49 protein-coding genes and 1 tRNA gene (1 of these 50 only partly in view) are annotated in these 57671 nt (G+C 57.1%); 30 read left to right on the top strand and 20 right to left on the bottom strand.

The genetic code is table 11. The annotated features are described in order from the left end of the window. Window positions 1-338 precede the first annotated feature (338 nt). From VGM18_12945 to VGM18_12930, 4 genes are all read left to right on the top strand, one after another. Window positions 339-1076: a hypothetical protein gene (locus VGM18_12945; protein HEY3973905.1), complete on the top strand. Its 738-nt coding sequence runs from the start codon at window positions 339-341 to the stop codon at window positions 1074-1076. Window positions 1077-1332: 256 nt separating this feature from the next. Continuing rightward, window positions 1333-1797, top strand: coding sequence for a YraN family protein (locus tag VGM18_12940; GenBank protein ID HEY3973904.1), 465 nt, complete (start codon window positions 1333-1335; stop codon window positions 1795-1797). Window positions 1798-2023: 226 nt separating this feature from the next. Further along, the gene (gene galT, locus VGM18_12935; protein HEY3973903.1) at window positions 2024-3064 is read left to right on the top strand and encodes a galactose-1-phosphate uridylyltransferase; all 1041 of its coding nucleotides are present in this window, start codon (window positions 2024-2026) and stop codon (window positions 3062-3064) included. A 231-nt stretch (window positions 3065-3295) separates the two neighbouring features. After that, window positions 3296-5083: a glycoside hydrolase family 2 TIM barrel-domain containing protein gene (locus VGM18_12930; GenBank protein HEY3973902.1), complete on the top strand. Its 1788-nt coding sequence runs from the start codon at window positions 3296-3298 to the stop codon at window positions 5081-5083. 81 nt (window positions 5084-5164) lie between these two features. Here the strand turns inward: VGM18_12930 and VGM18_12925 are convergent, their stop codons facing one another. From VGM18_12925 to VGM18_12885, 9 genes are all read right to left on the bottom strand, one after another. After that, window positions 5165-5467 (bottom strand): hypothetical protein, encoded by a 303-nt coding sequence (locus tag VGM18_12925; protein HEY3973901.1) that lies wholly within the window; start codon window positions 5465-5467, stop codon window positions 5165-5167. 54 nt (window positions 5468-5521) lie between these two features. Continuing rightward, window positions 5522-5743, bottom strand: a complete 222-nt coding sequence (iscX, locus tag VGM18_12920; protein HEY3973900.1) for a Fe-S cluster assembly protein IscX — start codon at window positions 5741-5743, stop codon at window positions 5522-5524. Window positions 5744-5852: 109 nt separating this feature from the next. After that, window positions 5853-6269, bottom strand: a complete 417-nt coding sequence (locus VGM18_12915) for a 2Fe-2S iron-sulfur cluster-binding protein (GenBank protein HEY3973899.1) — start codon at window positions 6267-6269, stop codon at window positions 5853-5855. Window positions 6270-6370: 101 nt separating this feature from the next. Further along, window positions 6371-8281, bottom strand: a complete 1911-nt coding sequence (gene hscA, locus VGM18_12910) for a Fe-S protein assembly chaperone HscA (protein HEY3973898.1) — start codon at window positions 8279-8281, stop codon at window positions 6371-6373. 83 nt (window positions 8282-8364) lie between these two features. After that, complete coding sequence (gene hscB / locus VGM18_12905) at window positions 8365-9129, bottom strand: Fe-S protein assembly co-chaperone HscB (protein ID HEY3973897.1); 765 nt, start codon at window positions 9127-9129, stop codon at window positions 8365-8367. A 130-nt stretch (window positions 9130-9259) separates the two neighbouring features. Beyond that, window positions 9260-9634: an iron-sulfur cluster assembly accessory protein gene (locus tag VGM18_12900; GenBank protein ID HEY3973896.1), complete on the bottom strand. Its 375-nt coding sequence runs from the start codon at window positions 9632-9634 to the stop codon at window positions 9260-9262. A 251-nt stretch (window positions 9635-9885) separates the two neighbouring features. Then, a complete protein-coding gene (iscU, locus tag VGM18_12895; protein ID HEY3973895.1) occupies window positions 9886-10299 on the bottom strand; it encodes a Fe-S cluster assembly scaffold IscU in 414 nt (137 codons plus the stop codon). Window positions 10300-10434: 135 nt separating this feature from the next. Further along, window positions 10435-11718, bottom strand: a complete 1284-nt coding sequence (locus tag VGM18_12890; GenBank protein HEY3973894.1) for an IscS subfamily cysteine desulfurase — start codon at window positions 11716-11718, stop codon at window positions 10435-10437. A 97-nt stretch (window positions 11719-11815) separates the two neighbouring features. Beyond that, on the bottom strand, window positions 11816-12274 hold the full coding sequence (locus VGM18_12885) for an Rrf2 family transcriptional regulator (protein ID HEY3973893.1): 459 nt from the start codon (window positions 12272-12274) through the stop codon (window positions 11816-11818). A gap of 411 nt (window positions 12275-12685) precedes the next feature. On the opposite strand from VGM18_12885, the gene VGM18_12880 reads away from it, so the two are divergent. Both VGM18_12880 and VGM18_12875 read left to right on the top strand, forming a co-directional pair. Further along, window positions 12686-12874, top strand: coding sequence for a hypothetical protein (locus VGM18_12880; GenBank protein HEY3973892.1), 189 nt, complete (start codon window positions 12686-12688; stop codon window positions 12872-12874). A 142-nt stretch (window positions 12875-13016) separates the two neighbouring features. Continuing rightward, the gene (locus tag VGM18_12875; protein HEY3973891.1) at window positions 13017-13406 is read left to right on the top strand and encodes a response regulator; all 390 of its coding nucleotides are present in this window, start codon (window positions 13017-13019) and stop codon (window positions 13404-13406) included. A gap of 73 nt (window positions 13407-13479) precedes the next feature. Here VGM18_12875 and tsaD read toward each other — a convergent pair whose 3' ends face one another. Continuing rightward, a complete protein-coding gene (tsaD, locus tag VGM18_12870; protein ID HEY3973890.1) occupies window positions 13480-14637 on the bottom strand; it encodes a tRNA (adenosine(37)-N6)-threonylcarbamoyltransferase complex transferase subunit TsaD in 1158 nt (385 codons plus the stop codon). Window positions 14638-14659: 22 nt separating this feature from the next. Between tsaD and VGM18_12865 the strand changes: the two genes are divergently transcribed. The 4 genes from VGM18_12865 to gatA all read left to right on the top strand — a co-directional run bounded on the left by VGM18_12865 (window position 14660) and on the right by gatA (window position 18385). Next, on the top strand, window positions 14660-16051 hold the full coding sequence (locus VGM18_12865) for a CCA tRNA nucleotidyltransferase (GenBank protein HEY3973889.1): 1392 nt from the start codon (window positions 14660-14662) through the stop codon (window positions 16049-16051). Between the two features lie 95 nt (window positions 16052-16146). Continuing rightward, the gene (locus tag VGM18_12860) at window positions 16147-16449 is read left to right on the top strand and encodes a DUF721 domain-containing protein (protein ID HEY3973888.1); all 303 of its coding nucleotides are present in this window, start codon (window positions 16147-16149) and stop codon (window positions 16447-16449) included. Between the two features lie 39 nt (window positions 16450-16488). Next, a complete protein-coding gene (gene gatC, locus VGM18_12855; protein ID HEY3973887.1) occupies window positions 16489-16827 on the top strand; it encodes an Asp-tRNA(Asn)/Glu-tRNA(Gln) amidotransferase subunit GatC in 339 nt (112 codons plus the stop codon). Between the two features lie 127 nt (window positions 16828-16954). Beyond that, on the top strand, window positions 16955-18385 hold the full coding sequence (gene gatA / locus VGM18_12850; GenBank protein HEY3973886.1) for an Asp-tRNA(Asn)/Glu-tRNA(Gln) amidotransferase subunit GatA: 1431 nt from the start codon (window positions 16955-16957) through the stop codon (window positions 18383-18385). A 94-nt stretch (window positions 18386-18479) separates the two neighbouring features. Here gatA and VGM18_12845 read toward each other — a convergent pair whose 3' ends face one another. The 4 genes from VGM18_12845 to VGM18_12830 form a co-directional block, all read right to left on the bottom strand. Beyond that, window positions 18480-19079 carry an FmdE family protein gene (locus VGM18_12845; GenBank protein ID HEY3973885.1) on the bottom strand — a complete coding sequence of 200 codons (600 nt, stop codon included), beginning with the start codon at window positions 19077-19079 and terminating at the stop codon, window positions 18480-18482. A 53-nt stretch (window positions 19080-19132) separates the two neighbouring features. After that, window positions 19133-20617 (bottom strand): cysteine--tRNA ligase, encoded by a 1485-nt coding sequence (gene cysS / locus VGM18_12840; protein ID HEY3973884.1) that lies wholly within the window; start codon window positions 20615-20617, stop codon window positions 19133-19135. A gap of 207 nt (window positions 20618-20824) precedes the next feature. Then, entirely contained in the window at window positions 20825-21415 is a 591-nt protein-coding gene (locus VGM18_12835) for a CDP-alcohol phosphatidyltransferase family protein (protein ID HEY3973883.1), read from the bottom strand. Continuing rightward, on the bottom strand, window positions 21412-21882 hold the full coding sequence (locus tag VGM18_12830) for a hypothetical protein (GenBank protein HEY3973882.1): 471 nt from the start codon (window positions 21880-21882) through the stop codon (window positions 21412-21414). The genes VGM18_12835 and VGM18_12830 overlap by 4 nt, the downstream gene beginning before the upstream one ends. A 178-nt stretch (window positions 21883-22060) precedes the next feature. On the opposite strand from VGM18_12830, the gene VGM18_12825 reads away from it, so the two are divergent. The 6 genes from VGM18_12825 to VGM18_12800 are packed head-to-tail and all read left to right on the top strand — an operon-like array spanning window position 22061 to window position 27927. Continuing rightward, on the top strand, window positions 22061-23320 hold the full coding sequence (locus VGM18_12825) for a glycosyltransferase (protein ID HEY3973881.1): 1260 nt from the start codon (window positions 22061-22063) through the stop codon (window positions 23318-23320). Continuing rightward, on the top strand, window positions 23301-24428 hold the full coding sequence (locus VGM18_12820) for a hypothetical protein (protein ID HEY3973880.1): 1128 nt from the start codon (window positions 23301-23303) through the stop codon (window positions 24426-24428). The genes VGM18_12825 and VGM18_12820 overlap by 20 nt, the downstream gene beginning before the upstream one ends. 29 nt (window positions 24429-24457) lie before the next feature. Continuing rightward, the gene (locus VGM18_12815) at window positions 24458-25552 is read left to right on the top strand and encodes a hypothetical protein (protein ID HEY3973879.1); all 1095 of its coding nucleotides are present in this window, start codon (window positions 24458-24460) and stop codon (window positions 25550-25552) included. Window positions 25553-25592: 40 nt separating this feature from the next. After that, complete coding sequence (locus tag VGM18_12810) at window positions 25593-26402, top strand: ATP-binding cassette domain-containing protein (protein HEY3973878.1); 810 nt, start codon at window positions 25593-25595, stop codon at window positions 26400-26402. Beyond that, the gene (locus VGM18_12805; protein HEY3973877.1) at window positions 26399-27031 is read left to right on the top strand and encodes an ABC transporter permease; all 633 of its coding nucleotides are present in this window, start codon (window positions 26399-26401) and stop codon (window positions 27029-27031) included. Before VGM18_12810 ends, VGM18_12805 begins: the two co-directional genes overlap by 4 nt. Then, window positions 27028-27927, top strand: coding sequence for a glycine betaine ABC transporter substrate-binding protein (locus tag VGM18_12800; protein HEY3973876.1), 900 nt, complete (start codon window positions 27028-27030; stop codon window positions 27925-27927). The genes VGM18_12805 and VGM18_12800 overlap by 4 nt, the downstream gene beginning before the upstream one ends. Window positions 27928-28005: 78 nt before the next feature. On the opposite strand, the gene VGM18_12795 is transcribed toward VGM18_12800, so the two are convergent. Continuing rightward, complete coding sequence (locus tag VGM18_12795; protein HEY3973875.1) at window positions 28006-28848, bottom strand: PhzF family phenazine biosynthesis protein; 843 nt, start codon at window positions 28846-28848, stop codon at window positions 28006-28008. Between the two features lie 257 nt (window positions 28849-29105). Here VGM18_12795 and VGM18_12790 point away from each other — a divergent pair, with 257 nt between their 5' ends. The 12 genes from VGM18_12790 (at window position 29106) to VGM18_12735 (ending at window position 47620) form a co-directional block, all read left to right on the top strand. Next, a complete protein-coding gene (locus VGM18_12790; protein HEY3973874.1) occupies window positions 29106-30464 on the top strand; it encodes an SUMF1/EgtB/PvdO family nonheme iron enzyme in 1359 nt (452 codons plus the stop codon). A 16-nt stretch (window positions 30465-30480) separates the two neighbouring features. Beyond that, a complete protein-coding gene (locus tag VGM18_12785) occupies window positions 30481-31449 on the top strand; it encodes an L-histidine N(alpha)-methyltransferase (protein ID HEY3973873.1) in 969 nt (322 codons plus the stop codon). Between the two features lie 380 nt (window positions 31450-31829). Further along, entirely contained in the window at window positions 31830-32090 is a 261-nt protein-coding gene (locus VGM18_12780) for a UBP-type zinc finger domain-containing protein (GenBank protein ID HEY3973872.1), read from the top strand. 153 nt (window positions 32091-32243) lie between these two features. Further along, window positions 32244-33914, top strand: a complete 1671-nt coding sequence (locus VGM18_12775) for an FAD-dependent oxidoreductase (protein ID HEY3973871.1) — start codon at window positions 32244-32246, stop codon at window positions 33912-33914. Further along, entirely contained in the window at window positions 33915-35303 is a 1389-nt protein-coding gene (locus tag VGM18_12770) for an ATP-binding protein (protein HEY3973870.1), read from the top strand. Window positions 35304-35322: 19 nt separating this feature from the next. Continuing rightward, window positions 35323-36225, top strand: a complete 903-nt coding sequence (locus VGM18_12765; GenBank protein ID HEY3973869.1) for a 5'-3' exonuclease H3TH domain-containing protein — start codon at window positions 35323-35325, stop codon at window positions 36223-36225. A 270-nt stretch (window positions 36226-36495) separates the two neighbouring features. Continuing rightward, window positions 36496-37971, top strand: coding sequence for a radical SAM protein (locus VGM18_12760; GenBank protein ID HEY3973868.1), 1476 nt, complete (start codon window positions 36496-36498; stop codon window positions 37969-37971). Window positions 37972-38318: 347 nt separating this feature from the next. Then, entirely contained in the window at window positions 38319-40109 is a 1791-nt protein-coding gene (locus VGM18_12755) for a hypothetical protein (GenBank protein ID HEY3973867.1), read from the top strand. A gap of 93 nt (window positions 40110-40202) precedes the next feature. Further along, a complete protein-coding gene (locus tag VGM18_12750) occupies window positions 40203-43811 on the top strand; it encodes a BadF/BadG/BcrA/BcrD ATPase family protein (protein ID HEY3973866.1) in 3609 nt (1202 codons plus the stop codon). 217 nt (window positions 43812-44028) lie between these two features. Beyond that, window positions 44029-44105 (top strand) — tRNA-Val (locus VGM18_12745). 209 nt (window positions 44106-44314) lie between these two features. Next, window positions 44315-45448, top strand: coding sequence for a beta-propeller fold lactonase family protein (locus tag VGM18_12740; protein ID HEY3973865.1), 1134 nt, complete (start codon window positions 44315-44317; stop codon window positions 45446-45448). 81 nt (window positions 45449-45529) lie between these two features. Then, complete coding sequence (locus VGM18_12735) at window positions 45530-47620, top strand: Ig-like domain-containing protein (GenBank protein HEY3973864.1); 2091 nt, start codon at window positions 45530-45532, stop codon at window positions 47618-47620. Window positions 47621-47669: 49 nt separating this feature from the next. Here the strand turns inward: VGM18_12735 and VGM18_12730 are convergent, their stop codons facing one another. Then, window positions 47670-50831, bottom strand: coding sequence for a family 78 glycoside hydrolase catalytic domain (locus VGM18_12730; protein HEY3973863.1), 3162 nt, complete (start codon window positions 50829-50831; stop codon window positions 47670-47672). A gap of 186 nt (window positions 50832-51017) precedes the next feature. On the opposite strand from VGM18_12730, the gene VGM18_12725 reads away from it, so the two are divergent. Together VGM18_12725 and VGM18_12720 are read left to right on the top strand one after the other, a co-directional pair. Continuing rightward, window positions 51018-52187, top strand: a complete 1170-nt coding sequence (locus tag VGM18_12725; GenBank protein ID HEY3973862.1) for an alpha-hydroxy acid oxidase — start codon at window positions 51018-51020, stop codon at window positions 52185-52187. Window positions 52188-52243: 56 nt separating this feature from the next. Further along, on the top strand, window positions 52244-53176 hold the full coding sequence (locus VGM18_12720) for a sugar phosphate isomerase/epimerase family protein (GenBank protein HEY3973861.1): 933 nt from the start codon (window positions 52244-52246) through the stop codon (window positions 53174-53176). A 48-nt stretch (window positions 53177-53224) separates the two neighbouring features. On the opposite strand, the gene VGM18_12715 is transcribed toward VGM18_12720, so the two are convergent. The 4 genes from VGM18_12715 to VGM18_12700 all read right to left on the bottom strand — a co-directional run. Beyond that, complete coding sequence (locus VGM18_12715) at window positions 53225-54559, bottom strand: Gfo/Idh/MocA family oxidoreductase (protein ID HEY3973860.1); 1335 nt, start codon at window positions 54557-54559, stop codon at window positions 53225-53227. A gap of 34 nt (window positions 54560-54593) precedes the next feature. Further along, window positions 54594-55937: a Gfo/Idh/MocA family oxidoreductase gene (locus VGM18_12710; GenBank protein ID HEY3973859.1), complete on the bottom strand. Its 1344-nt coding sequence runs from the start codon at window positions 55935-55937 to the stop codon at window positions 54594-54596. 113 nt (window positions 55938-56050) lie between these two features. Next, window positions 56051-56746 carry a DUF1080 domain-containing protein gene (locus tag VGM18_12705; GenBank protein ID HEY3973858.1) on the bottom strand — a complete coding sequence of 232 codons (696 nt, stop codon included), beginning with the start codon at window positions 56744-56746 and terminating at the stop codon, window positions 56051-56053. Window positions 56747-56920: 174 nt separating this feature from the next. After that, window positions 56921-57671, bottom strand: the 3' portion of a protein-coding gene (locus tag VGM18_12700) for a glycosyl hydrolase (GenBank protein ID HEY3973857.1). 2456 nt of this gene lie beyond the right edge of the window; only the last 751 of its 3207 coding nucleotides appear in the window; the start codon falls outside the window, past its right edge; its stop codon occupies window positions 56921-56923.

Genomic DNA, 57671 nt, shown 5'->3' with positions numbered 1-57671 from the left:
AGGTGTACAAAGAACCCCGTCCGGGAGGGGGTCCCGCGGCTAACGCCGCAGGACCCTTTTCCTTTCGCTAATCACTTGGAGGGGCACAATGGCTAGGACCGCGAAAAAAGTAAGCCACATGAAGGCAGGGAAGGCCGAGGTCAAGATCCACTTTTACGGGAAGCGTTTGGAACTCACAATAGTTATTCCCCGCGAAATCGAGAAGCAACTTACCAAACGCCTCAACAGTAAGAAACGCTGGCCGCCTAAAGCTCGCGCAAGAAAAGGTTGACATCCGAAGGTTACGAGATGCCGACACACCATACGAGCACCTTCCCCTCTCAGAGGAGTAACACCTCTTGGCCATAAAATATCTGTTTTTGTACCTCAATCAACACGCAGAGGCGCTTGCGGTGGCTGTAACGCTGGTCGCTGCCGCAGCGACAATTCTAAGGAAGGTGCTACTAAGCTTTGTGGAGGCGCTGACAATCCAGAAGATGGCCCCAGCGTGGGGGGCGCTGCGGAAATCTGATGCAGGAGTGAAACGTTCAGGCGCCGCCGAAGGACGGGTTGACAAAGCATGGAAAACTCGAGATAGCGCGACCGAGTCCCACTCCGTCGCTCGTGGCCACGTGGTAATTCGACTGAACGATGCCAAAACTGCTATGGCACAAGAGGAGAGTTCAGCGAAGGTCTCTCGCATTCTGTCTGGCTCACTGACGTTCGCTCAGGTTGTAATCGGGGGGGTTCTGGCAAGCTCGTTTGTCCAGGAGGCCCTTCCGCCCAAGACGGTCGGGATTTTCGGCGTGCTCGTCTTAATCGCTTCGCTAGTAAAGCAGCAGTATCGACCTGATGTAGACGCCGAGCAAGCTCAGCAGAAATCCTCAAAATTACAGGCATTGATTCGCTCATCAGAAGACGAACTGGCGACGATCGACGCGCGCAGCGCAAAAGGCGAAGACCGCACAGACGCGCTGATCGACCTGAGAAATCAGATATCTCGCGGAATCACCCAAATCGAGAATCCCGAAGCTGTTGCATCGAAGCTCTTGGATGCCAATCGCGCAGAGAATCGGACGGTAGGAAGATCGTCATGAGCTCAGGTTTTCCACAGCCCTTATTTCATTCCTGTGACGAACGGCCTTTACTGAGAAATCTGAACGTGCCACCTTGGAACTATGCCCAACGGTTCCACGAGCCTCAACTGCAACCTCAGTCCGGGCGCGATAGACTGCACCCTCGCGCTCCGCGCAAAGCCAGCTAACCTTAATAGAACCAATATTTTAGCCAAAAACATTTTTAAAACTTTAGATATGAATATCCCGCCCTATCTTCATCTGATCCCACGCTGACATGCTCCCCACCGCCCTCACCCGTACCATCATCCACGGGCTCGATTGGCTGGCTGCCCGTGTGCTTCCTGCGGACCCGCGGCCGCGGCATCAGCGTACTGGGTCGCGCGGGGAGGAAGATGCTTACTTTCATCTTCGCAAGCTGGGCTATGCCATTGTGGCGCGGAACTTTCGTACGCCGCGGTGCCGGGGGGAGATCGATCTGATCGGGTGGGACCACGATGTTCTTTGCTTCATTGAAGTGAAGACGCGGACATTCCACGGGGATGTGGCGCTCGACGTGAAGCCTGCCGAGGCGGCCGTCGACCGGCACAAGCGGCGCGAGATCGCGCAGGTGGCGCGGGAATACCTGCGGCGCCAGCCACCTACGTGCCAGTGGAGATTCGACATCGTGAGCGTATACTACGCGGGTGTGAGCGGGCGTCCGCAGATCGAAGTGTTTCGCAATGCTTCGTTGTCGAGGTAATGGTGATTGCGAAATAGGAGCGGCGCCTTGGGCTCGCGCGACGAGCCGGTGGAGTCCGAGATCCTTCACTTCGCCTGAAAAACGGCTCCGTTCAGGATGACATCGCTGCTCTAAAAGTTGTCGAGGTAGCTCCGGAGGGCGTAAAATAACGATTTTGCCCGATCGAGTCTGGCTGAGCCTGTCGAGCCGGGCTTGTTGGACCGAAGCATGTTGAAAGGATTCTGTATTGCCTGAGCTGAGAAAAGATCCGATTGTGGGGCGTTGGGTGATTATCTCGACGGACCGGGCCAAGCGGCCGACGGACTTCGTCCGCGAGAATATGAAGATCAAGGGGGGATTTTGTCCCTTCTGCTACGGCAACGAGACGAAGACCCCGCCGGAGATTCAGGCGTATCGTCCGAACCCGAACGGCGGGCCGCCTCCGCAGCGCGACACGCCGGGATGGACGGTGCGCGTCGTGCCCAACAAATTTCCCGCGCTAGGCATTGAGGGCACGCTCAACCGCCAGGCCGAGGGCATGTTCGACCGCATGAATGGGATTGGGGCGCATGAAGTCATCATCGAGACGCCCGACCACTCGGCCAGCCTGGCGACTCTGCCTCCCAAACGAATTGAAGATGTGCTGTGGACGTTTCGCGACCGCATCCTCGATCTGAAAAAAGATCGGCGCTTCAAGTACATCCTGATCTTCAAAAATCACGGCGAGGCCGCGGGCGCGTCGCTCGAACATGCGCACTCGCAGCTGATTGCGCTGCCCATTCTGCCCATCAACGTGGTGCAGGAGCTCGAAGGAGCGAAGCAATATTTCTTGTATAAAGAACGCTGCGTATTCTGCGACATCATCCACCAGGAGATGGAGAGCGCGACGCGAGTTGTCGCCGAGAACGAAAATTTCCTGACGCTGGCGCCGTACGCCCCGCGCTTTCCCTTTGAAACCTGGATTCTGCCCAAGCAGCACGAGTCGGCGTTCGAGAACTCTTCGTCGCACATGTTTGAGAATCTGGCGCGATCACTGAAAGAGCTGCTGGGCCGCGCCGATCGCGTGCTGGACAATCCGCCGTACAACCTGGTGATTCACACTTCTCCGGCGCAGGATTCGCAAAACGATCATTATCACTGGCACATCGAGTTCATGCCGAAGCTGACCAAGACCGCGGGATTCGAGTGGGGCACCGGTTTTTATATCAATCCCACGCCGCCGGAAGAGGCTGCGAAGTTTCTGCGCGAGGCGAATGTGGAGGAACCGGCGCCGGTGACGGTGGGATAGCCGCGGGACTCGGGATCAGATCGGAAAGCGTCTGGATCAGAACGTCTGGATCAGAAAAAGAGAAAATCAGAAAAAGAGGGCACGGCTTGCGGGCCGTGCCCTTCGCAATTGGGCCGGAGAGAGAGAAGGTCTATGAGTTGGCACGGGCCTTCATGCAGGCAGCATAAGTGGAGTCGTCGGGCCGAATTGTCACGAACTTGTAAAATCTGGTTGCGGGTTCGAGGTGCTCTGATGCTGGTTATGATCAAACGCTGCTCGCTGTTGCTGCTGCTGGCGGGATCCGCTTATGCTGCGCCTGCTCCATCCACGCTGATCGCGAATGCGGCGAACCGCACGACTGTGAGCCTTGACGGGGCGTGGCACGCCATTGTGGACCCATTTGATAACGGCAAGTCGGGCCGATTTTTTCTCGATGCCAAGGCGAAGAGTAAGGGCGAACGTGTCGAATATAGTTTCGATCTGTCGCCCGTGCTCAACGTTCCTGGAGATTGGAACACGCAGCGCGACGACTTGATGTTTTACGAAGGGCCGGTGTGGTATCGGCGCGAGTTTCGTTATCACAAACGCGCGAATACGCGGGTATTTGTCTACTTCGGCGCCGTCGAAGATATGGCCAGCATTTATCTGAATGGAGAAAAGCTGGGCGATCATGAAGGTGGGTTCACGCCGTTCAACTTTGAGGCGACTTCGCTTCTGCACGATGGCGACAACGATCTCATTGTTGAGGTGAGCAATGTTCGGAGCGCCGATGCCGTGCCTGCGCTCAAGTTCGATTGGTGGAATTACGGCGGGATTACGCGCGATGTGATGCTGGTCGAAGTGCCGACGGAGTTTATTCAAGACTATTCCGTGCAACTGGCCAAAGGTTCGCAAAGCGAGATTGCGGGGTGGGTGCAGTTGAATGGCGCGTCGTCGCCGCAGAAAGTCACGGTAGAGATTTCGGAGGCGGGAGTTCGCGAGACTGTTACGACAGACGCATCAGGCCGCGCCGTATTTCATTTTGCCGCGAAGCTGGATTTGTGGTCTCCGAATCATCCCAAACTTTACGATGTGATCCTCACTGGCGGCGGCGACACGGTTCACGATCAGATCGGCTTTCGGACGATTGAGGTGCAGGGCGGCAATATTCTGCTGAATGGCAAGCCTATTTTCTTGCGCGGCATTTCGATGCATGAGGAGGCGCCGTTTCGCGAAGGGCGCGCCTTCAGTCCGGAAGATGCGCAGACTTTGCTGGGGTGGGTGAAAGATTTGGGATGCAACTTCGTGCGCTTCGCGCATTATCCGCACAGCGAGAATGAAATTCGGCTGGCCGATCGCATGGGGCTGATGGTGTGGTCGGAGATTCCGGTTTATTGGGATATTGACTGGACCAATCCCGCGACGCTGGCGAATGCGGAGACGCAACTGCGTGACATGATTGCGCGCGATCGTAATCGCGCGGCCGTGATCTTGTGGTCGATGTCGAATGAGACTCCGGTGAAGCCGGAGCGCACGACTTTTCTGAAACGGCTGGCGCAGGATGCGAGAGAACTCGATTCCACGCGGCTCATTACCTCGGCCTTGAACCGCACGGATAATGCCGGGTCGGTTCGAACTCTTAGCGATTCGTTTGGCGAGGCGCTGGATGTGCTCGGGTTGAACGAGTATTTAGGGTGGTACGATGGTCCGCTGGAAAATATCGACAAGACGCAATGGAAATTGAAATGGAACAAGCCGCTGATCGTCAGCGAATTTGGCGCGGGCGCGCCGTTTGGACGCCACGGCGACGCGGATGAAATCTGGACGGAGGAGTATCAGGAGAATTTGTTTCAGCATCAGCTTGCCATGGTGGAGCGCATGCCGAATATCGCGGGGCTAACGCCGTGGGTGCTGATGGATTTTCGAAGTCCCGCGCGCATGCTGCCCGGCGTGCAGGATTATCATAATCGCAAGGGACTGATTTCGAATCGTGGACAGCGCAAGCTCGCGTTCTATACGCTGCAAAAGTTCTATAAGAAACGGGCGGACGCGGGGAAATAGATGTAATCCTGATCGCCAGCGCAGAGACGAGTGTGCTGAGTGTAACGGCGATCGTTCGCCAACTAATGACTCGGTGCTCGCTTAACTTGTAGAGCGTGGCTCCCTTCGCATAGCTAGGAACGCTTCTGCCCTTTGGGCAATAGTGTTGCGCAGTTCAGGCGTGACCGATACTGACCAGTTAGGGTCAATGCCATCGATTCGCACGAAGGCGCGCAGTTCGGGAATCTGCAAGTGTGCCTGTCGCTGGAATATGCCGCAGATTTGCAGATAGCCTTCGTATGGGTCCACCGTGCGCTCCACGACTCGCTTCATCAGTTGCTCCGTAGCGGTCATCGTCTCTGCTTTTTGCTGCGCGAATCGTTTCTTGCGACTGTGTATCTGCATAGGTCGTCGACGTCTAGAGGCCAACTCAGACCCGTGCTGAAACTGTTGAGAGTCTCAGCCTTGGGTACGATCCTGCACTTCTTCGTTCCAGGCCATCTGAATTGCTTCCAGTTTGCCTTCGTTCGAGGCTTTGGGATCGCCCGCGAAATCTGGGAGTTCGGTGATGTAGCGGTGCAGGTCGGTGAAGCGGACGGACAGCGGATCGAGTTCGGGATGAGTTTCAGAGAGGGCAATGCCGATGTCCTGGGCGTCGTCCCATGTTAATTTCTTTGCCATGTAGTGACAAAGTTTCAAGGTTTCGGAGTTTCAAGGTTTCAAGATCGCTCGGCCGAATGGCTCTGCTGCCCTGAAACATTGCGACCTTCGAAAGTTTGAAACCTTCCTCCTAGTGGTGTTCTTCCGAAATATAGTTGCGATTCCACGCGGGAATCTCGACGACCACTTTGCCGGGCTTGGTAATCTGCGCCTGGCAGCCGAGACGCGAGTTTAACTGGAGATCGGCAGCCATGTCCAACCGGTCGGCCTCGTCGTCGTCCATGGGCGAAAGATTTTCGGCGCCTTCCTTGACCCAGACGTGGCAGGTGGTGCAGGCGCAATTGCCGCCGCAGGCGTGGTCGAGGGTGATGTTGTTGTTCAGCGCGACATCGAGGATCGACTGCTCTTTGCCGTGATATTCGTACGGCAGCTTGCCGTTTTCGAATTGCACGGTCTTGCCTTCGGGCAAGAATGTTACCGTGACTGTGTTTTCGCCGGGGGCGTCTTCGGTGGCGACGCCGGCTGCGTGCGTTTTTTCTTCTGCCATACTTGCTACTCCTCAATAACCTTCTAGAAAACTTTCTAGCTTCGCTGATCTTCCAGCGGCTCGGGCGAGACGCCCTCGCTACAGCCGGCGGGACGCCGGCGCTACTCAAATTCTGCTTTTGCCATGGGATGCGGGGCGGTTGGGCCTTCGCCCAAGTCGGCCTCGTTCATGTTTTTGCCTTTCAGCGCTGATGAGACGGCGGTGTCCATCATCAGTTCTGCGAGGCGCATCGTGCCTTGATTCAGCGCGTCGATGGCTTTGCGGATTGCCTGATAGTCGTCTTCTTTGTTGACCGCGGCCAGCGCTTTTTCCATCTTGGCGATTTGTTTTTTCTCGTCAGTAGTGAGTTGCGCCCAGGCTGCGCCCTTTTTGCCTTTTTCGAGAGCGGCGAGGATTGTCTGGGTTTCGGCGCGCGCTTCGATGACCTGGCGGCGGCGGAAATCTTCTTCTGCGTTGTCGAAGGAATCGAGAATCATGCCTTCGACCTGTTCGTCGGTCAGGCCGTAGCTTGGCTGCACTTGAATCTCGGCCTCTTTGCCGCTGCGCTGCTCGCGCGCGGAGACGTGCAGAATGCCGTTGGCGTCGATGAGAAACTTGACTTCGACGCGAGGAATGCCCGCAGCCATCGGCGGAATGCCTTTCAGATCGAAGCGCGCCAGCGAACGGCAGTCGGTAGCGAGTTCGCGTTCGCCTTGCAAGACGTGGATCGCAACGTTCGCTTGGCCGTCGATCTGCGTGGTGTAGAACTGCGTTGCCGAAGCCGGGATGGTTGAGTTTCGCAGAATGATTTTGTCGGTAACGCCACCGGCAACTTCAATGCCGAGCGAAAGCGGAGTCACGTCGAGCAGCAGCATGTTTTCGGTGGCTTCGGAGCCGCCGCCAAGAATGTTGGCTTGCACGGCTGCGCCGAGTGCAACGACTTCGTCGGGATTCAAGTCGAGGTGCGGTTCGCGGTGAAATATTTCTTTCACGAGCGCACGAACTTTCGGGATGCGCGTGGAACCGCCGACAAGCACGACTTCGTCGATCTGCTCCGGTTTGAGGTTCGCATCTTTCATGGCCTGCTTGCAGGGCCCGACGGTGCGATCGATGATTGGCTGAATGAGTTGTTCGTACTGCTCCCGCGTAATTTCGCGCTGGTAGCGCTGGCCGCCGGGAAGTTCGATATCGAGCTTGATTGACGACTCGGACGACAGCGCGATCTTGGCTTCGATGACGGCTTTGCGGATTGCCTGCACGGCTTCGGCGTTGCGACGAAGGTCGAGACCGAGATCGCCTTTGATGTCATCGAGTGCGATCGTGATCAACAGATTGTCGATGTCGTCGCCGCCGAGATGCGTGTCGCCGTTGGTAGCGATGACTTCGAAGATGCCGTCGTGCAGTTTGAGGATCGAGATGTCGAACGTGCCGCCGCCGAGATCGTAAACGGCGACGATGCCGTTCTGCTTTTTGTCGAGGCCATAGGCGAGTGATGCGGCGGTGGGCTCGTTGACCAAGCGCAGGACTTCGAGGCCCGCGATGCGTCCGGCATCTTTGGTGGCCTGGCGCTGGGCGTCGTTGAAATAGGCGGGAACGGTGATAACGGCTTTGCTCACGGGACTGCCGAAGAAACGTTCGGCGCTGCGCTTGAGCTGACGAAGAATGAGAGCAGAGATTTCTGGCGGAGTGAACGTCTTGTCGCCGAGCTTCTTTTCGCCAAGTCTGATGCGGAGAACTTCGCCGGGTTGAAGGTCTTCGGCGAGGCGGAAAGGGAAGAGCTTGAGTTCTTCCTGAATATCTTCAATGCCGCGTCCCATGAGACGTTTGATGGAGTAGACGGCGCGCTCCGGCGTTTCGATGAGCGACTTGCGGGCGGCGTTGCCGACGACGGGCTGGTTGTTGGCGTCGAGTGCGACGACCGATGGCAGCAGATTCAAGCCGTCATCGTTAGGGATGACGACAGGCGTGTCCCCCTGCATGAACGCGACTAGCGAGTTCGTGGTGCCGAGGTCGATGCCGACGATGCGATCCATATCGATTGTGTAATTTAGTAATTGAGTAATTTTGTAATTGAACAACTGACTTTAGTTACTCAATTACTAAATTCCCCAATTTCTCAATTTTCTTCCAGTGCCGCATTCACATCTCTGACCAAGTTCCGAATGTAATTGCGGCGGTTCAATACATCTACCATCCTGGCGGTCGCTTGCGCGCGTTCTTCGGACGTGGCGTCGCCGCGATCGACCAGATTGTCCCAAACCTTCCACCCTGCTTTGAGTTCGTGCAAGAGGGCTTCATGCTTCGCTTCTAGAGCCAATTTTGCTTTGCCAATTTCTTCAAGCAGCGCGGGGTCGTCCTCGCCCATTTTCTTCTGCATGCGAAGTTCTTCGAGCTGCATGTTCAGTTCGAAGACTTCTTCGAGCAGATCTGGCGGGACAATCTGCTTCTTGATTTCTCCAGTGGCCCGGGCCTGCTCGGTGGCGCTTTTTGATTGTTCTTCCAACTCGACGCCTTCGAGGTGCAGCAGGTATTCGGTGCGCTTGATTGGGTCGCGCAGTGTGCGATAGGCGTCGTTGAGCAGGGAGCTTTGTTCCAGGCTCCATTCTTGTTCCTGGCTTCCGGCGCGCGCGTTCAGATCGGGATGAAGGCGGCGGCTCAGTTCGTAGAAGCTTTTCTCCAGGCTGGGGACTTCCAAGTTGAGCTTGGGTGCGAGTCCGAGGAAAGAAAAATAGTCGACCGGAACCGGAGGCTGCACCTTGCCGCAGGATTCGCAGAAGTGCGCGGCACGAGGATCCTGGAACGATGCCCCGCACGACCAGCAGGACTGGGTGTCCTGCTGAAGCGGCTTCCCGGCGATTGTGGTTAGAGATGAATTCGTCATGCGTCGTTTCCTGGCAAAGATCGTGCCGGCTGCGCTTGTGTGCGGGAACTGAGTTCGCCCTTCGTGGTTAGATCCGCGGGCAAGAGCGCCGGCGCGCCACACAATCGCAGGCCGCAGTCCCACACAGGCATCAGGCGGAGAACGACGTGCCGCAACCGCACGACTTCGTCGCCTGCGGATTTACGAAGACGAAGCCTTGTTGCATCAGAGTTTCCTGATAGTCCAGCGTCATGCCGTGCAGATAGATGAATGACTTGGGATCGACGAAGACCCGAATATCGCTGAACTGAAAGATGCGGTCGCGCTCGCGCGGTTGCGTATCGAAGCGCACGTTGTAGCTCAGGCCCGAACACCCGCCGCCTTGCACGCCGAGCCGCAAGCCGCCCTGCTTGGGCGAGATGCCTTCTTTGGCCATGGCGCTGCGGACTTTGGACAAGGCTTTCTCGGTGACGAGAATTCCTTTGGCCGGGGCCTGCGCGGGTTTTTGCTCGGTTGCGGTCGTCATCTCTTCTTTAGCATTCCCTCGGCGGCTAAAGCCGCGTTGAGTGCGTCCTCTAACGGCACGACTAAAGTCGTGCCCTTCCCGTTCTTGCCGATCTCACGGGGCTAAAGCACAGTCATCGATCAGCGCAACTGTGGCCCTAAAGGGCCGCTCTTCCACGATACGTTGCCGCGATTCCACGATGCCGTTCTTCCACGACGCCCAGTTGTTCTTCCACGGACGCCCTGCCGTTTTTTCAGGACGCCCCTGCGATTTTACTTCGCTTCGGCGGCGACCGGGGTGGCGACTTCCTGCTTCTTTTTCCAGTCGCCGATGGCGGCGCGGATGGCGTCTTCGGCCAGCACGGAACAATGGATTTTTACGGGAGGAAGCGATAGTTCCTTCACGATGTCCATGTTCTTGATGGCGAGGGCTTCGTCGACCGTCTTGCCCTTCACCCACTCGGTGGCGAGGGAGGAGGAGGCGATGGCCGAGCCGCAGCCGAAGGTCTTGAACTTGGCGTCTTCAATGACGTTGGTTTCGCGGTTGACCTTGATCTGCAGCTTCATAACGTCGCCGCACTCGGGCGCGCCGACCAGGCCCGTGCCCACGTCGGCGCTGGACTTGTCCATGGAGCCGACGTTGCGGGGGTTGGAGTAATGATCGAGAACTTTATCGCTGTATGACATTTTTGAGCTCCAAGTTTCAAAGTTTGCGAAATGCAATGTTTCAAAGTTTCGAATGTTTCAAGGTTTCAAAATCCAATTCGGTTGCAAAGTTCAGGTTTCGAAACCTTGAAACGTTGCAACCTTGAAACCTTGCCTTTAATGCGCTTCTCCGGCCCACTTCACGTCTTTCAGGTTGACTCCCTCTTTGGCCATTTCGTAGAGCGGAGAAAGTTCGCGCAAGCGCTCGACGGTTTCGATTACGCGATCGGCGACGTAGTCGACTTCGGCTTCGGTGTTGAAGCGGCCAATGCCGAAGCGGATCGAGCTGTGCGCCAGGTCGTCGCCGGTGCCGAGAGCCTTCAATACATAAGATGGCTCCAGCGTCGCGGAGGTGCAGGCCGAACCGCTCGACACTGCGATGTCGTTGATGCCCATCAGAAGCGACTCGCCTTCCACGTAGGCGAAGCTGATGTTCAGGTTGCCGGGCAGACGATGCTCCATCGATCCATTGATGTAGGCTTCGTCGAGACGATTCATAATGCGATCGCGCAGGCGGTTGCGCAGGCCGGCGAGATGGCAGGATTCTTTCGGCATTTCTTCTTGCGCGAGGGCACAGGCCTTTCCAAGGCCGACAATTCCCGGAACGTTCAATGTACCGGAGCGCATGCCGCGCTCGTGGCCGCCGCCGTCAATGATGGCTGATAGTTGCACGCGCGGATTCTTGCGGCGCACGTACAACGCGCCCACGCCCTTGGGTCCGTACATTTTATGGCCCGAGATCGACATGAGGTCGATGTTCTGCTTGTTGACGTCGGTCGGGACTTTGCCCACGGCTTGCGTCGCGTCGCTGTGGAAGATGACTCCACGCTCGCGACAGAGTTTGCCAATTTCCGCGACCGGTTGCAGCACGCCGATTTCGTTGTTGGCGGCCATGATCGTGACCAGGATGGTCTTGTCGTCCATGGCGCGCTTCAGGTCGTCGAGATCGATCAGACCGTCTTTCTGCACCGGCATGTAGGTCACGCGGTAGCCGTATTTCTCGAGGCGCTTGCAGGTGTCGAGCACGGCCTTGTGCTCGGTGACCGCAGTGATGATGTGGTTGCCCTTCTCGCGATACATTTCGGCGACACCCTTGATGGCGAGGTTATCGCTCTCGGTGGCGCCGGAGGTGAAGACGATTTCCTTGGTGGTCGCGCCGACCAGTTTGGCGATGCGCTCGCGGGCTGTTTCGACGCCCTCTTCGGCGGCCCAGCCGAAGGAGTGATTGCGGCTGGCCGAGTTGCCGAATTTCTCGATGAAGAAAGGCAGCATCTCTTCGAGCACCCGTGGATCCATTGCGGTGGTGGCGTGGTTATCCATGTAAATGGGCAGCTTCACGCCGTTGGCGCCGGGGTGGCGCGTCTCTATAGTTTCCTGGGGGATCTTTACGTCCGTGCTCATGGATTGCCTCTCATCCGAAATTCGTCGTTGGTCGTTTGTCGTTGGTCCTTGGTCATCAGCCGCTCACTATTTTGATGAAGCTCGATCGCTTTCCGGCTCAGGTGATTGTCACAAGTTCTGCCGGTTTGGGGGCGGTGGCAGCAGCCTCCTCCGGTTCTTCCCGCATGTGCGAGATCTTGATGCGCTTCAATACCGCCTCAATACTGTCGTTCACTTTTCGCAGCGGCTCGCGGATATTGCAACGGTCGCTTTGATCGCACTCCCCGCGCACGGTCACGCAGGAAGTGATGAACAGCGGGCCGTCGATGGCGCGAATCACTTCGAAAGCCGAAATCGTGTGAGCGGCGCGAGCCAGCATGTATCCGCCGTTGGTGCCGTGCTGCGATTGCAATAGGCCGGCTTTGGCCAAACGCTGAAGAATCTTGGCCAAGGCCTCGGGCGGAATGCCATAGGCATCGGCCACATCCTTTGCGCTGCGCGAGCGCTCACCCGGGTGCTCGGCGAGATGTTTCATCGCCATCAGCGCGTAGTCGGCCTTTTTCGTAAGCTTCAGCAATGGCAAATCCTGGGTAAGCCGATCTTATTCATCTCATCTTCATCTCATCCGAGCGTAATCTTCAATCCGGTAAATCCGACCAAAGAGGTCGGGGATAATTCCGACCTTTTCCGTCGTAATTTCATTCTACGGTATAGATGCCTTGGCGGCAAGGTTTGGCAGGCAGAGGTAAGAAAATGATTGCTAATGGTAACTATCGATGACTGAATGGCTTATGGGGGCCGGCAATCATTTGAGGCCGGAATCGCCAGTCGGGAAACAATTGGGGGATCGGGATCAGGCCCTTGTTTTTACATATTCCGAGCAGTGGCAGCAGTGAGGGCTTGACAATGGGAAAAGCAAGGCTAAAATACCGGAAAATCCAGGCAAAAACAGCATCCCGCTCGGTTTGGTCTGGAAATCTCCCGATTTATGACGTCCAAGTCGCCCGCTCCGCCTAGCCCTGACAAGAAGCAGCCGTGCAAGCATCCACGCGTGCAGATCGTAGGCCGCGATGAGGAATCGGAATTTGTGGAATGCAAAGAATGCGGCGAGGTCTTCGAATCCAGCGAATTCAAGGACATGAATATCGAAGACCGTACTCAGGAATCCGAGATCTGAAGGAGCGATCCGATAATTTTCTGGCGGACGATGTGACAGAAGTAATCGCCGTTCTTGCTTTTCGCGTTGTTGCTCTCGAAAACTCTCTGTTACTGTGCGACGCGGGGGCGTGTGTTGGCATTGTTCCGTCTCTCCATCTCTTATGCCTCTGCTGGCTCTGGTGGTCGACGATTCGATGCTGATTCGCTACACCGTGGGCTGCTTTCTCGAGGGGCGCGGTTTTGCGGTTGAGCCCGCGAGTAATGGCGAGGAAGCGTTGGAGGCGCTTAAACGGGTGCGGCCCGATTTGATTGTCACTGACATGCAGATGCCGAAGATGTCAGGAAGTGAATTCATTACGGCGCTGAAAAACAAGCCGGAAACTGCGGGACTTCCGATCATCATTGTCGCAGGCCGCGTCAGCGGGTTCGTTGAGTCGGAAAAGCGCGCGAATTTTGCCATCTACAAAGACATTGATATTGAAGAGCAGTTGGCGCGGGCGCTGGATGTCGTGATGGGGAAGGCTAATCGGGCTACCGCAGGAAAGTCTTAATCTCGCACAAGCAAAAAACCTTAACCACGGAGACCACGGAGCAGTGTGTCCTCTGTGGTTTAAGGTTTTTTGCTTAGCGCAGGAGCAGGCCGGCCTCCGCGGAGAAATCCATCGAGGCGAAATCTTTCAACAGGAACTTAGGGTAGGCGGCAGCGGCGATCATGGCGGCGTTATCGGTCGACAGGCGACGTGAGGGGAAGTATACGGGCACTCCCTGCTTCGCGGCTTCGCGTTCAAAAGTCTGCCGTAGTTCCTGGTTGGCGGCGACGCCCCCGGTCACAAAAAGCGTGGCGACGTCGCAGGCGCGAGCGGCAGCGAGAGTCTTGCCTACTAGATCATCGACGATGGCGCGCTGAAACGATGCCACCAGATCGAGCGTGAGCTTGTCGCAGTGGGTGAGATAGTCGTCGAGCGATGGATTCGGGATAGTTGCCAGGGCCTTGCGTCGCGCTTCGACGGAGGCACGCATATCATGCGCTTCCACGTAACGCAAGATTGAGGTTTTGATTCCGCTGTAAGAGAAATCAAAGCGCGGACGATCGTCCACTTGGACTTCTTTGCCGTCGTTGCGGTCGCGGCGGTCGCGGTGCTTGATCTGAGCCGGCGGAAATTTCACGGCTTTCGGATTGCCGTGAAGCGCGAGTCGGTCGATGGTTGGGCCTCCTGGATATCCCAGACCCAGGAGCTTAGCGACTTTGTCGAAGGCTTCTCCGGCCGCGTCGTCGCGAGTGTGGCCGATATTTATGTAGGTCCAGGATTGATGGTTTTGGTTTGCAAGGTAAAGATGGGTGTGTCCGCCGGAAACGACCAGCGCCAGCAGCGGGAATTGCAATTCGTGGTTGCCTTTCTGCCGTTCCTCCAGCAACACCGCGTGGATGTGGCCTTCGAGATGGTTGACGGAGATCAATGGCTTGTCGAGCGCGAATGCCAGAGCCTTGGCATAGCTGATGCCGACCAGCAAAGCTCCGGCGAGGCCGGGACCCTGAGTGACGGCGATGGCATCGACGGAATCATAAGTACGATGAGCGTCGGCGAGGGCCTGGCGTACAACCGGCACGATAGCGCGGAGATGTTCGCGCGAGGCGAGTTCAGGGACCACTCCGCCGTACGGTTGATGAGTCGCGATCTGCGACGCGACGGCATTGGAAATGAGTTGTTCGCCCGAGCGCACGACGGCCGCCGCGGTTTCATCGCAGGAGCTTTCGATGCCGAGGATGTGGGCGTCAGGCATAGTTCTATAGTATTAGAAATTCATGGATGATTTCGGCCGACACTTAAGGGATTTCTCCACGTCCATTATTCAAATTCTGCGCCAGCAGGGCTTTCAGGCCTATCTGGTAGGCGGATGCGTACGCGACCTTTTGTTGGGACGCGAGCCCAAGGATTACGACGTGGCGACCAATGCGAGGCCGGAGCAGGTCATGCGAATCTTTCCCGAGACTTACGCTGTCGGGGTGCAGTTCGGAGTGGTCCTCGTGCCTGTGCCGCAAGAACAAGAGGTGGCGAGCGCTGGGTCTGCTGAATCGTCGCCGGTTCAGTCTTCTTCCCATCCGCATGCAGTTGAGGTGGCGACATTTCGCAGCGACATTGGGTATTCCGATGGACGGCATCCGGATGAAGTGCGATTCAGCGGCGATCCGCGCGAGGATGTGGCGCGGCGCGACTTTACGATCAACGGAATGCTGCTCGATCCGATGACGGGCGAGGTGCTGGATTTTGTTGGAGGGCGGAAGGACCTGAACGCAGGAATAATTCGGGCGATTGGCGACGCTGAGCGGCGCTTCGGCGAAGACAAGTTGCGCATGCTGCGCGCTGTGCGCTTCGCTGCGCGCTTCGAATATGCGATTGAGCCGGGGACGTTTGCGGCGATGCAGAAGCAGGCGGAGCAGATTCAGGTAGTGTCGCGCGAACGCGTCCGGGATGAACTGACTCGCATGTTGACGGAGGGGCACGGCCGACGGGCGTTTCTTTTGCTCGATGCGAGCGGGCTGCTGAAGCGGTTGCTGCCGGAGATTTCCGCGATGAAGGAGGTGCAACAGCCGCCGGAGTTTCATCCGGAGGGCGACGTGTTTGTGCACACGTTGCTGCTGCTGGAGAATCTGCCGAATCCCTGTCCGCTGACGCTGGCGTGGGGAGCGCTGCTGCACGATGTGGGTAAGCCCGCGACTTTTCGTGTGGCTCCGGACCGTATCCGGTTCGATAACCACGTGGAAGTGGGGGTCAAGATGGCAGAAGAGATTTGCCGGCGCCTACGATTTTCCAAAGACGAGACCGAACAGATTGTGGCGCTCGTGGACAATCACATGCGCTTTGGCCACGTTTCGCGTATGAAGGAATCGACGCTGAAACGATTTCTACGTCTCCCGGCATTTGACGAGCACTTGGCTTTGCATCGCGCGGACTGCCTGGCCAGCCATCGTAATCTGGCGACGTATGAATTGATCCAGCGGAAACGAGCGGAGATTCCGCAGGAAAAGATGCGGCCGTCGCCCTTGGTGACGGGCGAGGACTTGATCGCTCAGGGACATGTGCCGGGACCGAAGTTTCGCGAAATCCTTACCGCGGTGGAAGACGCGCAACTCGAAGGGCGATTGGCATCGCGAGACGCGGCGCTGGACTTTGTGCGGCGCGAATTTCCGGCGTAGATATCGCGGGAGCAAGAAGCAAGATCGACAGCGAACGAGGATGCTAAAATCGATTTTTCCGTCGGACCTTCGCATTGGCTGGGATGAGGGATGGCTTGGAACAAGCGGGCGCTGGGCTGGAGAGAATTATTGCGCAGTCTTTGCGGCAGTCGCCGCCGGCGGATGCACCGCTGCTGGCTTGGCCGGTCGTGTGCGGTTCGGCCGTGGCTGAGCGCACTCGGGCGCTGACGTTTGAGGAGGGCGTGTTGCGAGTGGAGGTTACCGGTCCGCGCTGGAAAGCGGAGCTGCAGGCCCTTGCGCCGCGATATCTGGCGCAGATCAATCGGTATACCACCGAGGCGGTTCGTAGAATCGAGTTTGTCGTGGTGCATCCGGAAGCCGAGAAGAATACGCGCTGAACCTGGCCTCGCATCTTGCTAGTCCCAACCGCATATTTTATGAAAGCTACCGATAAAGATGTTGCCTATGTGGCCGAGCTGGCCAATCTGGAACTGACCGCCGAGGAGCGCGGGGGAATGCTGCGCGACTTGAATTCGATTCTTGCGTACGTGGATCTGCTCAATGAGCTGGATACGTCGGATGTGCCGCCGATGGCGCAGGTTTCGGATCGATATGGCGTGGACGAGAGCCGGCAGGGAAGCGAGCGCTTCGTCTACGCCAGCCGCGAAGACATTCTGGAAGGGCTGCGCAAATCTTTGCCGCAGGCCGAGGCGCTGGCCAATGCTCCGGATGCGGACGAAGAATTTTTCAGAGTACCGAAAGTGATTGAAAGATAGTGGACAGTGGTCAGTGGCCAGTGACTGGCGATCAGTAAAACTGATTGGCTACCGATCTCCGATTACCGACCACTTACCACCGACCACTGACCACAGATATTCGCTCATCACTAGCCACTTTTTTCTAATGGAATTGAACTCACTCACTATCGAGGCCGCCCGGGCCGCGGTGCAACGGCGCGAGGTCACTGCGCTGGAGCTGGCGGAGGCGCACTTTGCCCGCATTAAACAGGAAGATGGGCAAATCGGCGCGTTTCTCACTCTGTCGAAGGAGCGGGCGCTCGAGCAGGCGGATCGCATGGACCGCATGGCGGCGGAAGGAAAAACGTTGCCGCCGTTGGGCGGTGTGCCCGTCGGAATTAAAGATGTCATGAGCACGCGCGGACTGCGCACGACTGCGGGATCGAAGATTCTGGAGAACTACGTTCCGCCCTATGACTGCACGGCCGTGGCGCGAATGGAAGCAGCAGGTGCAGTGGTGTTGGGCAAGATGAATTGCGACGAGTTTGCGATGGGGTCGTCGAATGAGAATTCGGCATATCGTCCGGTGCGCAACCCGCGCGATCTGGGCCGCGTACCCGGAGGATCTTCCGGCGGCTCGGCTGCCGCAGTGGCAGCTGACATGGCCGTGGCTACGTTAGGCTCCGATACCGGCGGGTCGATCCGGCAGCCGGCGTCATTCTGTGGCGTGGTGGGATTGATGCCGACCTACGGGCGTGTGTCGCGTTATGGCCTGATCGCATTCGCGTCATCGCTCGACCACATTGGACCCCTAACGAAAACGGTGACGGATGCTGCGATTGTGCTGCGCACGATTGCTGGGCGCGATCCGATGGATTCGACTTCGGCCGAGGTTCCGGTACCCGACTATGTTGCTGAACTCGAAAAGCCGTTCCGCGGAATGAGACTCGGAGTGGCGAAGGAATATTTCGGTGAAGGCCTGAACGATGAGGTGCGGCAGGCTGTGGAAGCGGCGATCGACAAGCTGAAGTCTTTGGGCTGTGAGATCGTGCCCGTGTCGCTGCCGCATACGCCTTATGCCATCCCCACGTATTACTTGATCGCGACTGCGGAGGCTTCCGCGAATCTGGCGCGCTTTGACGGCGTGCGCTATGGGCATCGGGCGCGCGGTGTGCAGACACTGTCGGAAATGTACCGGCGCAGCCGCGCTGAAGGCTTCGGGGCCGAGGTGAAGCGGCGCATCATGCTTGGGACTTATGCGCTGAGCGCGGGCTACTATGACGCGTATTACTTGAAAGCGCAAAAAGTACGCACGCTGTTGACGCGCGATTTCGACGAGGCTTTCCGCAAGGTCGATGCGATTGTGACACCGACGAGTCCGACGGCGGCGTTTCGGCTGGGAGAGAAGTCGAATGATCCGATGGCGATGTATCTGGCCGACGTCTACACTGTGACGGCTGACCTGGCAGGCATTCCGGGGATTTCGGTGCCCTGCGGAGTGACGCGCGAAAAGCTGCCCATTGGATTACAGATTCTGGGGAAGCATTTTGACGAGGCGGCGATTCTGCGCGTGGCATATGCGTACGAGCAGGCGTGAGGGTCGTCGCGCAGCGGCGAAAAGCAGGTTTCTCCACTTCGCCAGATGGCGCGCGAACGCGTCATCTGGCTCCACTCGAAATTACAGAGAACGATCAGATGTTTTCTAATACCTCGTAGTAACATTCCCCGGCGCAGGCGCGGCATAGGAGCTTTCCGTCGCGGCGGACCTCCCTGCGAAAGTTGATGCCCTCGCCGCATTTTTCGCACACCACGCGCTCACCTTTGTACCCCGGAAATTCTTCGGGTGGCAGTTCGACTTTCACGCACTGCGTGGTGAAAAGGTCGTCGTCGGAAATTTCGCGATAAGCCAGCATTTGCTGCTGATTCTTGTCGGCGAGGTCTGGGTGCATCTGGCGGGCGAGGGCTTTGGACGACTCTTTCGCGGCGATGCGTATCGCTTTGCCGCTGTTCACATCGACAAATGTGGCCGCAACTTTGCCCCAGTCGCGGAATTTCAGGGCGCGTTTGCCGAGTCGACATCCAGTGACGACGGCGACAGCGTCGGTGGCGCAGCGGTCGATTTCAACGAAGGTGACGAGGCGCTTCCGGTCTTTCCCGCGAGGATCGTCGATGCCCAATTTTTGCAGGCCGAGCATGGCGAGACGTACGCCGAGAACCTGGCCGGCACAGAGATGACCGTGGGCCTGCTCGGCATCGCGGAGATATTCGTCGAGGGAAAGCATACCAAACATGGCCTGTCAGCTCTCAGCCGTCAGCTTTCAGCTTAACATCTCTCGCTCACACATCATTTTCTGCGCCAGCGGATACCATCTTTCGTAATTTCTACGAGGATGCCGGCATCGGCCAGCTCGGCGCGGAGTGCGTCGGATGCTTTGAAATCGCGGGCGGTACGGGCTGCCTTCATTGCGGAGATCTTTTCGTCTATTGCGGCGTCTGAGAATTGGGCGGATTGAACGGCCTCGCGTAACTCTTGGCTGATGTCCTTTTCGCGGCCTGCTGTGACTGCCCAATCGAAGACCCGTTTCATTTTCGGAGCATCGTCGTCATCGAGTACTGCGAAAATTTCGTCGAACCTGGTGAGCGCTGTGAGCAAGGGCGGGACATCGTCTTGCCTAATTCCGTCGGCATCCGAGGCTGCATTGGCTTGGCGCACCATTTCGAAAATCGCAGCTTGCGCCTGCGCAGTGTTGAGGTCATCGTCGAGCGCGGCGGTTATGCGCGCGATGGTTTCGGTCGCTAGAGTCTGCATCTGCGGGGTGGAACCTTCGGCGAAGTTTCCCGTCTTCAGGCGCAATTGAAAATTTCGCAGGCGTTCGACTGACACGGCAGCCTGCTTCAATCCATCAAAGGTAAAGTTCAGCTGATTGCGGTATGGAACCGAAGCGAGCAGATAGCGCAAGGACGAGGGCTTGTGGCCTTTTAAAACCAGATCGCGGAGTGTGAAGAAGTTGCCCAGGCTCTTCGACATCTTTTCGCCTTCAACCAACAGGAAGCGTGGATGGAACCAGAAGTTAGCGAAAGTTTTTCCCGTGTAGGATTCCGATTGGGCAATTTCATTTTCGTGATGGGGAAAGACCAAGTCTTCTCCGCCGGCGTGCAGGTCGAAGGTTTCGCCGAGCTCTTCCATCGACATGACGGAGCACTCGAGGTGCCAGCCGGGACGGCCGGGGCCGATCGCCGATTCCCAAAAAGCCTCGCCCGGTTTCGGCGCTTTCCAGAGAGCGAAGTCGCGGGCGCTGTCTTTGTCGTATTCGTCCACATCGACGCGGGCGCCGTCCTGCATGCCGGCGAAATCTCGCTTCGAAAGTTTGCCGTATTCGGGAAACTTGGCGATGCGAAAATAGTATGAACCGTCGTCGGTGCGGTAGGCGAATCCTTTCTCTACAAGTTTCGCGACGAAGGCCGCCATTTCCGCAATGTGCTCGGTGGCGCGCACCAGCGTGGGTTCCTCGATGCCGATCATGGCTGCATCTTCGAGGAATGCCTTCTCGAACTTCGCGGTGTATTGCTGCACGCTTACGCCATCGCGCGCGGAGTTGCGGATAATTTTGTCGTCGACGTCGGTGATGTTCATGACATGGCAAACGGCATATCCGCTCTGGCGAAAGAAGCGGCGGAGAAGATCGACGGCGACAAAAGTGCGGAAATTGCCGATGTGTCCATAGTCATAAACCGTGGGGCCGCAGGCGTACATGCGGACTTCGCGATCGCGAATCGGGCGAAAGTCCTCGACCCGCGACGACATGGTGTTGTACAGACGAAGAGGCATAGGGGCGTTCGAGCAGCTAGAAGCGAATCTAAGATTCTAGGGAGCAGGCGAGAGCCGGTCAAATTGCGACCGCGACTGACAGTTGTGCAGGCTGGCTGGCGCGAGGGGCCGGTCAAGCCCAGCCGGTCAGGCCTGAAACGCTACGCATAAAGAGCGGCTTCGCTCCGGGATGACAACGCACTTGTAGAATCCTTTGTCCACATGCGGTCAGACGGCTGAACTGCGGGCCGGCGGCAAGGCATGCGTGTGCTCGCGCAGGCGCTGCTGCACCAGGATCACGTAATGCAGGGCCGAAACAATGGTGAAAATGAAAGTGGCGCGTAGAAAGACGGTGCGGACGATCCAGATCCAGCGCGCGGGATAAACCTCAAGCAGCAAGACGAAAAATACTGCGCTGATCTGCGAGAAAGTGTTGGCTTTGCCGAAAATGCTGGGACTGAAGTTACGCAGGCCGGCGATCGCGAACAAAACGGTGCTGGCGGCGAGGATGGAAATGTCGCGGCTGAACACCAGCACGGTGAATTTCCACGGAATTTTGTGCAGGATGGAAAGCACGAGAAAGATAGTGCTTAACAGAAGCTTGTCGGCAATGGGATCAAGATACTGCCCGAGCAAGGTTTGTTGATGAAGCGTCCGCGCGAGCAGGCCGTCGAGGCCATCGCTGAGGCCGGCAATGACGAAAACGACCAGCGCCCAAAGATAACGGCCCTCCACGAGATGGATCACGATGAACGGAACAAAAACCATTCGTAGCAGCGTGAGTTGATTGGGAGCGGTGAAGATATGGGAGAGCTTCACGCGTGCTCCTTGGGCACATGCTTCGGAAACTGCGATGGCGAGATAGGAACGTTGTGAGTCGCGTTTGCGTTTTCGCGGGAAGGCGCCAGCGCGGAGGAGGGCTGGAGGCCGGTCTTGGAGAAAAAGCGCTGGGAGAGAGAAGGCAGACTGCCGTCCGGTAGATCGAGTTCGACGCGTTCGATGCGATGCATGGGAAAGAAAACGACGGCCGGCGTGAAGGGTTCGCCGTCGCGGACCATTACCGTGAGATCTTCAAAGGAGGCGAGTTCGGCGCCGCTCAAGCTAAGGCCCTCTTGGGCAAGGGCAAGGATCATTCCCCAAAACTTTTCGCGGGGGTTACTCAACGTAGCTATCACCAGAGCACCGGGAGCGAAGAGTTCGCGTCCTTTGGCCGGCGCGTTTTGACGGTTGCTGGATGAGTGCTTTTCCACGATCAGATTGTCGCGCCGGTGAAGCGCGTATTGCAACTTTACCGCGGCGGGGTTATCAACTCCATCAATTCAAGCGGCGAACGGGATATGATATTGAGCGGCTTCAGGAGCGGTCTGGCGCGGAGCTGCCCGATAGGTATCCACTCTGCCAGACATGTCTCTTTATCTCTTTTCCTCGCATTGTCGATGTCCCGACCGGGAGGCGGGACGGTCAATGGCCCCCATTCTGCTGTGGCTGGTCCTCGTGCTCTGCCTGCTGATCTCGGTGGTCAAATATTTGATGGGAATTATCCTGCGGTTCGCCTTCCCGAGCACGAAGGCCAAAAAAGATTATTCGTACGAGCCCACCGTGAGCGTCCTCATGCCGTGCTTCAACGAAGGCAAGACGGTTTACGAGACGATCGAGAGCATCAGCAAAAGCAACTATCCGAACGATAAATTTGAAGTGATCGCACAGGACGATTGCTCGGTCGATGACAGCTACGAATGGATGCTCAAGGCCCAGCGCGATTTCACCAACATACGAATCAGTACGGGACGGAATGAGGTCAACAGCGGAAAGGCGCGCTCCGTCTGCAATGCCCTGCAACACTCGACCGCGGAGGTTATCATCTCCATCGACTCCGATTGCATTTTCCATCCCGACGCCATTCGAGAACTGACCGCTTGTTTTGCGGAGCCGGGAATAGGCTCGGTCGGTGGGCGCGTGGGAGTGAGAAATCCCAACGATAGCGTGATCACCGCCATTCAGACGATCATTTATTTTTCGGCGTTCCAGCTTTACAAAATTCCCGAGAATTGGACGCGCAGCGTGTGCTGCATCAGCGGATGCCTGTTCGCGATCCGCCGCGCGTTGCTGCTGGAGATTGAGCCGGCGATCCGCGCGCGCAACTGGTTTGGGGTTCCGGTAAATCAAGGAGAAGATCGCTTTTTGACGCATCAAACTTTGCTGCGCGGGTATGGAACCTACATCAACAATGATGCGTTATGCTGGACCACCGTGCCGAACACCTTGTCGGTGTTGTTCAAACAGCAACTGCGCTGGCGGCGCAGCATTGTGCGCGATTTTTTCTTCACACTGAAAACGCTCCCGACGCATGTGTGGAAACTGCACCCCAACACCGTGCTGACTCTGGTACTGGTTCCGCTGGGGGCGATCGTTGGGCTGCTGGTGGCGGTGACTATGCTTGTTTCGGATCCCCTGGCTTGGGCGGGACCGCTCCCGTTGGTGGCAGCGCTTGGAATTGGAGCTGTGCTGACTTGGGTGATCAAGAAATATAGCGCGAAAGAAGCGGTCAATCATCCGTTGGCGTTTGCCGCCTATGTAGGATGGTCGCTGGTAAGCAGCTTGTTCCTCACGCCCCTGGCGCTATGCACGATGGATTCCGCGGACTGGGGGACTCGAATCATCGAACCGTCCATAGAACCACATATCGAAACATCCGAGGTGCCCGTTGGCCACACCACCCGTTGATACGCTGGCGTCCGAAGCCAAAGTGATTACGCCACCGCCGGAGGCGAAGCTGGGGCCGACGAAGCAATCTCCGCCCAAGCAATCGCTGCACTACCGGCTGGTGATTGCGCTTTACCGCGTGTTTGCAATCACAGTGTTGTATCTGGTGCTGGCAGGCATTCTGGCTTATGCCTGGGTGATGGGTTTTTATGCGGTGAACAGCTCGTGGGCTGCGCCGGTAATTCTTTCTGCCGCGGACGAGAAGAGCCTCGACTTCCGGGAAAAGCTGGTGACCAGCCAGCAGACTATTGAAGATCTGAAGGTCGATACACAGAAACTCGAAACTGGGCTTGCCGAAATGAAAAAGCACCGGGGCGCCTTGCTGGCGCTGGAGCCGGAACTGCAATCCGCGATCGCGCGGGAGCAAAATCACAACCTGACCGCGGGTCCGGAACTCGCGACACTCGATAAACAGAAACTGCAAGACAACCAGAAAACGCAGAGCGTGTTGGCGCGGCTTAACCAAGTGGAGTCGAACATTAACCGAGATCTGGCGGCCGGTTTGATCACGCAAGGCGACGCGGCGACGCAACTGGCAGCGCTAAATCAGGCCAAGGGCGCTTATACCGACAGCAAGATTGCCGAAGTTCTGCTGACCGACAGCGTGCTCGATAAGACCACGATCGGAACCACCTCGCTGGATGTACTGGTCAAGCAGGCGGAGTTGCGGTCGGAGGTCGCCCAGTTGGATGTCGCCATCAACGTTGCAGAGAAGCAGGATCAGGAGGAACTGCGGCAGATCGATCGTCTCAGGCAAGCCATCCGCACGGCGAAAGAGAGTCCCTATTACCTGAATGCCTCGGGAGAGAAGAGGCTGTACTTCGCCTTCGTTCCTTATGACAACCAGGCGAACGCAGTAGCGGGCGCGGCCATTTACGACTGCTATCTGAATATGATTCTCTGCCGCTATGTGGGTTCGGTGAAGCGGCTATTCCCCGGCGAAGAGCAAGCCGTCCATCCTATTTTCAAGACACAGATTCGCGGCTTTCTGATCCAGATGAATCTGGATCGTGACGAGTCCGCGAAATCGAAGACGGTATTCCTGGGCCGCAAGCCGGTGTTGTTCTAGCCTGATTGATCCATTCTAGGAGAGCGCGAATGTTCCTGAATCGCTGCAAGTTCGTGGTGGTATCGATCATATTAATTTTGATTGCGGCCCCGGTGCTGGGGGCCGACCGGGAAGTAAAGGCGGACCAGGAGGTAAAGAAAGACCAGTTGGCGTATTGCTCTTACCTAATGGAGCAGGCGGAGGCTCAGAGAGACTTGCTGCGCACGCCGGTCGCCGCGGCGGGTTTCACCCAGCCGGAGACCGGATTGCCCCTGCAAATCGTGGGTGGAGCATCAGTCGGCTTGTCGGACATACGAAAAGCCAGCCTGACCATGGACGTAGCACGCAAGAATTGCGCGCTCTACAAAGCGACCACTGGCGCCCAGCAGGACGTGCAATACGCGCTGACCAGCCTGGAGAAAGAAGCTCTTGGCAATCGGCTGACCCTGATCGACGAGGCTGCGAAGTCGCTGGATACACTGATGGAGCGGACGGCGAAGATGGTCGAGACGCAGAACGCAACGCGCCTGATGCTGTTTGCGCTGCAAACGACCAGGATCAAGCTGGACGCGGACCGCGCCGACACGCAATTGAAGATCACCGTGCTCTACGTTCCGCCGCTCAGCGAAAAACCGCTGAAAGAACTGGTCGCGGAAAAATTGGGCAATGAGGCCAATGAGCAGAGAGCCCTCGATAAACTGAACCGGCAGAACAATTGGGATGTCGCTCTTTCGGTCGGTATACACCAGCAGGCGAATCCGGTTGCCTATGGTCCACAGCCGTACGGCGCCGTTTCTCTTAATTACAATCTCGCGAGCCGGGCTATCAACAAGCATCTGGATCGCGCCGCGGAATCATACGGCGAATGGAAAAAAGTGCAGGAAGGCGACGTGGTCCGCAATGCGGAGGTGCTTCACCGGCAATTAGTGGATAGCGTTTCGGTGCAGGAGTCCAAGCTCAAGACGCTAGAGGAGGAAAGCGTACAGATTGAGAAAAATCTTGCCGTGGTCGACAATCCGGATACATCGATAGCTTTCGATTTTCATAATCAACTCAGCGCCGCGCAGCTGCTGTTGCGGATCGAGACCGGCGATGCCACCTTCCGGCTGGCGCGGTTGCGCGAATACCTCGCCAGGAATTACTGACAGCATACTTTCCCGTCAGAGTTCGGTATGCTTGGCGGACATGGCCTCCGAAACAGCCGCGGCCGCTACTCCCGCGATCGAATTTCACGATGTCTCCTATCGCGCGGGGGAGACGCCGGTCCTTTCCGGATTTAATCTGCGCGTAGAGAGCGGCGAGACGCTGGTCTTGCTGGGACGGAGCGGCTCGGGTAAGACGACATCGCTCAAGCTGGTCAATCGTCTGCTGTCCCCTACTTCTGGAAAGATATTCGTGAAAGGCATGCCCAACGAGCAGGGCGATGTGATTCGCCTGCGGCGCAGCATTGGTTACGTGATTCAGGATGTGGGATTGTTTCCTCATTTCACCGTGGAGCGAAACATCGGCTTGGTTCCGAAGATTGAAGGTTGGCCCGAAGAGCGGATTCAGGCGCGGGTGCAGGAGTTGCTCCAGAAGGTCGGGCTGACTGCCGATATAGCTTCCCGCTATCCACATCAACTATCGGGCGGGCAGCGGCAACGCGTAGGAGTGGCGCGGGGATTGGCGGCAGATCCGGAAATACTTCTTATGGATGAGCCTTTCGGAGCATTGGATCCGCTCACACGAGACGAGTTGCAGCGTGAATTTCTGTTGCTCCAGCAGCGGCTTCACAAGACCGTATTGTTCGTGACGCACGATCTGCGCGAGGCGTTGCGGCTGGGATCGCGGATCGCCTTGATGGACGCGGGACGGCTGGTCACGGTGCTTGCGCCGCAGGCGTTCTTGCAGTCCGATGATCCCTTGGCGTCGGCGTACGTCAGGGCTTTCGGCGAGGGATTGGAATCGGCGGCGGATCGAGCCGAAGATCGAGGGGCATATCGAGGCAGGTCATGAAGGTATTTCGATTCATCCTGGAGAATCACACTCAGGTTCTGGAACTCACGCTCGAGCATTTGCGGCTGGTTGGGTTCTCCACGTTGTTTGCGATGGTGGCGGGGATTCCGCTGGGGATCGTAATCGCCCATTGGCCGCGATGGAACAAGCCGGTGTTAGGCGCCGCGAATATTATTCAGACGATTCCAAGCCTTGCACTGTTCGGGTTTCTGTTGCCCGTGCCGTGGCTGGGGGCACGCGCCGACCGGCTGGCGATTCTCGCGCTCACGCTGTATGCGCTGCTGCCGATCATCCGCAACACCTACACGGGAATTCGCGGCGTCGATCCGGCGGTGGTGGAAGCGGGACGCGGCATGGGGCTGACCGAGTCTCAGCTTTTATTCCAGGTAGAGCTGCCGCTGGCTGTGAGTGTGATCCTCTCGGGAGTTCGAGTGGCGATTGTGATTTCTGTTGGGTTGGCGACGATTGCGGCGGCAATTGGCGCGGGAGGGCTGGGTGAATTTATTTTTCGGGGTCTGGCCATGGTCGACGACCGAGTCATTCTTGCCGGGGCAATTCCTGCCGCGATTCTTGCGCTGACGGCCGATTTCGGCGTGGGATGGCTGGAAAGGCGCTTGCAGCCGCGATGAAGTTTTGGCGATTGAGTTTTGCCGCGATAGTTGTCGCCGTGGGTGCGTTGCTTCTGCCCGGTTGCGAGCCGTCGCACGCCGACCGTATCGTGGTTGGTTCCAAGAATTTTACGGAATCGCTCTTGCTGGGCGAGATTCTGGCGCAGCAGATTGAGGCTCACACTCATCTTCGCGTGGAGCGGCGTTTCTATCTCGCCGGAACTTACATCTGCCAGCAGGCGATGCTGGCCGGCCGAATCGATATGTATCCGGAATACACGGGCACTGCGCTCACCGCGATTCTCAAACAACCAGCGAATGGCGCTAAGGATGATGTTTATCGCCGCGTGAAGAGTGAATACGAACGTCGCTTTGGACTGACATTAGGTCCGGCATTCGGATTTAACGACACTTTTGCCATGGAGATTCGTGGCGAAGATGCGCGGCGGCTGAAAATCACGACACTTTCGCAGGCGGCCCGGTTCGCGCCGCAATGGCGCGCGGGATTCGGTTACGAGTTTATGGAACGACCGGATGGGTATCGGGGTTTGGCGGCAGCCTATGGCCTGCATTTCGCGGAGGCGCCGCGGATCATGGATTTGGGATTGCTGGCGCGGGCACTGAAAGATCATCAGATCGATTTCGCTGCCGGCAACGCTACTGACGGGCTGATTCCGGCCATGGATTTTTTTGTTCTCCAGGACGACCGCCATTACTTTCCTCCCTATGAGGCGGTACCCGTGATACGCGAACAAACGCTCGAGCAGCATCCAGAGGTGGCGCAATCTGTTGCCGCTTTGGCGGGGAAGATTTCGGATGAAGAGATGCAGCGCATGAATTACGCGGTCGATGGCCAGCATCGCGATGCAGGGGAAGTAGTACATGAGTTTCTCAGGAGTAAGGGAATCGTGCAGTGAAGCGAAATGAAAGCGAGCGGCTCGGATTCAGCCTGCGAAGTTATGCGAAACTACCTGCGAAGTTATGCGAAATTAGATTTAGATGATGAGCGAGCCCTCCATGGTCAGCACGGCGTCGCCCTGAAGGATGACTCGATCCTTCTCTGGCCCTGTTTCGCACCAGAGTTCACCACCGCGTTCCGACAATTGCCGTGCGTGCAGCCGCGATTTGCCCAGGCGCTCCGACCAATATGGAGTTAGCGCGCAATGCACCGAGCCGGTCACGGGATCTTCAGCCAGGCCATAGCTGGGCTTGAAATAGCGCGAGACGAAATCCACGTTGTCTCCAGGGGCGGTGACCGCTACGACGAAAGGGTGAAGTTGTTCCAGGCCGGCGAAGTCGGGGCGCATGTGTTGAATTGCATCTTCCTTTTCGTACACGACGATATAGGTTTCATTTACTTCCAGGACATCGGATAGCTGCCGGTCGGGTCCGAGAGCAGACAGGTGTGAATTGGGCCGATGCGCAAGGGATTTCGGGAATAGCGCGGGAAAATCCATGGAGAACAAATTGCCGTCTTTGCGAACGGTCAGAGTTCCGCTCCAGCGTGTTTCAAAACGGATCGCTTCGATGCCGGGTGTCCACAGATCGCACACCACATAGGCTGACGCGAGAGTGGCATGGCCGCACAGCTTTACTTCCTTTCGGGGCGAAAACCAGCGCAGATCATAGTGGGAGATTGCGGCCCTGCTCCCGGGAAGATCGTGTGTAGGAAGATTGCGGATGGGCACGAGAAACGCAGTTTCAGAAAGATTGTTTTCGGCCGCGACCTTCCGCAACATCTCGTCATCTAACCACGCGTTAAGGAGACAGACTGCGGCGGGATTGCCCCGGAACGGATGTTTGGTGAAGGCGTCGACATGAAAAACCGGAATGCGCATGGTGGTTAGGTGGGCACCGATTGTAATGACGCGATTGTACTTGCAATGGCGACTCGTTGTTGCCCGGAGGGAGAAGTTGCCAGCCCATGGGTGGGATGATACGCTCTCAAGTCGCCGAGTGTCGGATGGCGAATGGCGCGTCCAGCAAGGCATTCGGGGTGGTTTCTGGTTTGTGTTGCGTCGTTGAAGTCGCAAGCTGAGATGACGTCTGCAACGTTGTCGAACCGGTTGAGCATCTATTTGTACCAGGAGGGCGCATGGCTGTTGCTCCAGCAGATCTCGTAACCCGGCAGCAGTTACTGGCGCGGATTGCGGACGCTCGGCGGCGAAGTGACGCACTCTTCAGTATCGTGCGGCCCGACTCGATGTACGAGCGGCCGATACCGGAGCGCCACCGGATTATTTTTTATGTGGGTCATCTGGAGGCGTTTGACTGGAATCTGTTGCACGAGAATGTCCTGGGATTAGAGAGTTTCCATCGCGAATTCGATCGACTGTTTGCTTTCGGCATCGACCCGGTTGGGGGCGGGTTGCCGTCAGACCAGCCTTCGGACTGGCCTTCGGTGCAAGCAGTCCGCGAGTACGTGAGCACGATTCGCAGCGCGCTCGACGAAAAATTGGCGGATGGTCGAATGGAATTTCAAGAAACCCACGGCGGGTTTTCGCTCGACACGCTACTCAATGTCGCGATTGAGCATCGCCTGATGCATGTGGAGACGCTAGCCTACATGCTGCATCAACTGCCCTTCGAGCGAAAGACTGCTCAAGAAGATCCCCTTCTCAACGCCGCTCCTGTGACCCATCAAATGATCGAGATTCCCTCTGGTATCGCTACTTTAGGGCTTCAACGCGGAGGCGACCGCTTCGGCTGGGACAACGAATTCGAGGCTCACAGTGCGGAGGTGCCGGCGTTTCAGATTGACCGATACCCGGTGACCAACCGGCAATATCTCGAATTTATGGCCGACGGTGGCTATGAGATGCGGGCACTCTGGAACGAGGAAGACTGGAATTGGAAGGTCGCCCATGCGATCTCGCATCCTGTGTTCTGGACGAAAGCGCCGGACGGTTGGCGCTACCGCACGATGTTCGCTGACGTTCCACTGCATCCGGATTGGCCGGCTTATGTGAGCCGTGCCGAGGCCCAGGCTTACGCGCGCTGGGCCGGGAAGTCCCTGCCCTCGGAAGAGCAGTGGCATCGTGCGGCCTATGGCACGCGGGATGGAAGTGAAAGGCGATATCCGTGGGGAAGCGAAGATCCCGATACGAATCTCGGCAACTTTGATTTCAGTCGTTGGAATCCAACTCCCGTGAATGCTTTTCCGGCAGGACGCAGCGCTTTCGGGGTCGAGGATATGTTGGGCAATGGATGGGAGTGGACTTCTACGGTTTTCGCGCCCTTCACCGGATTCGAACCCTTTCCGTTTTACCGTGGCTACTCCGCCGATTTTTTTGATGGCAAGCATTTTGTCATGAAGGGCGGATCGCCGCGGACCGCTGCGTGCATGCTTCGGCCCACATTTCGTAACTGGTTTCAGGCGCATTACCAGTACGTCTATGGGGGATTCCGCTGTGTGAACCAGACTGCAGAGAATTCAAGCACGAAGAATTTCTGATCGAAGGAGTTCGTTAATGCTCGTACATGCGATTCCCAGCAACGCGACTTATGAGTTCGCGGCCGACGTGAGAGCTGGGCTGACCCGCGCAGGACAGAAAGAACTTCCCTCCAAGTACCTCTATGACAATGTCGGGTCCGCCTTGTTTGAAGTGATCAGCCACCTGCCCGAGTACGGACTCACGCGGGCCGACGAACGATTGCTGCGGCGTCATGCCGATGAGATCGTCGACCGACTAGCCGGCCCTGTGGCCGTTGCGGAGCTTGGCAGCGGCAGTGGCCGCAAGACCCGCTGGCTGCTGGAGGCGTTCTGCCGGCGGCAGCGCACCTCCTATTATCCGGTGGAAATATCGCGCTCGGCGCTGGTTATGTGCGAGCGGGAGTTGAGCGATATCGACCGCATCAGCATCGTTGGCTTTGAGCGCGAATATCTGGAAGGGTTATTGGAAGTCGCTGCCTACCGAAAGAGCGGCCAACGATTATTCGTGCTGTTCCTCGGCAGCACGATTGGGAACTTCGACCGTCCGGCAGGGGTGAAGTTTCTGACCGAGGTGCGCGGCATTTTGCAGCCCGGTGACTCGCTCCTGCTGGGAACAGATTTGGAAAAGCCCAGTGCGCAACTGATCGCGGCATACGATGACGAACTCGGCGTGACCGCGGCTTTTAATTTGAACCTGCTCGCCCGTACCAATCGAGAGCTCGGCGCGGACTTTGATTTGAAATATTTCGTCCACGTGGCGAAGATTAATTACCAGACGCGCAGCGTGGAGATGCATTTAATGTCGACGCGGCGGCAGATTGTGAGCATCCCGGCGGCGGAAGTGGTAGTCGAGTTCCTCGAAGGAGAAACTATTTGGACGGAAAGCAGTCACAAGTACTCGGCGGGCGAAGTTTTCGAAACTGCGCGCGCGGCCGGTTTCCGTTGCGAGACGCAGTGGATCGATGAACAGTGGCCGTTTGCCGAAAACCTGCTCATCGCGGAGTGAGCCGCCGGAGTGAGCGGGACTTCGAAGGCGAGATCTCAAGACGCTCCGGGCTTGCGCCAAGCGTGCAGATTGATGGCACTCATGACCATGCAGAATACGTTGGCGGGAATGAAGCCCAGTTGTTCGGTTCTGAGGCCGATAATGCATATCAGAATGCTATTCACGCCAGCCAATGCCCAGCCTTCCCAGCACCGCCGCCCTACCAGAATTGTGGACGCGACGGTTAAGACACAAGATAAATAATCGAGCCGCAACACAGATGAAACCTCCAAACCAATTGTGCGCGAAAGGCGCGGCTCTTGACAGTGATGGTGGCCTTTCGTTACATGACGAAGGTCACTTGATCCTCAAGATTAAGAATTTCTCGCCGGGAGATTGCCATGCCGAACAAATGTACTCACCTGAATCAAATCAAAATCGGAAAGACAGACGTGCATGTGTGCGAAGACTGCATCAAGATTGGCGATTCCTGGGTGCATCTGCGCCTGTGTCTTAGCTGTGGACATGTGGGCTGCTGCGATTCGTCAAAGAACAAGCATGCCACCAAACATTTCCACAAGACGCAGCACCCGCTCATCCGCTCGAACGAGCCGGGAGAATCGTGGGTCTGGTGTTATGTGGACGAAATGGAAGCGGCATAGCTTTAGCGCTCTTATCAAAAGTGTTATGAAAGCGTGCCCGTAGCGCGAAGCAACAAATCACGCGACCGAATCGTGATTTACTGTATCTAACAGTTGTTCCAACCCGCGAGTCCGTGGAACGACCAAGCTTCATCTCTGAGTCTGAGAGCGATCATGCCGAAGCCGATCTTGCTGACCGTCGACGACGATCCCGATGTGTTGCGGGCGATCGAGCGCGATTTGCGATCGCAGTACGGAGCCGGTTATCGCGTCGTGAGCAGCGACTCACCGGAAGCGGCGCTCGACCTGCTGAACGCGCTGAAGGTTCGCAACGATGCCGTGGCCCTGCTTCTGGTCGATCAGCGCATGCCCCGCATGGATGGCGTGGAATTCCTGCAGAAGGCGCGCCAGATCTTTCCCGACGCCAAGCGCACGCTGCTCACGGCCTACGCCGACACCAATGCCGCGATCAGCGCAATCAACCAGGCCAACCTCGAATACTTTTTCATGAAGCCGTGGGACCCTCCTAGCGAGAATTTGTACCCTCAAATCGACGACCTGCTGGATGACTGGCAAGCGTCGTATCGCCCCACATTTCAGGGAATCCGCGTGCTGGGGACGCGCTGGTCGCCGCGATCCTATGAGCTGCGGGATTTTCTAGGGCGCAGCCACGTGCCTTATCAGTGGATTGATGTTGAACTCTCGGTGAACGATCCGGAGACCAAGCGTTTACTCGAAGCGCTCGGGCCCGACGCGAACGATCTTCCCGTCGTTCTATTTGCGGACGGGACGAAGTTGCTGAAGGTCGCTCCCGCGCAGGTGGCGCAGAAGGTGGGTTGGCACACCCGCGCCGAAACCACCTTCTACGAGTTGGCAATCGTGGGTGGAGGACCGGCTGGCCTGGCCGCCGCAGTCTACGGCGCTTCTGAAGGCTTGCACACGGTCATGGTGGAACGGGAAACGCCGGGCGGGCAGGCGGGCATGAGTTCGCGGATCGAGAATTATCTCGGATTTCCCAGCGGGCTCAGCGGCGGCGATCTGGCGCGTCGCGCCGTCGTGCAGGCGAAACGATTCGGAGTCGAAATTCTGGCGCCGCTGGAAGCGGTCGGAGTGCGCATTGAAGGCTCTTATCGCATCGTCAAGCTGGCCGACGGGAACGAGATCTCCTGTCAGGCGTTGATGATCGCGAGCGGAGTGCAGTGGAGGCGGCTGGATGTTCCCGGAGTTGACCGGTTGCAAGGTGCAGGCGTGTACTATGGCGGGGGCGCGACGGAAGCTGTGTCATGCCGGGGTGAAATGGTCTATGTTGTTGGCGGAGCGAATTCTGCCGGCCAGGCTGCAATGAATTTTGCCAAGTACGCCGAGCGCGTCGTCATTCTGGTGCGCGGCGACTCGCTCTCCAGCACCATGTCGCAATATCTGATTGACCAGATCAAGGCGACTCCGAACATTCAGTTGTGGACGCATGCCAGCGTCGCCGAGGTACACGGCGACACGCATCTGGAAGAGATCTCGGTTCTATGCACCGACACCGACAAAGTGGAGCGTGTGCCGGCCACCTCGATGTTCATTTTTATAGGAGCGCTGCCGCGCACGGATTGGCTGGCGGGAACGGTTGATCGCGATGAACGCGGATTCCTCCTGACCGGCGCCGATCTGATGCAGAGCGGTCAGCGTCCTAAGGGCTGGGGACTCGATCGCGATCCTTTTCTTCTGGAAACGAACGTGCCCGGAGTGTTCGCCGTCGGCGACGTCCGGCACGGGTCGGTTAAACGCGTCGCTTCCGGAGTGGGCGAAGGTTCAGTTGCGGTGCAGTTCATCCATCAATATTTGAGCAAGGTATAAATGGCCGAAGCAGCGGAACTTCTACGACGTGTCCCGCAATTCGCGGACGTACCCAGCGACCAGATCGAATGGTTCCTCAGCCAATCGCAAGAGTTGCAGGTCAAAGCCGGAGATGTGTATTCGCGCCAGGGCGCGCCTGCCGATGCCATGTATGTGCTGCTCGAGGGGGAGTTTCAGTGGCGCGGCGAAATTTCGGGGGAAAGCATTGTGCTAAACGGCAAGGGGGGCGAAGTCACAGGACTCCTGCCGTTTTCCAGAATGAAAACCTTCGGGCTGAGCGGCCGAGCGATAACGGATGGGCGCGTCTTGCGATTTCCTGCCACCCAGTTTCCGTCGCTCTTGCAGAAAATGCCAGAGCTAGTCTCGCGTTTGGTGGGCTTGATGTCGGACAGGATCCGCGAAGTGACCCGGATGGAACAACAACGGGACCGGCTCGCTGCTTTGGGCAAACTTTCAGCGGGGCTGGCGCATGAGCTGAATAATCCGGCGTCGGCGGCGAAGCGCGCCACCAGCCAACTGCGCGATATTCTGAAGCGCGTGCGTGATGCCAGTCACGAGCTGGGACGGCGCGACTTGAGTCCTTCGCAAAAATCGGAGATAGAAAAGTTGGAAGCGTCGCTCACCAAGGTCGATGGACCGCCGCCGGACGCGCTGACGGCTAGCGCCCTCGAAGATCAGCTTGACTCATTGTTGCGCAGTCATGGGCAGAACGATCTGTGGCAGCTCGCCGCCGACCTGGCGCGCAGGAATTTTAAGCCGGAGGCGCTGGAGCATGTGTTTGCCACGCTGGATCCCGATAGCGCGAGGGCAGCATTGCTGAGAATTTCGGCGTCGGTCGAGATCGCCGACCTCCTGAACCAGATCGAGAGCAGCACGTCGAGGATTTCCGAACTGGTGGGCGCGATCAAGGAATACACCTTCATGGATCAGTCGCCGGTGCAGAACGTCGATATTGTGAAGACGCTGGAGACGACGCTTACGATCCTGAACCACAAGCTGAAACGGGGAGTTACGGTGCTGCGGGATTACCAGAAGATTCCGCTGCTGGTGAACTCGTTCGGCAGCGAGCTGAACCAGGTCTGGACCAACCTGATCGACAATGCGATTGACGCCATGGGTGGGCAAGGAGAGCTGCGAGTGCGGACCTATCGCGAGGATGATTGCGTGGTAGTGGAGATCCGCGACAACGGCCCCGGGATTTCACCGGAAGTTGAGCCCCACATTTTTGAACCATTCTTCACCACCAAGGGCGTGGGGGAGGGAACTGGCCTGGGCCTGGATACGGTACAGCGCATCGTTAAGAAACATCGTGGCAGTATTCAGGTGATCTCGGAACCTGGCAATACGCGTTTTCAGGTGTGGCTGCCGCTGGCGGAATCTTCAGGCTAGGACGAGTGAGACGCGCCCTATGGATGTCCACTTGATCGACGGAACCTACGAATTGTTCCGGTATTTTTTCGCTGTGCCCGGCGCGCAAGACATCAACGGCCAGGAAATCGGAGCCGTGCGCGGCGTTCTGGGCTCGGTTTTATCGATGATTGAACGGGGAGCGACTCATGTAGGAGTTGCAACCGACCATGTGGTGGAGTCGTTTCGCAACGACCTCTATGCCGGCTATAAGACCAGCGAAGGCGTTCCTCCGGAGCTGCTTTCGCAGTTTCCCATTCTCGAGGAAGCGCTCGCAGCCATGGGAGTGGTGGTGTGGCCGATGGTTGAGTTCGAGGCTGACGATGCGCTTGCGTCCGCCGCCGCGAAATCCGCTATGGATGCTGGCGTAAAGCAAGTTGTCATTTGTACGCCGGACAAAGATCTGGGTCAATGTGTTGTGGGCACTCGCGTGGTTCAACTGGACCGCAGACGCGACCTGGTGCGGGACGAGGCGGGAGTGGTGGCGAAGTTTGGCGTCAGCCCACGGTCGATTCCGGATTATCTCGCTGTGGTCGGCGACAGTGCCGACGGATTTCCCGGCGTGGCGGGATGGGGCCCGAAGGCTGCGGCGCTCGCTTTGTCGCAGTATCTCCATCTGGAGAACATCCCAAAGGATTGGCGGAAATGGCATCTCTCTATCGGCCGGGCGCGCGCTTTATCCGAATCGCTGTTCGGCGCCTGGACTGACGCGCTGCTGTTTCGCACACTAGCGACCCTGCGAACCGACGTGCCAGTTTTTGATACGGTCGACGACCTTCGCTGGAAGGGGCCGAGTCCGACCTTTGCGGAATACACCCGCAAAATGATCTCGCCGGAGTTATTCCGCCGCGCAACCGAGGCAGCGTTGAGCCCAGCTCGAAGCACGATCGGTAAACCATTTTGAAGAACGGTTTTTTACGCGATGAACCTATGCGTTAAGCGCGAAGGGTTTACACGTGCAAAACGGTGTTGGTCGGACTTCCGAATCTTTTGTGTACCGAGTGGGTCTGAGGCGCAGTCGTGCAGCTTCCACGAATTGCCTGCTAATTCGTACTTCATCTGCTAATTGCCGAGGGAACAATCGTGTCGCTTTCTTTTCTTCTTGTAATCCATGAGGTAAAGCTCGCCTTCGGATCAACCCTGGAATTGAAGCTCTCCAAAATTAAGCGAAACCATGCAATCTTTTTTGCAACCTTCCGGGCTGGCCCGTTATCTATCCGTTCATCGAGTAACCAATAAAGTCCGCGGTGGAGTGTTCGTGATGGCAACCGCGCCGAAATTTCGTATCGATGTCGATATCCACAACCTGCTCACGCATCCTGCCAGTGAGCAGCCCAAGTCTGCGTTAGTCAAAGGGCTGACTCTACCGGATCCGATTTTTCCGCAATATCCGGAAAAGTTGAACGACCCCGGACCCGAAACGCCTCCTGAAAAACGCGACTGGTCGCTACCGCTTGTGTACCGCGCCATGCGGGGATGGCTCTTTCCCTACATCCGGTCTCGCGTGCTGCCAGGAGATTTTCATCCAATCACGGCCTACTTGTTCGTCGAGTACAAATGCAATCTCGACTGCTGGTATTGCTGGGCATTCAACAACCAAGTCAAAGGCATGACGGAGGACGTGGCGCGGCGCTCGATTGACTGGCTCTACGATCACGGCTGCCGGGTGCTGGCGCTGATGGGCGGCGAGCCGCTGCTTCGTCCTCAGTTCGCGCATAAAGTCGTGTACTACGCGGCCAAGAAGGGTTTCTGGATTTACATTGGAACCAACGCACGGCTCCTGCGCCCCGACGTCGCCGATCGCCTGGGGGACGCCGGCGCTGCCATCTTCAACTTTGCCGTTGATGCCTGGGACGAGAAGCCGAGCTTGCCGAAAGCGGTTGTTCCGGTTCGCAAGTATCTGGAGCATCTTTTGAAGAAGCAGCATGTGTACGGCTACATGGTGTTCTTCAATATGAATATCTGCCGGAACAATACGCATGACATTCGGCAGCTTACCGAATATGCGCGGGAGCACCGGATCGCGACCGACTATCACATCAACGAAACTCCCATGCTGGAGCAGGACGAGCATTTCAGGCATCTCAGCGATAATCCGACGTACATTCGTCCTGAAGATTGGCCGGAGATCGATTCCCTCATCGATTGGCTGATCGAGAAAAACAAGGCCGGTTATCAGATGGTGAATTCGGTGCAGCGCCTTCAGGAGATTAAGGCTTTTATCCGTATGGCCAGCGGCGCTGATCTGAAGCGCCTCGGCTGGAACGGCGACGGGACTGGAACGAATGGCAATGTCCGCAAGCAACTTGTCGGAACTCCTGGCATTGTGGAGGACGCCAACGGCGAACTGCACTTTGCCCAATGGAACTGCCGCGCCGGCCAGAATAACGTCATCATTCGGACCGATGGCAGTGTCGCGCCTTGTTTTCCGATGTACGCAGCCAGCTATGACTGGGGAAACATCGACGAGCACAAATTCGATTCCGATCAACTGGCCGGCATGAAGAAAACCTGCCAGCAGCATTGCTTCTCAACCCTCAACCACAATCTTGCTTACTGCTATAACGATGCGCGAGTGATCAAGTTTGTTTGGACCAATCTCGTAAAGAACCGGATGAAAGGTGGCGACGTCAGGAGTTTCGAAGATTGAACAAATGTGGAGAAGCGAATATTCGCGGTGAAAAATCATGTAAACGCTTCCTCGTTGGCCGTCTCCGCTTGAAGAGCTAAAAACCTGTGTAAAACATCCGTCTCTGATGGATGGATATTTAACCCGGCGCGAATGTCTGGTAGATACGGGCCCAAGTTAGCGCCGGACGCGGGGCCCGAAGTGGAGTGGAAATGCGGTTCAGAAGCAGATCTGAATTAAGCGGGAGAACTGCTTGTCACAGCACATCGCCATCCTGCCTCAGTTTCCATCCGTACAGTTGCAAAACCGTCCTCAACCAGTCCTGTCCACACTTGAATGCATATTAACGTCTACCGCCGGAGGGAGATATGGCGACGAATTTCGTCCAGATTGAGAATGACTCGGAAATCAAACAGCGCCTGGAAGCTGAGCGCACGCGCCTGCGCAAAATTGCCGGACTCGACAAGCCCACTCATTTCCATCGTCCCGTAGAGCGCGCGTTTACCGCCGAACAGCGGCCCCGTACGACAATTCTGTTCGGTGGGTTCACCTGGAAACATGAAGATTTGATTCGCGCAGTGTTTCAGGGCTGCGGCTATCGTTGCGAGAAGCTACCTGTGCCCGATGTGCCTGCTTTTCAGACGGGAAAGGAATTTGGAAACAACGGCCAGTGCAATCCGACTTACTTTACGGTTGGGAATCTGGTGCAGTATCTCCAGTTCCTCGAAAAAGAAGGCCTGACGCGGCAACAGATTCTCGACAATTACGTTTTCTTCACCGCCGGTTCTTGCGGCCCCTGCCGCTTTGGCATGTACGAGGCCGAGTATCGCTTTGCCCTTAAGAACGCGGGCTTCGACGGATTTCGGGTCCTCTTGTTCAAAGACAGCGACGGCATTAAGGCGGCATCGGGTGAGCCTGGACTGAAGTTCACGATCGACTTCGGTTTCGGCATGCTGAACGCCATGCATCTGGGCGATGTGATCAACGACCTCATCTATCAAATTCGTCCGTACGAAGTGAAGAAAGGCGAAACCGACCATGTCTTCCGTGAGATGGTAGGCGACCTTTGCGAGGATCTGCGGAACCGGAAGTCGTTCGAGATCGAAAAGGTTGCGCCCGAATGGGCCAAACCCAAGTTCGAGAGCAACAAGATCCTGCGAAATACGTTCAATGTTTTCGGCAAATGGCACGAGCACATGTGGGGCAAGGATTACCTGCATGCGCTGCGCGAGGCGCGGGAAACCATGGACTCGATCAAGGTCGATCGCACGCGCGTGAAACCGCTGGTGAAAATTACGGGCGAATTCTGGGCGCAACTCACCGAAGGCGACGGCAACTTCCACATGTTCGAGTTCCTGGAGCGCGAAGGCGCGCAGGTGCTGGTTGAGCCGATTGCCACATGGGTCGCCTATCTGATGTATCAGGCCAAGGCGCACGCGAAGGCGAAGTGGCCTGTAAATCGTCCGCACCGCAATCCTGAATGGTACGAAATGAATAAGCAGTTTGCGAACTACATTGGCCTGCGCAAGAAACTGTGGGGAATCGGAGCCGGGCAGCGCGTGTGGAACTTTTTCTACCACCGCACGGCAAAGCATATGGGAGGAATCACTCACCACTTGGTGCCGCAGACGGAACTGGCGGAGCTGGCCAACCCTTTCTACAACCAGTTTGCCCGGGGCGGAGAAGGACACCTGGAAGTCGGGAAGAACGTGTACTACACGGTACACAGGCTGTGCCACATGGTTCTGGCGCTGAAGCCGTTCGGATGCATGCCGTCGTCGCAATCCGATGGCGTGCAGTCGGCCGTCATCAACAAATTCAAGGACATGATCTTTTTACCCATCGAAACTTCGGGCGAAGGCGAAGTCAATGCCCACAGCCGTGTGCAGATGGCGCTGGGCGAGGCCAAAGTGAAGGCCAAAGCTGAGTTTGAGGAATGCCTGAAGTCCACCGGCAAGAGCATGGAGGAAATCCGCGAATACATCGACGAACATCCCGAACTCAAGCGGCCGTTCTATCACGTTCCGCATAAAGACGGAGTGGCCGGCACTGCGGCGCAATTTATCCTGCACGTTGGAAACCGGATCGATCGGGATACGCGATTGTGGAAACGCTCGCGCATGCGTGTCCAGGCAGTTCCGGCGACTTCCGGCGACTGATTTGCAAGGGCGCAGCCGTTTCGCTGCGCTCTCCGCAACCCCTAAATGGCACGACTTTGACACGTGCCGTCTCACGTTTAGAGAGAGGAATTCATGCACGATCACAAAGGTCTTGCCCTTATCCAGATCGCTCCGCTGGAACCCGCCGTTTCAATTCAGCAGAACAAACATGCCCGCAAGCCGGATGATCACAGCACCCAATTTCTGGTTGGGCTCGACGTGGGTTCTACCACGGTCAAAGCGGTGGTCGTCGATGCTGCCACCGACAAGGTGTTGTGGCAGGACTATCAGCGTCACGAAACCAAGCAACCGGAAAAGACGCTGGAGTTCTTGAAGCGGATCGAGACGGAGGTTGGCGTCACTCGGCACAACACGCGCATATTTCTTACGGGCTCCGGCGGCACGGGGATCGCGGACCAGATCGACGCGAAGTTCGTTCAAGAAGTCACGGCCGTTTCGCTAGCCGTCGAGAAGTTGCATCCTGAGGTGTATTCAGTCATTGAACTCGGGGGGCAGGACGCGAAGATCATCGTTTTCAAAGATGACGAGGAGACTGGGCGAAAGAAGAAAATTCCTTCCATGAACGACAAGTGCGCGGGCGGAACCGGCGCAGTCATCGACAAGATCAACGCCAAGCTGAAGATTCCTACCGAAGAGCTCGCCAGGCAGAAATATCACGGGATCAAGCTGCACAAAGTCGCCGGCAAGTGCGGGGTTTTCGCCGAAACCGATATCAATGGATTGCAGAAGGTTGGCACTCCTCCTGACGAGTTGATGGCATCGCTGTTTGAAGCTATCGTGCTGCAAAATCTGAGTGTTCTAACGCGGGGTAACACACTGCGCCCGCATGTCCTGCTGCTCGGCGGTCCAAATAGTTTCATCCGCGGAATGCGTGAGGCATGGCAGGCGAACATTCCACGCATGTGGCAAGAGCGCAAAGTTCAAATTCCGCAGGGCGCCAAGCCCGAAGATCTGATCAAGGTTCCTCAGAACGCGCAGTACTTCGCGGCGCTGGGTGCGGTTGAGTTTGGCCGCAGTGAAGATGACTCCGTGGGTTGTTATTGCGGCTACGAAAAGCTCGTTCATTACATCGAGTTCGGTCGCCAGGAAGAAAAGGCCAAATCGGGCGGCAGGGGATTGGTTGAAAAGCCCGGCGAACTCGACGTTTTCAAGGAAGCCTACCGCCCGAAGAAATTCACGCCAGCGGTGTTTGCGAAAAATAGCACCGTGGGCGGATTTATCGGCATTGACGGCGGCTCGACCTCCACCAAGGCCGTGCTGCTGAGTGAAAACGGCGACATCTTGTGCAAGTCGTATCAGCTCTCAAATGGAAACCCGATTCAAGACACAATTGAAATGTTTGAGAACCTGCGCACTCAGGTGGAGGCTCAAAACGCCAAGCTGGAAGTGCTGGGTGTGGCAACGACGGGCTACGCGAAGGACATTCTGAAAGACGTGCTGAAGGCCGACGTGGGGCTGGTGGAAACCGTCGCGCACACCGAGTCGGCGTTGAAGTTTTACGAGGACCCGCACGTGATTGTGGATGTCGGCGGCCAGGATATCAAGATCATCATCCTGCACAACGGCCGCGTGAAAGACTTCAAGCTGAACACTCAATGCTCGGCAGGCAACGGATATTTTTTGCAATCTACGGCGGAAGGGTTTGGGCTCAGCGTGAATCAATATGCGGACCTCGCGTTCTCCGCGCAGGCCATGCCGGTTTTCGGTTATGGTTGTGCTGTTTTCATGCAGTCCGACATTGTAAATTTCCAGCGCCAGGGTTGGCGGGCTGAAGAGATTCTCGCCGGTCTCGCGGCCGTGCTGCCGAAAAATGTTTTCCTTTATGTTGCCAGCATCCCAAACCTTGCGGCGTTGGGCTCGCGCTTTGTACTGCAAGGCGGAACGCAGAACAATCTGGCGGTGGTCAAGGCCGAGGTGGACTTTATCCGCAACAGTTTCCGCGCGACCGGCAAGCAGCCTGAAATCATCGTGCACCAGCACTGCGGTGAATCCGGCGCGATCGGCGCAGCGCAGGAGGCGTTGCGTTTATGGCGGAACGGCCAAACCACCACATTCATCGGCCTCGAGGCTGTGCGAAAGATTGAATATCGCAGCACGCGCAACGAGGATACGCGTTGCCACTTCTGCAAGAACGATTGCCTGCGCACGTTCATTGACATCCGCACCCAAGCCAAGAACGATCTCAGCTTCGTGCCCATCCAGAAGGTCACCAAGGTTCCGCTGATGCACGGGGAGCAGCGCCTGATCATGGCCACCTGCGAGAAGGGCACGGTGGAAGATGTGAATGACATGAAGGAGATCAAGGCCGGACTAGATTCGATCCGGGCGCAGCATCCGAATTTTGTGGACTACGCGTCGAAAGAGGTCTTCCGTCCCACGAATGCCAAGAGCGTCGCTGATCCCCTTCCTACGAAAGGTTGGGCCGGGTGGCGAAAGGGCGACAAAGAGCGCCGCGCCTTAATGGAAAACCGCCCGAAGATTCGCATCGGCATTCCGCGCGTATTGAACATTTATACCTACGCTCCGCTATTCAACGCATATTTCGAGAGCTTGGGCGTGCAGCCGGAAAACATTGTTTATTCCGATTACACCAGTTCGGAGCTTTATCGCGCGGGAGCCAGCCGCGGCGCCATCGACCCATGTTTCCCGGCGAAGATCGGAATCTCGCACGTCTACAACCTGATACAGGAGAAGCACCGCAAGAAGCCGCTAAACGCGATTTTCTTTCCGATGTATGACGTGCTGCATTCGCCGCTGGTGAAAATCGTCGGAGCAAATGCCTGTCCTACGGTGACGGCGACTCCGGAAACGGTGAAAGCGGCGTTCACGAAGGAGAACGACGTTTTCGCCGAGCACAATGTCAAATACATCGATCCGGTGCTCAATTTCGCCGACCGGAAGCTTTTTGCCCATCAGATGCTGCAAGCCTTGCAGCCTTTGCTTGGCCTCTCCCAGGAAGAAAATGATCGTGCGGTCGAGTCCGGATTCGAGGCATTGAAAGATTATGAGGACGGCATCCGACGTCGTGCGCGGCAGGTGCTTGACCAGTTGGAGCGGGAAGACCGCATCGGCATCGTCATGCTGGGGCGCCCCTATCATCACGATCCCGGGTTGAATCATGAAATTCTGGACGAGTTTCAGAAGCTCGGTTACCCAATCTTTTCGCAGAATACACTTCCACTCGATGAGGATCTATTGGAGCGGCTCTTCGGCGAGGAAGTTCGGGCAGGCATCGTCAGCAGTCCGCTCGATATTACCGACGCCTGGAAGAATTCATACTCTTGCAGCACGAACCATAAAGTGTGGGCGGCCAAATTCACGGCGCGGCATCCGAACCTGGTGGCGTTGGAAATATCGAGCTTCAAGTGCGGTCACGATGCACCCATCTACGGCGTGATCGAAGGCATTATCGAGCAATCGGGGACGCCTTATTTCTGCTTCAAGGATCTGGACGAGAACAAGCCGACCGGCTCGATCAGAATTCGCGTGGAAACCATCGACTATTTTCTGCGCCGCTATCGCGAGGAGGTTATTCGCAAGCGCAACGCCGAGCAGGAGATCGAGAAGCAACTCGCATCGCTCGAAATGCAGCTGCGTGGCGAGAATACGCGGATTGAAATCGTTCCTTCTGAGATCCGCCAGCCACTGGAGCCGGAAGCACAAGGAATGGCTGCCGACTAGAAATCAAGACAGTACTCTGGGTTGCCGAACCGCCCGACTGACTTACTGTTTGGTCAGGTGAACGAAGTCGCTCTTGAGGATGATGTACCCGTCTGAGTTGCCGCGCGCGGTGTGCTGAGCCTGAGCCGGACGCTAAAGCCGCGTGGTAAAATCCTAATGCACCCAAATAACCCAGCCGGCGTACGTCGGTTGCTACGAGTACTTGAAAACGTAATGTAGGCGCGTAGCTCAGTTGGTTAGAGCGCTACCTTGACACGGTAGAGGTCAGGAGTTCGAGTCTCCTCGTGCCTACCATTTTTTCTTCTTTTGTTTCTTCCAGCCTAGTTCTCTGCAACTCCGTGCAATCCTTGACCAGCTTCGCGCTGGTGCGACTGGGGCGGTTTGGTTATACTTCTCCGACCGCCGAGTGCTTTACGAGTAATGATCGACGATAAGCCATGACGGGAAAAGGTATGTTCGATCGGAAAAGGGAAAACGGAAATCGCCGATCGCGTTTGACGCGAATGGTGGGGTTCCTGATCCCTCTGCTGGCCCTCGGTTTCAATGGCACAGCGCAGACGTCTTTTGTCGCGCCTGCCGACCGTCCCGCACAGGATTACTTGATTTACGTAGTCTGTGAATCTGCCGACACCATTTTCCTGATTCGCTTTGGCCCGGGCGGCGCCCACATTGAAAACCAGACCCATACCGGACTGATGCCCATGGATTTGAATGGGCCGCACGGCATTGCGGTTTCTCCGGATAAGCAATATTTCTATGTTTCCGTGGGACACGGCCGGCCAGAGGGATCGGTCTGGAAGTACAAGGCAGCCGACGCCTCCGTGATCAAGTACACGAGCATTGGCATGTTCCCGGCCACAACCGACATTACTCCGGACGGCAGCTTCATTTATGTCGCGAATGCCAACTTTCATGGCGATATGGTTCCGTCGTCGATTTCGGTGGTCGCGACCGACCAGATGATCGAAGTGAAACGCATCCCAACGTGCACCATGCCACATGGGTCGCGTCTGAACCATGCGGGCACCAAGCATTACTCAGTTTGCATGATGGACGACATGCTGGTCGAGATCGACGCGAGAAAACTTGGAGTGGACCGTTATTTTATGCTGGCGCCGGGCAAGGAAATGGGAATGACCGGCCCGCCGTCTATCAATTCCGCGGGGGGAATGAGAATGGCCGAGCATAAGCCTTTGTGCACGCCCACTTGGGCGCAACCGTCGAATGACGGATCGGTCATCTACGTGGCCTGCAATCAATCGAGCGATATTGTTGCCATCAGCACCGATACCTGGACGATGTTGCGGCGATTTCCCGCGGGCGCCGGCGTTTACAATCTGGCGATGACTCGAGACGGGCGGTTGATTGCCACTAACAAACGGGGGCAGTCTGTCTCTATTTTCGATCCCGTCAGCGGGCATGAGTTAGCCATGATTCCGACAAAGAGAAAAATCGTTCACGGAGCAGTAGTTTCGCCGGACGATCGTTACGTTTTCGTCTCTGTCGAAGGCGTTGGCTCCGAACCGGGCACGGTCGAAGTGATCGACCTGGGCAGTTTAAAGACCGTTGCGACGGTCGACGTCGGCCCGCAGGCGGCCGGTATTGATTTCTGGAAGATGGAACCGAGCAAGCCGTAGCTGAAAACGCGCGTTGTAGGATGGCGCTCCACAATTTCGACAATTGATGTTCATGCCGGAGGGCAAATGTTCAGAGGGAAAATGTTCAAAAGCAGAGTGCTCGTCGTAGCCGTTGCAGGGATGATTACGACTTCGGCGCCGGCCGCATGGTCACAGGACACGGCTACAAAGTCGCAGGAATCGACTCCCAGCACCTCGGTGGCGCCCGCGAGCGTGGACATCACTCCCGGCACCCTCGACGTGCAGGTAGGGCAGAAAGTAAAGTTCAGCGCCGCTGCCAAAGACGCGGCAGGAAATTCCATCGACGAAAAGCCTTCGGCGTGGTTCGCCGCGCCATTCGATCTCGCCGGAGCTGACGAATCGGGCGAAGTGACGTTTCATGCACCGGGAGTCGTGACGGTAGGGGCGGTGATTGCCGGAAAGGCTGGCTACGCCACGGTCAACGTTGCCAACTCGAAAATCACGAGCATTGAGATCGAACCTCTTGCCCGCCCGGTTGTCGCGGGCAGCGGGGAAAAGCTTACCGTCATCGCGCGCATCTCCGACGGCAAGCCCCGAACAGATGCCGTGGTCAAGTGGACGTCAGACAAATCGGCGGTTGCCGGCGTAGACGCGGCCGGACTAGTGACTGGAGTCGCGCCCGGCAGCGCCACGATCAAAGCCACGTCTGACGGGGTAAGTGGCACGGTCAAAGTGGAAGTTGTGCGCGATGCCGTGCGCAAGCTGACCGTGAAACCCGCGTCCGCCGAAGCGCGCACCGGCGACGTGGTTCACTTCACGGCCAGCGCGGTCGATACCGGCGGAGCCTCAATGAAAGATCCGCCAGTGCGCTGGTCGATCAGTGGCGACGGCGCTGCTGTTTACGCGGATGGAGCCTTTGTGGCGGAAAAAGCCGGCACCTACGTAGTAACGGCCAGCAGCGGCCAGCACAGCGCGGCCATCTCGGTGGTGGTCCGGCCCCGCAATGTAGAACGCGATCTGGAAGTCGTGGCTCACGTGCCTATGCCGGACTTGCAGATGTCGGAGGAGTGGATCATCGGCCACCACGCCTATCTGGCCACCGTCGCCGATAAACTTTTCACGTACGACATCTCCGATCCCGCCAATCCCAAACTGCTCGACACGCTCAAGGTAGACGCCCGCCTGATCAACGACATCAGCACAACGCCGGATGAGAAGATCGGAGTGTTCACGCGCGAAGGAGCTTCCAATCGCAAGAACGGCATCGTTTTTCTAGACACCTCCGATGCGGCACACCTGAAAGTTCTTTCCGAATATACGGCGACCGTGACCGGCGGGGTTCATAGCGCGTACATCGATGGCCACTACGTTTACATCACCGATGATGCCACGGGCTCGCTGCGCGTGATCGATTTTCAGGATGCGAAACATCCCAGGGAAGTCGCTCGCTGGCAAACCGAGAACCCGACCGTCGTGACATTAAACACAGAAGAGGGGTCGATGACGAGCGGCCGTTATCTGCACGACTTGCAGGTGAAAGACGGACTCGCTTACCTCGCCTACTGGAGAGATGGATTGATCATCCTCGATGTGGGCAACGGGATGGCAGGCGGCAGTCCGGGGAATCCGAAACTGGTGAGCCAGTATCGATTCAACCATTACGAGCTATACGGCGACGGCTGGCTCGCGGGCACGCACAGCGTGTTCCGCTACAAAAATTATTTGTTTGTGGGCGACGAAGTGTTTCCCGCGATTTTTCATCTTCAGGATCGTGATCGCATTCCGGTGCGCGCAATCTGCCACGTGATGGACGTTTCCGATATCAAGCATCCGCGGGAGGTCGCGCAGTACGAAGTGCCGGAAGGCGGATCGCACAATTTCTGGGCCGCCAACGACATGCTGTACGAAGGCTATTACAGCGGCGGCGCGCGCGTTCTCGATATTTCTGGAGAACTCCGTGGCGATCTCTATCGCCAGGGCCGCGAAATTGCCCGCTTCTGGACCGGCGACAGCAAAGGCTTCCGGCCGAATCTGCCGTTCACCTGGGGAGGACAACCCTGCTCGGTGACTTGCGACAGCCCATTGCTCAACAGCTTGATGTACTTCAACGACATTCACTCAGGGCTGTGGATTACGAAGCTTGGCGAGGCGAAGTTTCAGGGATCAACCAGCGCTCCCGCCGTGCGAAAGGGCGAAAGAACCATACATTAACCCGACTTTAACTGAAGATCAGCGCTTGGTTTCGAGCGTTAACTTTGGATCACTTGACCTCGAAGGTGTAGGATCCCGATCCGACTCGGACTAGCAGAGATCCGTCCTCCGGCTGCACGTTTACGGCATTTCCATCCACGGTAACATGCGTTCCGGCAATCGCCGGCAAGTAGATTTTCGCGGAAGCATTGGCGGGTATCGTCACGCGCAGAGAGAATGGTCCGGAGGGCGTGCCGTTCCAGTCGCTGATAATCTTGCCGTAGACGGAATCATACTGCGCGCGCGCCGAGTTTATGCGCGCGTCCAAATGCGGACGGATGGCGATCTCCTTAAAGCCCGGCACATTCGTTTCCGTGTCGATCCCGGCGACCGCGCGGTAGACCCATGCCATCACCGACCCAAATGCGTAGTGATTGTAAGAGTTCATTGCCGGATCGCCGGTGTCCCCGTTCCATCGCTCCCACCAGGTGGTTGCGCCCTTGGAGAGCATGTAGCCCCAAGAGGGATAATCTGAGTTCAGCAATAGGCGATACGCGACGTCACTTCGTCCATGATCGGCGAGGGTGAAGAGCAAGAAGGGAGTGCCTAGAAATCCGGTCGAGAGATGCCAGTTTCGCGCCTCAATGTCGTCGACCAGTCGCTTGACCAGTAGAGGCTCGAGGGGTTTAGGCGCCATTCCCGTGTAGAGAGCAACCACATATGAAGTTTGCGTGCCGGTGCCGACCCCACCGTCTTCTGTAATGTACGCCTTCTGAAACGCAACGCGAATATTCTGCGCCAGGTCGTCATAGCGCCTGGCATCGGCATCTTTGCCGAGGCCGTGTGCCATCTGCGACATCATTTTCGCGATCAGCGCCCAGTATGCGGTTGCCAGCAGATCTTTATTAGTTCTGTCGTCGGGCGCGAGCCAATCGGCGTAATCAGGACCATCTCCGTTCTTGCGCAAAAAATCGGAATTGCTGCTCTGAATGAATTCCATCCAGCGCTGCATCGCATCCCAATTCTGCTCGATGATGGCCTTGTCTCCGTACTGCATCCACGTCGTCCATGGAATGATCACCCCGGCATCGCCCCAGCCTGGTGCGCCCACCCGGTCGCTGTCTGCTGGAGGATCGTCGGTCGCGTCGATCGTGGATGGCATGGTGTTTGGCGACACATTGGAGAATGCGCCTTGCCGATTTTGCGCGTCGGCGATGTCTTGTGCGAACTTCTGGGAGAATGCAGCGATGTCGAAGTTGTAGGTCCCAGTCCGCCAGAAGACTCCCGCGTCGCCCATCCAACCCAGCCGTTCATCGCGCTGCGGACAGTCGGTAGGCACGCTCAGGAAATTTCCCCGCTGGCCCCAGATGCCAATCGACCACATCCGGTTCACCAGTTCGCTCGAAGTAGTGAGCTTGGCCGCAGGGTCTCCGCTCAAGCTGCTAACCACTTCGCCTTGAATCGAATCGAGTGTGGGAGTTCCCGGGTAGCCGGTCACCTCAACATAGCGGAAGCCATGGAAAGTAAAATGTGGGCTAAAAGTTTCTTCGCCGCCGCCTCGCAGAATGTACCAATCGGTGGCGTCCGCATTCCGCAGATTGGCGGTGTAGATGGTCGAGTCGGCATTCAGAATCTCGGCAAAGCGCAGTCGTACTCGAGTCCCCACTTTACCGTTTACTTTCAGTTTCGCCCATCCCACCATGTTCTGGCCCATGTCGAAAATGAACGTGCCGGTAGCCGGCTGCGATATTTGTTTCGGGGCCAAGGTAGCGACGATTTGAGCCGGCGAGTCGATCTGGCTGGTAATCGCGATCGGCGGCGCATCGGAAACGGCCGCGGCAGTCCAGCGCGCATCGTCGAATCCGGCCTTGTCCCATCCCTGCTGTTCCAGGCGCGCGTCGTAGACTTCACCGGCGTAAAGGTCCGATCGAACGATGGGCGATGCAGCAGCTTTCCATGATCCATCGGTCACAATCGACTCATGGCTGCCGTCGGAATAGTTGATCTCTAGCTGAGCCTGAAAGCGTAGCGGAGGCGCAAAAAAATGCGTTCCTACCCACGTGAGCGGGCTGCCGTACCAACCGTCTCCGAGCAGCGCTCCAATCGCATTCTCGCCGTTCGCCAATTGAGTGGTGACATCGTAGGTCCGGTAGAGTACGCGTTTGCGGTAGTCGGTAAATTCAGGCGTGAGAACGCTCTGGTCAACGGTATTGCCGTTCAGGAAGATGCGGTAACTTCCGAGCGCCGTCGCGTATAGTCTCGCGCTGCGAATGTTCTTCGCGATTGAGAAATTTCGCCGCAGGTATGCCGCCGGCTGCGGCAAGGGTCCAGAATCTCCAAGGCGCTTGTCCGTCAAATCGCTCATGGCTTCGACGCTGTACCAACGATTCGAATTTTCGAGCTTGGCCTGCCAGTGGCCATCGGTAGGGATGCGCTTCACCGAACCATTGCGCAAAGTGATCTTCACCAGGCCTGCGAGCGCAGCTATGGTGGTTTTCGCGCCTTGGTTCGGAGCCCACTGCGGTGCATCCGGCGCGGAGAATTTGATTTCGATCAAGTTCTTGCCCATGACCAGTGGATCGGTAATTTCCCGCCGATCGAAAGCGTTCCACTCCCGTTTTCCACCGACCTCGTGGCCATTAACCAAGGCGGTGAAACTGCCTCGTGCAGCGACGAACAGAGCCGCCTCGCGCGGCTTTTCAGAAAGCCGCACTGTGACTCGAAAAGACGCGGCTGTCTTTGGGACGGCTGCCAGCGCATCTTGCCCCTTGACCCAAATCCAGCGAATGCCCTGTCCGTCGAGCGGATCGTCTGGATTTTTCCAGCGAATCCACTTGGCGGCCCAATCGGTGGGCTGAAGCAGGCCCATCTCCCACCATGCGATCTCAGTTGATTCGGAGACTTGTCCTGTCGTATCCCATACGCGGACTTTCCAGTAGTAGCGTCGGCGCGATTGGGGAACCGGTCCCGCGTAGACGATGCCTACCGATGCATCCGAAACGATCTTGCCGCTATCCCATACATCGGCAATGTCGGAACGTAACTGCTCGGGTGTGCTCGACACAGAAATCTGGAACGCTGCCTGTTTCCAGTCGCGTTCGGCGCTATCGCTTTGCCAGGAGAGATGAGGCGCAACCTGGTCGATGCCCAATGGATTCACGCGATACTCGCAACGCAAATGCACCGGGGCAGCCGACGCGGTGGCGAGTAGCGTTGCAATCGCTATGGCCAATCGAAATATCGGGTTCCGATTCACGTATGCGCTCCGACAGCGAAACGTCTCGACGAGCTGCCAGTCTTGCTCGCGACAAACCGGCATGGTTTCACCCCGTGCGCTCGTGTGTCAACCATCGGTCCTTCAGTTCCGACATCTTTCTATTTGGACCTTGTACGTCGTCAGCATTATCATCTTCAACGCGTGAATATTTCGCGAGTCGTCAACATCGAGGATCTGCGCCGCATGGCACAGCGCCGACTCCCCAAGTCGGTATTCGACTACTTGGATGGCGGCGCTGAGGGCGAGCTTACTCTGGCGGAAAACTGCCGCGCCTTTCGCGACGTTCTATTTCGTCCGCGCGGCGCAGTGGCCGTTGGCGATTGCGATTTAAAGACCCGCGTTCTGGGTCACGAACTTTCTTTTCCTGCCATGCTGGCCCCGGTGGGCTACAGTCGCCTGATGCACCCTGACGGTGAAGTGGGCGCAGCGCGTGAAGCGGGAAAGGCAGGCACGGGATATATCCTCTCGACGATATCCGGTCACAAGCTAGAGAACGTAAAGGCAGCTTCACAAGGTCCGGTTTTTTTCCAGTTGTATCTGATGGGTGGACGCGAGGCGGCTGAGGGTTCGATCGACCGGGCTCGCCGCGCGGGATTTTCCGCGTTGGTGATCACTGTGGATACGCCTGTCGCTGGGTTGAGAGAACGCGATCCGCGCAATGGCATGAAGGAATTGTTGAGTAATTCTCTCTTCGCGAAAATTCCTTACCTGCCTAACTTCCTGATTCATCCCGGCTGGCTGGCCGGATTTCTGCTCGACGGTGGCGTGCCTAATCTCGAGAACGTTGTGATTCCGGGTAAAGGTCCATTGCCACTGGTCGATGTTGCGGCAGCTCTGGCCGACGCAACTGTGACTTGGGAAGACTTGCGCTGGATCCGCGAGGCCTGGACCGGACCGATCATCGTCAAGGGACTGCTAAGGGGCGACGATGCCAGGCGTGCCGTCGACGAAGGCGCGGCGGCGGTCGTGGTGTCGAATCATGGAGGCCGTCAGCTCGATTCCGTTGCTCCCACCCTGCGAGCGCTTCCTGAACTGGTCGCCGCCGTAAACGGTCAGGCCGAAGTTCTCATGGATGGCGGTGTGCGCCGCGGAAGCGACATCGTTAAGGCGCTCTGTCTGGGCGCACGCGCCGTTCTGGTTGGGCGAGCTTATGCCTACGGCCTCGCTGCGGCCGGGCCCGCGGGAGTGGCGCGGGCTTTGTCGATTTTGCGCTCTGACGTGGAGCGCACGCTGCGACTGCTCGGCTGTGCCTCAGTGAACGCGCTCGATCGCTCGTACGTTGAAGTGCCTTCCAGTTGGCCGGAAGGATGAAGGGAGAATTTATCCAGATGAATACTCGAAGGCAATTTCTACGACAAGCAGTGACGATGCTCTCTTCATCTACTCTGGCGCCGCTGGTCTGGGGCCAGATGAAAGCCGATACGAAAGCGTCAGACGCAAAACCCAGCAAGATTCCGCTGGCATTCTCTACGCTGGGTTGCCCGGCTTGGGAGTGGAACAAGATTCTGGAGTTCGCCGCGCAGCACGGATTCGCTGCCATCGAACTGCGCGGTCTCGAAGGCAACCTGGATTTGCCTTCGCATCCGATCTTCGCCGCCGATCGCATCGAGCAGACCATGAAAGAAATTCGCGCCAGCGGCTTGAAAATCGCTCACGTCAGTAGCTCTGCGCAAATGTACCTTGAGGATCCGGCGAAACGCGCCAAGCAATTGGCCGATGCCCGGCGTTTTATCGATCTCGCGGCAAGGCTCGAAGCGCCATACGTGCGCGTGTTTGGCGGGAAGGCCGATTCCGATAAGAGTTCTGCTCCCAGCGAAGAGATCAAGGCCCGCGTCGCCGCCGGCTTGCGCGAGCTCGGGCAATACGCCGGCCCGCATAACGTAACTGTCATGATCGAATCGCACGATCACTTCACAGCATCGGCGACTTTGAAGAGCGTATTGCAGTCGGCCGATTCCGAACACGTCGCCCTGCTATGGGACGCGCACCATACCTTCGCCACCTCCAATGAAGATCCGGAATACACCGTCAAGCAATTGGGCCCCTGGATTCGCCATACCCATTTGAAAGATTCCGTCGGCACCGGAGAAGACCGTAAGTATGTGCTCACCGGTCGCGGCAATGTCCCGATCCAGCGCCAGATCGAGGCTCTGCGATCGATTGGATATAAAGGCTTCTACTGTTTCGAGTGGGAAAAACTATGGCATCCGGACATTGCAGATCCTGAAATCGCCATAGCCGACTACGCGCGAGTAGTCGGGCAATGCCTGGGAGATGCGCGCGCCTGCGGGTTGATGTAGAAGTGGCCGCTCGGACGCCGTTCGGCTCAGTCGGTGCGACCTGAATCCTTACGCCCGAGCGGGCTCGCTGTCCGCGATCATCTCGCTTTGCGAGTCCCAGAACACTTTCTTGCCCGTCCAATACGATTGCGCCGCCATCATGCAGGCCACAGAATGAGAGAATCCTTCACGCACTGAAGCGTGGGGTTGCTGCCGCGATCGGATGCACTCAAACCAGTTTGCCATGTGTTCTAAAGATAAGTCGTCAATACCCAGTGGCGGCAGTTTCGTCTCTCCCGGCAGCATCACGTATCTGGATTCGCGCTTCTGGTCAATGTCGGCGTCGTCTTCGTGGGTTCCTTTTTCTTCGATCACCTGATAACGCGGGCTGCCCTCGCCGCCGTGATTGATCAAGCTGGCCTTCTTTCCCATGTAGCGGGTAAAGCTGGGGGCATCGTTGCCAAAACTGGTGGAATAGCTGACCAGGAAACCTTTCGGATATTCCAACAGAGTCTGAAACGTGTCCGCAGTTTCGCGCCCATCGTGCCAGGCAAACACTCCGCCTTGCGAAACAACTGATGTGGGAAAGTGGTCGTCCATGAACCAGTGCACCATGTCGATTGCGTGGCTCATCCACTGGTCGGGAATGCCGCTGGAGAAGTCGCGATAAAGCCGAAACTCGAAATACATTTGCGGATCAAACGGCCGCGCCGGCTTCGTCATCAGCCACTTGCTCCAGTCGGTGTCTTGCTCGCGAATCTGCTTCACCTCCGGCCGCCCACGCCATCGCGGTCCGTGATAATTCCACACCACTTCCACCTTGCTGACATCTCCAAGATCGCCGCTGCGCGCGACTCTTTGCGCCGCCTGCGGGTAGGGCTCGCTGCGATGCTGCGTACCGACCTGCACAATGCTTTTACTTTGCAGCACCGCGTCGCGCGCCGCCTTCGCTTCGCTCAATACGTTCCCCATCGGCTTTTCGACGTACACATCCTTGCCCGCCTCGACCGCCATTTTCAACAGCGGAGAATGCGAATGCTCCGGTGTTGAGATCAGCACGGCATCGACATCCTTCATCGCGAGCAGTTCTTCGGCGTGCTGCACGGTCCGCGGAGCGCGGCCGTAATAGCCTTCATTCGTCGCGGCCGCCTTCGCGCGATTTACCTTCCAGAGGTCGCAGACCGCCGTCATCTCAACGTTGTGACTGGATTTCAATTTCGACGCGATCAAATCGAGATCGCCGCCACGGCTTCCAATCCCAATATGCCCCAGAGAAATGCGATCGTTCGCGCCCGCGATGTTGTCGTACGACAAAGCCGTGCGCGGCAGTACCACGCCCCCAGCGATGACTGCGGCGGATTTTTCCAGAAATGCCCGACGGTTCATCTGCGACGACCCGCTCATGTTGTTCTCCGGTTCACGAATCGTTTCACGAAAGCTACGACTTGATCGTCTTCGAAGCTTCGTCCCAGGTGACCGGCTTCTGCCGGAAATAGGACTCGTTCGCCATGTGGCATGCGACAGCCGCATGGTTGCCGAAAACCGCGTCTTCGGTTACCGGCTTGCGCGACTTCACCGACTGGAAGAACACATTCAAGTGCGGCCGCATATCATCCCAGTCGTGGCCCTTGTAAACTGTGTCTTCGTGGAGGGGTTCTTTTCCCAGTGGCGGATCGTGTTCCGCATGCCACTGTTTCACATATTCCTCGCGCATCTTTGCCGGGAAGCTGAAGCTGTAGTAGCTCGGATCCATGTCGATGCCCGTCTGTGGAGAATAGCGTAGATCGTTTTCGGCTGCATCGAGCAGTCCCTTTGGCCCCATAAACCGCGCCAGTTCCGGTGTTTCGGCCCCCAGGTCGAGGCGTACGTACACAGGAATTCCGTGGTAATCGAACAGCACCGTATGAAAGTCCGGCATGTCGCGCCCATCTTTGAAGCGGAAAATGCCGCCCATCGCAGTCGCCGACTTGGGAACTTCATTCCATCCCAGCGTGACCAGCATTCCGCTGATCAAGTGCACCATCAAATCGCCGGCAACGCCTGTGCCATAGTTTCTCCAACAGCGCCAGCGTGCGAAATGGTACTTGTTGAACGGAACCTTGGGAGCGTCGTTCAGCCACGTGTCCCAGTCGAGCGTCTCCGGAGAAAGATCGGGCGGCGGCGGATATTCCCACGCGCCGGTGGGATCATTACGCCCGAGCGTGAGTTCGACCATCTCGATGTCGCCGATCGCTCCGCCGGTATAGAGTTCATGGGCCTTGGCACAGAGCACGGAACTCACGCGCTGCGAGCCAATCTGCACCACGCGATTATTTTTCTGCGCGGCCTCCACCATAGCTAGGCCATCGGCCACATTGTGCGACATCGGCTTCTCGCAATAAATATCCTTGCCCGCGTTGCAGGCATCGACCACAACGCGCCGATGCCAATGGTCCGGCACGGCGGCCACGATGCAGTCGATATCTTTGCGATCGAGCAATTCCTGATAGTGCCGCGAGGCGGGCAAGCTGGGATTGGCGGTGATCTCCCTGGCCAGCGTGTGTCGCCCGTCATAGAGATCGGCCGCGCCCACGCACTCTACGCCGGGAATCGTAATCGCCCCGGCCAGCAGGCCGGAACCTTGCATTCCGATTCCGATCATGCCAAATCGCACGCGATCGCTCGGCGCCATGGATCGTGGAAATGGCTGGGCTTCGAGTTGCACCGTCTTCGAAATCAGCAAGCCACCGGCTGCTGCTGCACTTCCTTGCAAGAATGCCCGCCGCGAAACCCTATGCTTCATACGAATCCTCCGCCTGAGTTGACTGCGACATCGAATTGAATACGATTGCTTTGGTTTGGCTTGTGAATCTTCCCATCCTTCGTGTTCGACGAAAATGTTCGAAAGAGCCAGCCTTACTTCTTTAGCGCTTTGATCGCCACTTCTTTAAAGAACACGATGTCGTTGTCACTATGATTCTGCAGGCCCATATAACCGAAATCCGGCCGCGGACCACGCTGTGGCTCGAAATCAAATTTGCGATCGGGCACAGGTTCGCCGTCTTTATAGTCCGTGATTTTCACGCCATTCAGCATCACGATCGTGCGCGGTCCGTCGAGCGTAATCTCCATCGTGTTCCACTCCGGGCCCGGCTTCCACGCATTCTTCACCAGCGGCTTGGTCAGCGAGTAAAGCATTCCGGTCTCATGGTACTCATCCTCGCCCGAGGTATCGGGATGGTTGTCGATCTGCACTTCGAATCCGTAGTGCACCGGCATCCACTCTTCCCGAGGCTCTAGCGGAATGCGAATGAACACTCCCGAGTTGTCGTTGACGTCGCGCATCTTATAGACGACATGGATGACGCAGTTGCCGATCTTTCCGCCCGTCCAATAAAGCAAGCCCATGCCGCCGTGAGTGTGGATCAGTCCATCTTCCACGGTGTCTCCACCCGGGCCGACATGCTTCCACCCAGTCAAATCTTTGCCGTTGAAAAGCTGCATCCACTTGCCGGGATCGCCATTGCAGGCGTTCTGATCTTCGTCGCGGGCAAAGGAGAGCGTTACCAGCGCGGCATACACAAAAATCCAGATAGTGAATCGTTTCAGCATTGGGAATCTCCCCGACTATTTCTTAGCAGTTAAGATTGGACAACCCACCATACTCGCACCCGCGTAAGGAATCAAATCGGCCCGTGAGGATTTCATTCTGACGATTCGCTCGGACCAAGAAAATGGCGCCTCACCCGAAGGCGAGACGCCAAATTGTTTACGTGAGAGGCGGCTCTAGTCCGTGTCCCGCACTTGCTCCTCGCGGTTGAACATGCCCCGGCTATATGTACCCGCGCCAGCCCCAGAACCACCCTCCGCCTCGCGCTTTTTCTGCCATTCGGCTTCGGTCAGCACCGAGATGCTCTCCGCTTTCTTCTTTTTTAGTCCGGCGTTAATTGCAGCCAGTTCTTTCTGCGTGAGTTTCTGGAAGTCGTTGATCACATCTTCCAGTTCGTGCGCCAGAGAGTCGGCGCGCGCCGCCTGATAATCGGCCGGCCTTCCTTCATAACCGTTGACCTGGCCGTAGAGTTGTCCCAGGTGCTCGCGAATGCGTTCCTCTCCGGTGATCATCCCTCCTTCTTTCGTAGCGACTATCTTCCCGCGCAATGTGTCACACTCGGCTGCCAGATCCTGCAACTGCTTGCGTAACGGATCTTTTTCTCCCAACTTAGCCGCCCTCGCGTTGGCCGCATCGCGCACTCCCATAATCGCCTCTACCGCGAACGTCATGTGCTCCAGCGTTTTGTAAACTTTCATCGTCAAATCAAATTGTGCCTTCCGGTCTTCCAGGGAAAACTTTGCCCGGGGATCGAGCGCCACGTTCAGCGTCTCGGTATAAACGTTGTCCCCCTTCGTCATCTTCACGGTATAGGTTCCCGGCAACACGCGCGGGCCCTGGACTGCTTCGCCCAGAACCGTCGCCGCCGGTGTGACCGCGGGTGCCTTCACGCGCATCGACCAACTCGCCCGATTTAGACCGCGGTGC

The organism is Candidatus Sulfotelmatobacter sp. (genome assembly GCA_036500765.1).
Lineage (GTDB): Bacteria > Acidobacteriota > Terriglobia > Terriglobales > Acidobacteriaceae > Sulfotelmatobacter.
Note: the sequence above shows the minus strand (reverse complement) of the source record. Positions and strands in the feature narration are given on the sequence as shown.

What these genes read in the sequence shown, in the direction of transcription:
- VGM18_12940 (HEY3973904.1), top strand. Translation starts at nt 1,333, where the DNA reads ATGCTCCCCACCGCCCTCACCCGTACCATCATCCACGGGCTCGATTGG.
- VGM18_12765 (HEY3973869.1), top strand. Translation starts at nt 35,323, where the DNA reads ATGGATGTCCACTTGATCGACGGAACCTACGAATTGTTCCGGTATTTT.
- gatC (HEY3973887.1), top strand. Translation starts at nt 16,489, where the DNA reads ATGAAAGCTACCGATAAAGATGTTGCCTATGTGGCCGAGCTGGCCAAT.
- VGM18_12815 (HEY3973879.1), top strand. Translation starts at nt 24,458, where the DNA reads ATGTTCCTGAATCGCTGCAAGTTCGTGGTGGTATCGATCATATTAATT.
- VGM18_12880 (HEY3973892.1), top strand. Translation starts at nt 12,686, where the DNA reads ATGACGTCCAAGTCGCCCGCTCCGCCTAGCCCTGACAAGAAGCAGCCG.
- VGM18_12735 (HEY3973864.1), top strand. Translation starts at nt 45,530, where the DNA reads ATGTTCAAAAGCAGAGTGCTCGTCGTAGCCGTTGCAGGGATGATTACG.
- VGM18_12775 (HEY3973871.1), top strand. Translation starts at nt 32,244, where the DNA reads ATGCCGAAGCCGATCTTGCTGACCGTCGACGACGATCCCGATGTGTTG.
- VGM18_12805 (HEY3973877.1), top strand. Translation starts at nt 26,399, where the DNA reads ATGAAGGTATTTCGATTCATCCTGGAGAATCACACTCAGGTTCTGGAA.
- tsaD (HEY3973890.1), bottom strand. Translation starts at nt 14,637, where the DNA reads ATGCCTGACGCCCACATCCTCGGCATCGAAAGCTCCTGCGATGAAACC.
- VGM18_12715 (HEY3973860.1), bottom strand. Translation starts at nt 54,559, where the DNA reads ATGAGCGGGTCGTCGCAGATGAACCGTCGGGCATTTCTGGAAAAATCC.
- VGM18_12710 (HEY3973859.1), bottom strand. Translation starts at nt 55,937, where the DNA reads ATGAAGCATAGGGTTTCGCGGCGGGCATTCTTGCAAGGAAGTGCAGCA.
- hscB (HEY3973897.1), bottom strand. Translation starts at nt 9,129, where the DNA reads ATGACGAATTCATCTCTAACCACAATCGCCGGGAAGCCGCTTCAGCAG.
- VGM18_12925 (HEY3973901.1), bottom strand. Translation starts at nt 5,467, where the DNA reads ATGCAGATACACAGTCGCAAGAAACGATTCGCGCAGCAAAAAGCAGAG.
- cysS (HEY3973884.1), bottom strand. Translation starts at nt 20,617, where the DNA reads ATGCCTCTTCGTCTGTACAACACCATGTCGTCGCGGGTCGAGGACTTT.
- VGM18_12875 (HEY3973891.1), top strand. Translation starts at nt 13,017, where the DNA reads ATGCCTCTGCTGGCTCTGGTGGTCGACGATTCGATGCTGATTCGCTAC.
- VGM18_12810 (HEY3973878.1), top strand. Translation starts at nt 25,593, where the DNA reads ATGGCCTCCGAAACAGCCGCGGCCGCTACTCCCGCGATCGAATTTCAC.
- iscX (HEY3973900.1), bottom strand. Translation starts at nt 5,743, where the DNA reads ATGGCAAAGAAATTAACATGGGACGACGCCCAGGACATCGGCATTGCC.
- VGM18_12705 (HEY3973858.1), bottom strand. Translation starts at nt 56,746, where the DNA reads ATGCTGAAACGATTCACTATCTGGATTTTTGTGTATGCCGCGCTGGTA.
- VGM18_12790 (HEY3973874.1), top strand. Translation starts at nt 29,106, where the DNA reads ATGGCTGTTGCTCCAGCAGATCTCGTAACCCGGCAGCAGTTACTGGCG.
- VGM18_12795 (HEY3973875.1), bottom strand. Translation starts at nt 28,848, where the DNA reads ATGCGCATTCCGGTTTTTCATGTCGACGCCTTCACCAAACATCCGTTC.
- VGM18_12900 (HEY3973896.1), bottom strand. Translation starts at nt 9,634, where the DNA reads ATGACGACCGCAACCGAGCAAAAACCCGCGCAGGCCCCGGCCAAAGGA.
- VGM18_12760 (HEY3973868.1), top strand. Translation starts at nt 36,496, where the DNA reads ATGCAATCTTTTTTGCAACCTTCCGGGCTGGCCCGTTATCTATCCGTT.
- VGM18_12845 (HEY3973885.1), bottom strand. Translation starts at nt 19,079, where the DNA reads ATGTTTGGTATGCTTTCCCTCGACGAATATCTCCGCGATGCCGAGCAG.
- VGM18_12785 (HEY3973873.1), top strand. Translation starts at nt 30,481, where the DNA reads ATGCTCGTACATGCGATTCCCAGCAACGCGACTTATGAGTTCGCGGCC.
- VGM18_12750 (HEY3973866.1), top strand. Translation starts at nt 40,203, where the DNA reads ATGCACGATCACAAAGGTCTTGCCCTTATCCAGATCGCTCCGCTGGAA.
- VGM18_12720 (HEY3973861.1), top strand. Translation starts at nt 52,244, where the DNA reads ATGCTCTCTTCATCTACTCTGGCGCCGCTGGTCTGGGGCCAGATGAAA.
- VGM18_12770 (HEY3973870.1), top strand. Translation starts at nt 33,915, where the DNA reads ATGGCCGAAGCAGCGGAACTTCTACGACGTGTCCCGCAATTCGCGGAC.
- VGM18_12890 (HEY3973894.1), bottom strand. Translation starts at nt 11,718, where the DNA reads ATGAGCACGGACGTAAAGATCCCCCAGGAAACTATAGAGACGCGCCAC.
- hscA (HEY3973898.1), bottom strand. Translation starts at nt 8,281, where the DNA reads ATGGATCGCATCGTCGGCATCGACCTCGGCACCACGAACTCGCTAGTC.
- VGM18_12740 (HEY3973865.1), top strand. Translation starts at nt 44,315, where the DNA reads ATGGTGGGGTTCCTGATCCCTCTGCTGGCCCTCGGTTTCAATGGCACA.
- VGM18_12825 (HEY3973881.1), top strand. Translation starts at nt 22,061, where the DNA reads ATGGCCCCCATTCTGCTGTGGCTGGTCCTCGTGCTCTGCCTGCTGATC.
- gatA (HEY3973886.1), top strand. Translation starts at nt 16,955, where the DNA reads ATGGAATTGAACTCACTCACTATCGAGGCCGCCCGGGCCGCGGTGCAA.
- VGM18_12930 (HEY3973902.1), top strand. Translation starts at nt 3,296, where the DNA reads ATGCTGGTTATGATCAAACGCTGCTCGCTGTTGCTGCTGCTGGCGGGA.
- VGM18_12915 (HEY3973899.1), bottom strand. Translation starts at nt 6,269, where the DNA reads ATGGCAGAAGAAAAAACGCACGCAGCCGGCGTCGCCACCGAAGACGCC.
- VGM18_12755 (HEY3973867.1), top strand. Translation starts at nt 38,319, where the DNA reads ATGGCGACGAATTTCGTCCAGATTGAGAATGACTCGGAAATCAAACAG.
- VGM18_12865 (HEY3973889.1), top strand. Translation starts at nt 14,660, where the DNA reads ATGGATGATTTCGGCCGACACTTAAGGGATTTCTCCACGTCCATTATT.
- VGM18_12800 (HEY3973876.1), top strand. Translation starts at nt 27,028, where the DNA reads ATGAAGTTTTGGCGATTGAGTTTTGCCGCGATAGTTGTCGCCGTGGGT.
- VGM18_12780 (HEY3973872.1), top strand. Translation starts at nt 31,830, where the DNA reads ATGCCGAACAAATGTACTCACCTGAATCAAATCAAAATCGGAAAGACA.
- iscU (HEY3973895.1), bottom strand. Translation starts at nt 10,299, where the DNA reads ATGTCATACAGCGATAAAGTTCTCGATCATTACTCCAACCCCCGCAAC.